This is a genomic window from Micromonospora halophytica, from assembly GCF_900090245.1.
GTDB lineage: Bacteria > Actinomycetota > Actinomycetes > Mycobacteriales > Micromonosporaceae > Micromonospora > Micromonospora halophytica.
The window spans coordinates 170,748-227,994 of sequence record NZ_FMDN01000002.1 but is presented as its reverse complement, the minus strand read 5'-3'; the positions used below and the strand labels follow the sequence as shown (position 1 = coordinate 227,994).

48 protein-coding genes and 4 pseudogenes (2 of these 52 only partly in view) are annotated in these 57,247 nt (G+C 74.5%); 33 read left to right on the top strand and 19 right to left on the bottom strand.

The genetic code is table 11. The features are described 5' to 3' along the window. A protein-coding gene (locus GA0070560_RS03695) for a threonine aldolase family protein (protein WP_281183655.1) crosses the window boundary here: on the top strand, nt 1-707 show its 3' portion. It extends 352 nt beyond the left edge of the window; the window shows 707 of its 1,059 coding nt (coding positions 353-1,059); its start codon lies off the left edge, out of view; the stop codon is at nt 705-707. A gap of 327 nt (nt 708-1,034) precedes the next feature. Here GA0070560_RS03695 and GA0070560_RS03690 read toward each other — a convergent pair whose 3' ends face one another. Beyond that, on the bottom strand, nt 1,035-1,898 hold the full coding sequence (locus GA0070560_RS03690) for a deoxyribonuclease IV (RefSeq protein ID WP_091291336.1): 864 nt from the start codon (nt 1,896-1,898) through the stop codon (nt 1,035-1,037). Continuing rightward, nucleotides 1,898-3,883, bottom strand: coding sequence for a Stk1 family PASTA domain-containing Ser/Thr kinase (gene pknB, locus GA0070560_RS03685; protein ID WP_091291333.1), 1,986 nt, complete (start codon nt 3,881-3,883; stop codon nt 1,898-1,900). Before pknB ends, GA0070560_RS03690 begins: the two co-directional genes overlap by 1 nt. Before the next feature lie 143 nt (nt 3,884-4,026). Between pknB and GA0070560_RS03680 the strand changes: the two genes are divergently transcribed. Next, nucleotides 4,027-4,416 carry an Rv2175c family DNA-binding protein gene (locus GA0070560_RS03680; protein ID WP_091291330.1) on the top strand — a complete coding sequence of 130 codons (390 nt, stop codon included), beginning with the start codon at nt 4,027-4,029 and terminating at the stop codon, nt 4,414-4,416. Between the two features lie 134 nt (nt 4,417-4,550). Here GA0070560_RS03680 and GA0070560_RS03675 read toward each other — a convergent pair whose 3' ends face one another. Beyond that, nucleotides 4,551-5,633, bottom strand: a complete 1,083-nt coding sequence (locus tag GA0070560_RS03675) for a polyprenyl synthetase family protein (protein ID WP_091291328.1) — start codon at nt 5,631-5,633, stop codon at nt 4,551-4,553. Nucleotides 5,634-5,642: 9 nt separating this feature from the next. Continuing rightward, the gene (locus tag GA0070560_RS03670) at nt 5,643-7,034 is read right to left on the bottom strand and encodes a helix-turn-helix domain-containing protein (RefSeq protein WP_211565745.1); all 1,392 of its coding nucleotides are present in this window, start codon (nt 7,032-7,034) and stop codon (nt 5,643-5,645) included. Nucleotides 7,035-7,195: 161 nt separating this feature from the next. Here GA0070560_RS03670 and GA0070560_RS29005 point away from each other — a divergent pair, with 161 nt between their 5' ends. Genes GA0070560_RS29005 through GA0070560_RS03655 form a run of 3 tightly spaced genes read left to right on the top strand, consistent with a single transcriptional unit; the run spans nt 7,196 to nt 9,403 of the window. After that, nucleotides 7,196-7,738: a hypothetical protein gene (locus tag GA0070560_RS29005; RefSeq protein ID WP_211565744.1), complete on the top strand. Its 543-nt coding sequence runs from the start codon at nt 7,196-7,198 to the stop codon at nt 7,736-7,738. Between the two features lie 9 nt (nt 7,739-7,747). Then, nucleotides 7,748-8,665: a methylenetetrahydrofolate reductase [NAD(P)H] gene (metF, locus tag GA0070560_RS03660; protein ID WP_091291326.1), complete on the top strand. Its 918-nt coding sequence runs from the start codon at nt 7,748-7,750 to the stop codon at nt 8,663-8,665. A 45-nt stretch (nt 8,666-8,710) separates the two neighbouring features. Beyond that, on the top strand, nt 8,711-9,403 hold the full coding sequence (locus GA0070560_RS03655) for a CDP-alcohol phosphatidyltransferase family protein (RefSeq protein WP_091291324.1): 693 nt from the start codon (nt 8,711-8,713) through the stop codon (nt 9,401-9,403). A gap of 346 nt (nt 9,404-9,749) precedes the next feature. Here GA0070560_RS03655 and GA0070560_RS03650 read toward each other — a convergent pair whose 3' ends face one another. The 7 genes and pseudogenes from GA0070560_RS03650 to GA0070560_RS03620 form a co-directional block, all read right to left on the bottom strand. Further along, the gene (locus GA0070560_RS03650; RefSeq protein WP_091291322.1) at nt 9,750-11,237 is read right to left on the bottom strand and encodes a phytoene desaturase family protein; all 1,488 of its coding nucleotides are present in this window, start codon (nt 11,235-11,237) and stop codon (nt 9,750-9,752) included. A gap of 11 nt (nt 11,238-11,248) precedes the next feature. Continuing rightward, nucleotides 11,249-12,379 carry a glycosyltransferase family 2 protein gene (locus GA0070560_RS03645; RefSeq protein WP_091291319.1) on the bottom strand — a complete coding sequence of 377 codons (1,131 nt, stop codon included), beginning with the start codon at nt 12,377-12,379 and terminating at the stop codon, nt 11,249-11,251. Nucleotides 12,380-12,446: 67 nt separating this feature from the next. Then, nucleotides 12,447-13,328: a carotenoid biosynthesis protein gene (locus tag GA0070560_RS03640; protein ID WP_091291317.1), complete on the bottom strand. Its 882-nt coding sequence runs from the start codon at nt 13,326-13,328 to the stop codon at nt 12,447-12,449. Further along, nucleotides 13,325-13,894 carry a GNAT family N-acetyltransferase gene (locus GA0070560_RS03635; protein WP_091291315.1) on the bottom strand — a complete coding sequence of 190 codons (570 nt, stop codon included), beginning with the start codon at nt 13,892-13,894 and terminating at the stop codon, nt 13,325-13,327. Before GA0070560_RS03635 ends, GA0070560_RS03640 begins: the two co-directional genes overlap by 4 nt. After that, on the bottom strand, nt 13,891-14,625 hold the full coding sequence (locus tag GA0070560_RS03630) for a monooxygenase (RefSeq protein WP_091291313.1): 735 nt from the start codon (nt 14,623-14,625) through the stop codon (nt 13,891-13,893). The genes GA0070560_RS03635 and GA0070560_RS03630 overlap by 4 nt, the downstream gene beginning before the upstream one ends. After that, nucleotides 14,622-14,708 (bottom strand): annotated as a pseudogene (locus GA0070560_RS03625) (YbaK/EbsC family protein); the annotation flags it as partial. The pseudogene GA0070560_RS03625 and the gene GA0070560_RS03630, both read right to left, overlap by 4 nt. 120 nt (nt 14,709-14,828) lie before the next feature. Then, complete coding sequence (locus GA0070560_RS03620; RefSeq protein WP_091291311.1) at nt 14,829-15,056, bottom strand: YgaP family membrane protein; 228 nt, start codon at nt 15,054-15,056, stop codon at nt 14,829-14,831. A gap of 514 nt (nt 15,057-15,570) precedes the next feature. Here GA0070560_RS03620 and GA0070560_RS03615 point away from each other — a divergent pair. From GA0070560_RS03615 to GA0070560_RS03575, 10 genes and pseudogenes are all read left to right on the top strand, one after another. Continuing rightward, nucleotides 15,571-16,020 carry an SAV_6107 family HEPN domain-containing protein gene (locus GA0070560_RS03615; RefSeq protein ID WP_091291309.1) on the top strand — a complete coding sequence of 150 codons (450 nt, stop codon included), beginning with the start codon at nt 15,571-15,573 and terminating at the stop codon, nt 16,018-16,020. Between the two features lie 94 nt (nt 16,021-16,114). Next, a complete protein-coding gene (locus GA0070560_RS03610; RefSeq protein WP_091291307.1) occupies nt 16,115-16,849 on the top strand; it encodes a hypothetical protein in 735 nt (244 codons plus the stop codon). Beyond that, nucleotides 16,846-18,108 (top strand): annotated as a pseudogene (locus GA0070560_RS03605) (DNA polymerase Y family protein); the annotation flags it as partial. The gene GA0070560_RS03610 and the pseudogene GA0070560_RS03605, both read left to right, overlap by 4 nt. A gap of 156 nt (nt 18,109-18,264) precedes the next feature. Next, nucleotides 18,265-18,591 (top strand): annotated as a pseudogene (locus GA0070560_RS30015) (DNA polymerase Y family protein); the annotation flags it as partial. 405 nt (nt 18,592-18,996) lie between these two features. Then, nucleotides 18,997-22,362, top strand: a complete 3,366-nt coding sequence (locus GA0070560_RS03600; RefSeq protein WP_091291303.1) for an error-prone DNA polymerase — start codon at nt 18,997-18,999, stop codon at nt 22,360-22,362. 94 nt (nt 22,363-22,456) lie between these two features. Continuing rightward, nucleotides 22,457-22,636, top strand: a complete 180-nt coding sequence (locus GA0070560_RS03595; protein ID WP_091291302.1) for a hypothetical protein — start codon at nt 22,457-22,459, stop codon at nt 22,634-22,636. A 42-nt stretch (nt 22,637-22,678) separates the two neighbouring features. Beyond that, nucleotides 22,679-23,443 carry a class I SAM-dependent methyltransferase gene (locus tag GA0070560_RS03590; protein ID WP_091291910.1) on the top strand — a complete coding sequence of 255 codons (765 nt, stop codon included), beginning with the start codon at nt 22,679-22,681 and terminating at the stop codon, nt 23,441-23,443. Next, nucleotides 23,440-24,651, top strand: a complete 1,212-nt coding sequence (locus tag GA0070560_RS03585) for an alkaline phosphatase family protein (RefSeq protein WP_091291300.1) — start codon at nt 23,440-23,442, stop codon at nt 24,649-24,651. Before GA0070560_RS03590 ends, GA0070560_RS03585 begins: the two co-directional genes overlap by 4 nt. A 38-nt stretch (nt 24,652-24,689) precedes the next feature. Next, nucleotides 24,690-25,979 carry a DNA polymerase IV gene (locus tag GA0070560_RS03580; RefSeq protein WP_091291298.1) on the top strand — a complete coding sequence of 430 codons (1,290 nt, stop codon included), beginning with the start codon at nt 24,690-24,692 and terminating at the stop codon, nt 25,977-25,979. Between the two features lie 115 nt (nt 25,980-26,094). After that, nucleotides 26,095-26,490 carry a DUF3040 domain-containing protein gene (locus GA0070560_RS03575; protein ID WP_091291297.1) on the top strand — a complete coding sequence of 132 codons (396 nt, stop codon included), beginning with the start codon at nt 26,095-26,097 and terminating at the stop codon, nt 26,488-26,490. A gap of 367 nt (nt 26,491-26,857) precedes the next feature. Here GA0070560_RS03575 and GA0070560_RS03570 read toward each other — a convergent pair whose 3' ends face one another. Genes GA0070560_RS03570 through GA0070560_RS03560 form a run of 3 tightly spaced genes read right to left on the bottom strand, consistent with a single transcriptional unit; the run spans nt 26,858 to nt 31,692 of the window. Next, nucleotides 26,858-29,320 carry a transglutaminase TgpA family protein gene (locus GA0070560_RS03570; protein ID WP_091291295.1) on the bottom strand — a complete coding sequence of 821 codons (2,463 nt, stop codon included), beginning with the start codon at nt 29,318-29,320 and terminating at the stop codon, nt 26,858-26,860. Nucleotides 29,321-29,336: 16 nt separating this feature from the next. Next, nucleotides 29,337-30,635: a DUF58 domain-containing protein gene (locus tag GA0070560_RS03565; protein ID WP_091291293.1), complete on the bottom strand. Its 1,299-nt coding sequence runs from the start codon at nt 30,633-30,635 to the stop codon at nt 29,337-29,339. A 1-nt stretch (nt 30,636) separates the two neighbouring features. After that, entirely contained in the window at nt 30,637-31,692 is a 1,056-nt protein-coding gene (locus GA0070560_RS03560) for an AAA family ATPase (RefSeq protein ID WP_091291291.1), read from the bottom strand. Between the two features lie 244 nt (nt 31,693-31,936). Here GA0070560_RS03560 and GA0070560_RS03555 point away from each other — a divergent pair, with 244 nt between their 5' ends. From GA0070560_RS03555 to leuS, 11 genes and pseudogenes are all read left to right on the top strand, one after another. Then, a complete protein-coding gene (locus GA0070560_RS03555; RefSeq protein ID WP_091291289.1) occupies nt 31,937-33,556 on the top strand; it encodes an L-lactate permease in 1,620 nt (539 codons plus the stop codon). A gap of 15 nt (nt 33,557-33,571) precedes the next feature. Further along, on the top strand, nt 33,572-33,757 hold the full coding sequence (locus GA0070560_RS03550; protein ID WP_091291286.1) for a hypothetical protein: 186 nt from the start codon (nt 33,572-33,574) through the stop codon (nt 33,755-33,757). Between the two features lie 3 nt (nt 33,758-33,760). Continuing rightward, complete coding sequence (locus tag GA0070560_RS03545; protein WP_091291284.1) at nt 33,761-34,579, top strand: cysteine hydrolase family protein; 819 nt, start codon at nt 33,761-33,763, stop codon at nt 34,577-34,579. Continuing rightward, nucleotides 34,576-36,234, top strand: a complete 1,659-nt coding sequence (gene ggt, locus GA0070560_RS03540; RefSeq protein WP_091291281.1) for a gamma-glutamyltransferase — start codon at nt 34,576-34,578, stop codon at nt 36,232-36,234. The genes GA0070560_RS03545 and ggt overlap by 4 nt, the downstream gene beginning before the upstream one ends. A gap of 12 nt (nt 36,235-36,246) precedes the next feature. Then, nucleotides 36,247-38,985, top strand: a pseudogene (gene mbhE / locus GA0070560_RS03535) (hydrogen gas-evolving membrane-bound hydrogenase subunit E). After that, entirely contained in the window at nt 38,982-39,338 is a 357-nt protein-coding gene (locus tag GA0070560_RS03530; RefSeq protein WP_091291278.1) for a sodium:proton antiporter, read from the top strand. Before mbhE ends, GA0070560_RS03530 begins: the two are co-directional and overlap by 4 nt. Next, nucleotides 39,335-40,786 carry a monovalent cation/H+ antiporter subunit D family protein gene (locus tag GA0070560_RS03525; protein WP_091291275.1) on the top strand — a complete coding sequence of 484 codons (1,452 nt, stop codon included), beginning with the start codon at nt 39,335-39,337 and terminating at the stop codon, nt 40,784-40,786. Before GA0070560_RS03530 ends, GA0070560_RS03525 begins: the two co-directional genes overlap by 4 nt. Further along, on the top strand, nt 40,783-41,190 hold the full coding sequence (locus GA0070560_RS03520; protein ID WP_091291272.1) for a Na+/H+ antiporter subunit E: 408 nt from the start codon (nt 40,783-40,785) through the stop codon (nt 41,188-41,190). Before GA0070560_RS03525 ends, GA0070560_RS03520 begins: the two co-directional genes overlap by 4 nt. 4 nt (nt 41,191-41,194) lie before the next feature. After that, complete coding sequence (locus GA0070560_RS03515; RefSeq protein WP_091291908.1) at nt 41,195-41,452, top strand: monovalent cation/H+ antiporter complex subunit F; 258 nt, start codon at nt 41,195-41,197, stop codon at nt 41,450-41,452. After that, nucleotides 41,449-41,892: a cation:proton antiporter gene (locus GA0070560_RS03510; RefSeq protein ID WP_091291269.1), complete on the top strand. Its 444-nt coding sequence runs from the start codon at nt 41,449-41,451 to the stop codon at nt 41,890-41,892. Before GA0070560_RS03515 ends, GA0070560_RS03510 begins: the two co-directional genes overlap by 4 nt. A 198-nt stretch (nt 41,893-42,090) precedes the next feature. Then, on the top strand, nt 42,091-44,931 hold the full coding sequence (leuS, locus tag GA0070560_RS03505) for a leucine--tRNA ligase (RefSeq protein ID WP_091291267.1): 2,841 nt from the start codon (nt 42,091-42,093) through the stop codon (nt 44,929-44,931). A gap of 63 nt (nt 44,932-44,994) precedes the next feature. Here the strand turns inward: leuS and GA0070560_RS03500 are convergent, their stop codons facing one another. Together GA0070560_RS03500 and GA0070560_RS03495 are read right to left on the bottom strand one after the other, a co-directional pair. After that, entirely contained in the window at nt 44,995-45,837 is an 843-nt protein-coding gene (locus GA0070560_RS03500; protein WP_091291265.1) for an ABC-2 transporter permease, read from the bottom strand. Continuing rightward, on the bottom strand, nt 45,834-46,745 hold the full coding sequence (locus GA0070560_RS03495) for an ABC transporter ATP-binding protein (protein ID WP_091291906.1): 912 nt from the start codon (nt 46,743-46,745) through the stop codon (nt 45,834-45,836). The genes GA0070560_RS03500 and GA0070560_RS03495 overlap by 4 nt, the downstream gene beginning before the upstream one ends. Before the next feature lie 130 nt (nt 46,746-46,875). On the opposite strand from GA0070560_RS03495, the gene GA0070560_RS03490 reads away from it, so the two are divergent. Both GA0070560_RS03490 and GA0070560_RS03485 read left to right on the top strand, forming a co-directional pair. Then, nucleotides 46,876-48,075: a sensor histidine kinase gene (locus GA0070560_RS03490; RefSeq protein WP_091291262.1), complete on the top strand. Its 1,200-nt coding sequence runs from the start codon at nt 46,876-46,878 to the stop codon at nt 48,073-48,075. Then, on the top strand, nt 48,072-48,728 hold the full coding sequence (locus GA0070560_RS03485) for a response regulator (protein WP_091291259.1): 657 nt from the start codon (nt 48,072-48,074) through the stop codon (nt 48,726-48,728). The genes GA0070560_RS03490 and GA0070560_RS03485 overlap by 4 nt, the downstream gene beginning before the upstream one ends. Before the next feature lie 98 nt (nt 48,729-48,826). On the opposite strand, the gene GA0070560_RS03480 is transcribed toward GA0070560_RS03485, so the two are convergent. Genes GA0070560_RS03480 through GA0070560_RS03470 form a run of 3 tightly spaced genes read right to left on the bottom strand, consistent with a single transcriptional unit; the run spans nt 48,827 to nt 51,475 of the window. Next, nucleotides 48,827-49,522: a TVP38/TMEM64 family protein gene (locus tag GA0070560_RS03480; protein ID WP_091291256.1), complete on the bottom strand. Its 696-nt coding sequence runs from the start codon at nt 49,520-49,522 to the stop codon at nt 48,827-48,829. Beyond that, on the bottom strand, nt 49,519-50,238 hold the full coding sequence (locus GA0070560_RS03475; RefSeq protein WP_091291254.1) for a type 1 glutamine amidotransferase: 720 nt from the start codon (nt 50,236-50,238) through the stop codon (nt 49,519-49,521). Before GA0070560_RS03475 ends, GA0070560_RS03480 begins: the two co-directional genes overlap by 4 nt. Next, nucleotides 50,228-51,475, bottom strand: coding sequence for a MurT ligase domain-containing protein (locus GA0070560_RS03470; RefSeq protein WP_091291904.1), 1,248 nt, complete (start codon nt 51,473-51,475; stop codon nt 50,228-50,230). The genes GA0070560_RS03475 and GA0070560_RS03470 overlap by 11 nt, the downstream gene beginning before the upstream one ends. 356 nt (nt 51,476-51,831) lie before the next feature. On the opposite strand from GA0070560_RS03470, the gene mraZ reads away from it, so the two are divergent. From mraZ to GA0070560_RS03445, 5 genes are all read left to right on the top strand, one after another. Then, entirely contained in the window at nt 51,832-52,263 is a 432-nt protein-coding gene (mraZ, locus tag GA0070560_RS03465; protein WP_088975250.1) for a division/cell wall cluster transcriptional repressor MraZ, read from the top strand. A 212-nt stretch (nt 52,264-52,475) separates the two neighbouring features. After that, a complete protein-coding gene (gene rsmH, locus GA0070560_RS03460; protein WP_091291902.1) occupies nt 52,476-53,588 on the top strand; it encodes a 16S rRNA (cytosine(1402)-N(4))-methyltransferase RsmH in 1,113 nt (370 codons plus the stop codon). Next, complete coding sequence (ftsL, locus tag GA0070560_RS03455; protein ID WP_091291252.1) at nt 53,585-54,187, top strand: cell division protein FtsL; 603 nt, start codon at nt 53,585-53,587, stop codon at nt 54,185-54,187. The genes rsmH and ftsL overlap by 4 nt, the downstream gene beginning before the upstream one ends. 4 nt (nt 54,188-54,191) lie before the next feature. Beyond that, nucleotides 54,192-56,390: a peptidoglycan D,D-transpeptidase FtsI family protein gene (locus GA0070560_RS03450; RefSeq protein WP_091291250.1), complete on the top strand. Its 2,199-nt coding sequence runs from the start codon at nt 54,192-54,194 to the stop codon at nt 56,388-56,390. A 91-nt stretch (nt 56,391-56,481) separates the two neighbouring features. Further along, a protein-coding gene (locus GA0070560_RS03445) for a UDP-N-acetylmuramoyl-L-alanyl-D-glutamate--2,6-diaminopimelate ligase (protein ID WP_091291248.1) crosses the window boundary here: on the top strand, nt 56,482-57,247 show its 5' portion. It continues 758 nt past the right edge of the window; 766 of the gene's 1,524 nt are visible here — the first part of the coding sequence; the start codon lies at nt 56,482-56,484; its stop codon lies off the right edge, out of view.

Sequence of the window (57,247 nt, the reverse complement as noted above, 5' to 3'; positions counted from 1 at the left end):
CGGTCGGCGCGGAGATCGACCCGGACGTGGTCGCCGGCATGATCCGGCCGGACGGCTACTTCGCCGTGCCGACCCGGGCGATCGCCGTCGAGCAGACCCACAACCGGGGCGGCGGTGGGGTGATCCCGCTGGCGACCCTGCGCGAGCTGCGTCGGGTCGCCGACGACAACGGGCTGGCGCTGCACTGCGACGGGGCCCGGATCTGGCACGCCCACGTCGCCGACGGGGTGCCGCTGGACACCTACGGCCGGCTCTTCGACACCCTGTCGGTCTGCCTCTCCAAGGGGCTCGGCGCCCCGGTCGGCTCCCTCGTCGTGGGCAGCGCCGAGAAGATCGCCCGGGCCCGGTTCCTGCGCAAACGGATGGGCGGTGGGATGCGCCAGGTCGGCGTCCTCGCCGCCGCCGGCCGGTACGCCCTCGCCCACCACGTCGAGCGGCTCGCCGCCGACCACGCCAAGGCGGCCCGGCTGGCCGAGGCGGTCGCCCCGTTCGGGGTGCTGGCCGGCGCGGTGCGCACCAACATCGTCCCGCTGGACCTGACCAAACACCCGCTGGACGCGAAGGCGCTCGCCGCCGCCGCCCGCGCCGAGGGGGTGCTGGTCTCGGTCCTCGGCCCGCGTACCGCCCGGTTGGTGACGCACCTGGACGTCGACGAGGCGGCGATCGACCGCGCGGCGGAAACCCTCACCCGCATCCTCCGCGCCTGATCCTCTCTGCGTACCGGTGAGCCCGTGCCCACCCGGGCGCGGGCCCGTCGCGCTTCCGCGCCCCGCGTCGCTCTCGGCCCCGCACCAGGCACTGCTTCCGGGCCGCCGCGTGCTGCTCTCGGGCCCGGGCCTGCCTCCTCGCTTCCGGTGATCAAGAAGTTTGCGTCTCCCGCCGGCGGAATCCTGACGCAAACTTCTTGATCACCGAGGCGGGCGGAGGTGAGCCGAGGCGGGCGGAGGTGAGCCGAGGCGGGCGGAGGTGAGCCGGGGCGGGTGGGGGCGAGCCGGGGCGGGTGGGGGCGGTGGGCCGGACGGAGGTGCGGGGTGTCAGGGGTGGAGGCGGCGGAGGGTGGCGATGTCGGTGGCGTGGCCCTCGTGCTTCTCCGTGGGGGTCTCCACCACGATGGGCACCCCGGCGGTGGCCGGGTGGGTCATCAGCTCGGCGAACGCCGGCTCGCCGATGCTGCCCTTGCCGATGTTCTCGTGCCGGTCCCGGGTGGAGCCGAGCAGGTCCTTGGAGTCGTTGGCGTGGACCAACCGCAGCCGGTCCGCCCCCACGGTGGCCACCAGGGTGTCCAGGGTGGCGGTCATGCCGCCCTCGGCGGCCAGGTCGTGCCCCGCCGCCCAGGCGTGGCAGGTGTCGAAGCAGACGCCCAGCCCGGGGTGGCGGTCCACCGCGTCCAGGTAGGGGCCGAGGTGCTCCACCCGGGAGGCGAGCGAGCGGCCGCCGCCCGCGCTCGGCTCGACCAGCAGCATCGGCCCGCCCGCCGCCGCGGCCTCGTCCAGCAGCGGCAGCAGCGTCTCGCGTACCTGCCGCATGGCCGCCTCGAAGTGCCCGGCGTCGACGGCGCTGCCGGCGTGGAACACCACTCCCTGCGCGCCGATCGCCCGACCCCGGCGCAGCGCGTGCGCCAGGGTCTCCGCCGAGCGCTGCACGGTCGCCGGGGTGGGGGACCCGATGTTCACCAGCAGGGAGGCGTGCACGAAGACGGGGACGCCCCGCTCGCCGCAGCCGTCGCGGAAGAGCCCGTCCTGGGTCGGGTCGCCGGCCGGCAGCGCCCAGCCGCGCGAGTTGGAGACGTAGACCTGCACCGCCTCGGAGCCGGCCGCGTCCACGTACGGCAGGGCCGCCCTGGCCAGGCCGCCCGAGGTCGGGGTGTGCGAGCCGACCGGACGACGGGTCGGCGTCATCACAGGCACCCGAGGGTGATCGTGGTGTTCGGCGGCACGGGGGAGTTCTCCGGCGGGTTCTGGAACCGGACGATCCCGTTCGGGTTGAACTGCATGGTCACCGCGAAGCCCTGCCCCTCCAACTGCTGCTTCGCCTGCGGGCACGGCAGGTCCACCACCCGGGGCACGATCACCTGTGGAGGGCCCTTGCTGACGTCGAGCCGGACCTGCGCGCCCTTCTCGACGCCGGCGCCGGTGGCGGGGCTCTGCCCGAGGATCTCGTCCTTGGGTTTGTCGGAGTCCTTGTACGTCTCCACCGGCACCAGGTTGAGCTGCGCCAGCGCCGTCCGCGCCTCGTTGACGTTCTTGCCGACCAGGTTGGGCACCGAGATCGGCGCCTTGCCCTTGCTCAGCACGAGGGTGATCTTCGTGCCCGGCTTCACCTCGGTGCCCACCTTGGGGTTGGTGGCCACCACCACGCCCGCGGGCAGGTTGTCGTCGTAACGCGAGGAACCCTTGACCACCACCAGGTTCGCGCTGGTCAGATCCGCCTCGGCCAGCTCGAAGTCCTTGCCGACCACGTCCGGCACGGGGAAGCGCTCCGGCCCCAGGGACAGGGTCAGGGTGATCGTGCCGCCCTTGAGGATCTTCGCGGCCGAGGTGGGGCTCTGCGCCACGACGCTGTCCCGGGGGACCGTCTCGTCATAGCGGGGCTGGGCGTACGTGATGGTGAAGCCGGCCCGGTCGGCCTGGGCCTGCGCCTCGGCCTTGGTCAGGCTCACCAGCTGCGGGGCGACCGTGTAGCGGCCCACCCCGACCCACCAGCCGCCGACCGCGGCGAGCAGGCCGAGGGCAACCACCGCGGCGGCGATCGAGAGCCGGCCCCGGGAACCGGCCGCCACCTGTGCCCAGAGCGCGGTCAGCCGGGCCCGCAGGTCGGACTCCGGTGCGGCGCGACGCCGGTGCGGCCGCTGCGGGCCGCCCTCGGGCAGCCGGGCCCAGGCGGGACGCTCGGACGGCTGGACCGCCGCGACCACCATGGTCGGCTGGGCGACCGCCGGCGCGTCGTCGGTCACCCGGCGCAGCACGGCGGTGTGGGAGTTGTTCGGGTTGCCCAGGTCGTCCCGGGCCACCTGCACCTCGGCCAGCAGGGCGCCGGCGTCGGTCGGGCGCGCCCCGGGGTCGCGTCGGGTGGCCCGCGCCACCAGGTCGTCGAGCACCCGGGGCAGTCCGGGCACCAGGGTCGACGGGGCCGGTACGTCCCGGTCGACGTGCTGCCAGGCCACCTCCACCGGCCGGTCACCGTCGTACGGGACCCGGCCGGTGAGCATCTCGAAGAGCACGATGCCGGCGGCGTAGACGTCGGTGCGAGGATCGGCGTGCCCGTCGGTGACCAGTTCCGGCGCCACGTACGCCACGGTCGCCATCAGCTGGCTGCCGTCGCCCTCGTCGGCGCTGGCCTCGACGGCGCGGGCCAGCCCGAAGTCGGCGACCTTGACGACGCTGTCGACGAGGTTGGCCGCTCCGCCGGTGGGCGCCTCGGCGACCAGCACGTTCTCCGGCTTGACGTCGCGGTGGACCAGCCCGGCCCGGTGCGCGGCGGCGACCGCGGCGAGCATCTGCTCCATGATCGCCAGCGCCTCGTCCGGGTTGAGCCGGCGTCGCTCGGCCAGCACGTCGCGCAGGGTGCGGCCCCGGACGTACTCCATCACCAGGTAGGGCAGGCCGGCGTGGACGCCCTGGTCGTAGACCGCCACCACGTTCGGGTGGGTCAACCGGGCGATCGTCTTGGCCTCGTCGGTGAAGCGCTCCATGAACCCGGCCGTGCGGGCGCGAGCCTCCGGGGCCTGGGACGGGTGAATGATCTTGACCGCCACGGTGCGCTCCAGGCGCTCGTCGGTGGCGGTGTACACGGTCGCCATCCCGCCGCGCGCGACGCGCCCGCGAATGCGGTAGCGCCCGTCGAGCAGCGAGCCCAGCAACGTGTCGGCGACCTGTGTGTCCATCGGCAGGCAGTCTATGTGTCCGGGGGGTGAAGGTTGAACAGGATGCTACAGCCGGCTCCCGCTGAGGGCCGTCCCGCCGTGCCCGCGCAGGCCACCCGGGGTGCCGGTGCGGCCCGTTCGGGGCGACGTGACAGGGTGTTCGGGTGACCGATTCCGTACCCGCCGACCAGGCCTCCGGCGCCGGCCTTCCCGGCCCGACCGACCCGGCCGCCTGGCTTACCCTGCCCGACGTCGCCGAGCGCCTGGACCTGCCGATCAGCAAGGTCCACCAGATGATCCGCGACCGGGAGCTGATCGCGGTCCGCCGCGACGGCGTCCGCCGGATCCCGGCCGACCTGGTGGCGAACAAGACGGTGCTCAAGCACCTGCCGGGCGTGCTGAACCTGCTGACCGACGCCGGCTACGACGACGAGGAGTCGCTGGCCTGGCTCTACGCCCCCGACGGCACCCTCCCCGGCGGCACCGCGGCCACCGCCCTCGGCGGCGACCAGGCCCGCGAGGTCAAGCGCCGCGCCCAAGCCCTCGGCTTCTAACCTCCCCCTCCACCCCCGGGCTCCGTCCGGGTTCGGGTCGAGCCCGTTGATCATGAAGTTGTTGCCACTGCCGCCCGGCGTGTCGGGGCAGTAACTTCATGATCAACGGGGGGAGAGGGGAGGGGCGGGAGGGGTTAGTTGGGGCGGCGGGTGGCGGCGATGGCTAGGTCTACGAGGGACTGGCGGGCCTCGGTGTCGAGGTCGACCGTGGTGAGGGCGGCCAGGGCGGCGTCGGTCAGGGTGACGATCCGCTGCTCGGTACGTGCCAGCGCGCCGCACCTGGTGATCAGCTCGCGCAGCCGGGCCACCCCGTCCTCGTCCAGCTCCGGGTCGCCCAGCCGGGACAGCAGCAGCTCGCGGCCGGCGTCGTCGGTCGCCTCCACGGTCGCCGCCACCAGATAGGTGCGCTTGCCCTCGCGCAGGTCGTCGCCGGCCGGCTTGCCGGTCTGCGCCGGGTCACCGAAGACCCCGAGCACGTCGTCGCGGAGCTGGAACGCCTCGCCCAGCGGCAGCCCGTACGCCGAGTAGGCCGCGCGCACGTCCGCCGACGCCTCGGCCAGCGCCCCGCCGAGCAGCAGCGGCCGTTCGACGGTGTACTTCGCCGACTTGTACCGGGCCACCTTGCCGGCCCGCTCCACGGAGGTGTCCCCGGTGGCCTGCGTCAACACGTCCAGGTACTGCCCGACGGTCACCTCGGTGCGCATCTCGTCGAAGACCGGGCGGGCCCGGGCCACCGTCCGCGGCTCCAGGCCGGCGGAGTGCAGCAGCTCGTCGGACCAGACCAGGCAGAGGTCGCCGAGCAGCACCGCCGCCGCGTCGCCGAAGCCGTCCGGGTCACCGCCCCAACCCGCCGCGCGGTGCTGGGCGGCGAACCGCCGGTGCACCGCGGGCTCACCGCGACGGGTGTCCGACCGGTCCATCAGGTCGTCGTGGATCAGGGCGCTGGCCTGGACGAACTCCAACGCCGCCAGCGCCGTCACCACCTGGTCGGAGTCCACCCCGCCGGCGCCCCGGAACCCCCAGTACGCGAACGCCGGGCGCAGCCGCTTGCCGCCGCCCAGCACGAACGCCTCGATCGCCTCGGCGACCGGTGTCAGCGCGTCGTCGACGTGGGCCATCCGGGCGCGCTGGTGCGCCAGGAACTCGGCCAGGGCCTTGTCGACCCGCTGCCGCAGGCCGGCACGGTCGACGGGGGAGACGGGAGCAGCGTGGGTCACGCCAGAACGCTAACCGGTCCGGAGCGGTCCCGCCCCACCACAGGGTCGGCGCGTCGTCGCGGGTCGGCGGGACATCGGCGCCCGGGGCAGGTAGGGGCGGGCGTCGGCGAGCAGCCGGCGCCAGCGCCGTACCGCCGGCTCGACCCGGTGTGCGGCGAGTCGCCGGTCCATCTCCACCAGCGCGGTGGCGGCCCGCGCCGAGCCGGCCCGTACGGCGTCGCGCAGCGCGGCCCCGGCCACGGCGGCGGCCTGGTCGACCTCGCCGAGCTGGACCAGCCCTCGGGCCAGCCAGCCGCCGTAGACGGCCGCGCTGCGCGGGCCCCGACCGGATCCGACGGTGTGCAGCAGCGGCACCGCCGGCCCGGGACGACCCAGCGCGACCAGCGTGCGGCCGGTCATCGCGGCCAACTCGTCGCCGTCCAGCCAGTAGAGCCACGCCGGTTCGGTGGCCGGCTCGACGGTTTCGGCCGTGCGGAGGGCGGCGTCCAGTGCCTGCCGCCCGGCCGGGGTCCGGCCGGCGAGCGCGGCGGCCAGCGCCACCCGGTGCAGCAGCAGCGCCCGCAGTCCCGGACTGGCCGCACGGCCGACGCCGGCGTACCCGGCCCGGGCCAGCAGCAGCGCGCCGTCGGCGTCGTCGGCGGCGGCCAGCAGGTGGCTGGCCGAGCCGAGCACATGCCCGGCGAACGCCCGGTCGCCGGTCGCGGCGGCGGCCCGCAGCCCGAGGCGGTGCGCGTCGAGCCCGGACGCCAGGTGACCGGCGTCGCCGTCGAGCCACCCGGCGAGTTGGGCGGTCTCGGCCAGCGCCGGCAGCAACCGCCGCCGGCCGGTCGGACCGGCGCGGCGCAGCGCGCGGGCCACCCGCCGCAGCCGGTACGCCCCGGCCGGGGCCAGGTCCACACCGCCGCTCAGGTCGTCGAGCCGGCGCAACTGGGCGAGCCCGATGGTGCCGGGCGGGCCCGCCGGCTCGCTGCCGGGTGGCGGCCTGTTCGGGTGATCGTCGGATGCCGGGTCGGCCGCCCACCCGTCCGGCGGCGGCCCGGCGAGGTGGTCGATCGTCGCCGGGTTGAGCAGCAGGGGCACGGACGGGTCCGCCGCCCAGCGGTGGGCCAGGGCCAGCAGCACCGACCGGGAGCGGGCCGTGGCGGGGCCGGGCAGCCGGCTGCGCGCCGGAGCGTCGCCGAGCAGCCCGGCCGGTGCGTCGAGCACGGCGGCGAGGTGACGCCGCCAGCGCTCGCCCGGCACCCGTACCGCCCGCTCCCAGCGGGACACCTCGTGCCGGGTCAGGGTGGGCGTGCCGGCGGCGGCGCAGAGCGCGTCGGCGAGGCGCTGCTGGCTCCAGCCACGGGCCAGGCGCAGCTGGGCGATCAGCGGCCCGAGCAGGCTCGGGTCGGGCGGGGTCATCGGTCCTCCGGCACAGGTGTCGGCGCGGCCACGCCCGCCCGTCCACCAGGACGGACCGGCGCGCCGCCGGTCGGTGCTGACCCCCGCGCACGACCCCCGGCACCGGCCCCCGACTGGCACCGTCCGCGCTGGTCCCTGTTCTACCCCGGGGGTACGACGATTTGCCGCCGCCCGACGTCGAAGGCGAGGCCGGCGGTGCACGAAAGCAGGACCAGAGCCGACCCGTAGCTCATGGACCTCTATCTCGCCCTGGGGAGGCTTTCGACCGGACCGCCGACGACCCACGGCTGGTCGGGCTGGCCGACAAACTGGCCGCATGCCTCACGCAGCTGGCCGACGAAAAGGGTGGGGACTGCGTCGACGACACCGACATCGAGCCACCGCTGGTCGAACTGATGGACAAGCTGGCGTTCGACACTGAGCCGCGGGGCCGTCGGCTGATCGAGCTGCTGAGGAAACGAGGCCGGACCGGCTGGACCAAGCTTGAGCGCAGTGCACCGGCCATGCGTGAGGGGCGGGCGGAGCCGCCGTTCGCGGTGCTCATGGCTGGCTACGTGGTCGACTTCCACCACCGTGACGTCTGTTCCCGGTGCCGGCCCGACGGGTCGTGCCCCCGGCCGGGACCGCCCGCCGACGCCCGCAATGACGACGGCGGTCGATGCTCCGATGGGAAGTTCGTGGGTACGGCCGCCGTCGCCCGCTAGAGTCGGGGCGTGGCGCTCGGTCTTCCTTCCGTCCTCCCCAATCCGCAGCCGGCGATCGGGGAGTTGATCCGTGACCGCCAGCCCACCTTCTCGTTCGAGTTCTTCCCGCCCAAGACGCATGAAGGCGAGCGCCTGCTCTGGCAGGCCATCCGCGAGCTGGAGTCGCTGCGTCCCTCGTTCGTCTCGATCACCTACGGTGCTGGCGGATCGACCCGGGACACCACCGTCGCGGTGACCGAGCGGATCGCCACCGAGACCACTCTGCTGCCGATGGCGCACCTGACCGCGGTCAACCACTCCGTCGCCGAGCTGCGCCACGTCATCGGCCGGCTGGCCGGCGTCGGGGTGCGCAACGTGCTCGCCGTGCGGGGCGACCCGCCGGGTGATCCGGGCGGCGAGTGGGTCCGCCACCCCGAGGGGGTGCTGTACGCCGAGGAACTGGTCCGGCTGGTCCGCGACGCCGGCGACTTCAGCGTCGGGGTGGCCGCGTTCCCCTACAAGCACCCGCGCTCGCCCGACATCGCCAGCGACACCGCGCACTTCGTCCGCAAGTGCCGGGCCGGCGCGGAGTTCGCGATCACCCAGATGTTCTTCGACGCCGACGACTACCTGCGGCTGCGGGACCGGGTCGCCGCCACCGGCTGCGACACCCCGATCCTGGCCGGCGTGATGCCGGTCACCCAGATGGGCACCATCGAGCGGTCGGTGCAGCTCTCCGGCGCTCCCTTCCCGCCCGCCCTGGCGGAGCGGTTCGCGCGGGTCGCCCACGACCCGGAGGCGGTCCGCCGGCTCGGCGTCGAGCAGGCCAGCGAGATGTGCGCGAAGCTGCTCGACGAGGGCGTGCCGGGAATCCACTTCATCACCCTCAACCGGTCCACCGCCACCCGGGAGGTGTGGCGCAGCCTCCAGGCCGGCGCCCGGGTGTGAACGCCCTGGCCCCGACACCAGAACCGCGCCGCGACGGTTGAGGAGATGGTGGGCACACAGCAGCTGAAGTGGGACGACTACGCGACCGCCTGGGCGCGTCTGCACGGCGGCTTCGACCCGCGGGTCGCCGCTCCGGTGGTACGCGCGTGGCTGCGCTTCGCGTACCACGTCGGGTACATCCTGGGCCGGCTCAAGGTCACCCCGACCGCCGTCACGGTGGCGGGGGTGCTGCTCTGCTTCTGTGTGCCGCTGTTCGCCGTACGGGGGGTGGACGGCCCGATCGTGGGTGCCCTGTTCGTGCTGCTGGCGTCCGTGGCGGACAGCGTCGACGGGGCGGTTGCGGTGGCCACCGGCCGTACCACCCGGCTCGGCTACGTCTACGACTCGATCGCCGACCGGCTCGGTGAGGTCGCCTGGCTGGTGGCGTTCTGGCTGGTCGGGGCACCGGGGGCGCTGGTGGTGGCCGGCGGCGCGCTGTCCTGGCTGCACGAGTACCTGCGGGCCCGGGCCGTCGCCGCCGGGATGCGGGAGATCGGCGTGGTGACGGTGGGGGAGCGCCCCACCCGGGTCTGCGTGGCCCTGGTCGGGCTGCTGCTGGCCGGGCTGACCGGCATGATCGACCCGGACCTGGCCGCCGGCACCATCACCATGGCCACCGCCGTCTGGGTGCTGCTGGCCGGGTTCGGCCTCGGGCAGCTCCTGTCCACCGTCCGCCGGGCGCTGATCGACGCCAGCTGAGTCGGGCCACCCGGAGCGCGGCGGGTTGCCGGGCGGCCGGGTGTGATCGACTCCGTGGCGCCGATGTGGCGGTGTCATCCGGACCCGGATGCGGCCATTTCGGCGACGTCGAGTCGATCATGCTGCGCGGCCCGGGGAGGCGTTGCCCGCCCGCCGGGTGTGATCGACTCCGTTGCGCCGATGTGGCGGTGTCATTCGGACCGGGATACCGCCACGTCGCCGACACGGAGTCGATCATGCGGCCGTGGCGCCCGCGCGACGTGGAGTCGATCATGCGGCGTGGCGCCCGCGCGACGTGGAGTCGATCACGGGGCGGGGCGCGGCACCGCGCGCGGGCGAGCCGCCGCTACCAGGCGGGGCCGATCTCCTCGGCGACGATCTGCGCCGACAGGGTGACCATCGGCAGCCCGCCGCCCGGGTGGCTGGAACCGCCGACCAGCCACAGCCCGGCCGCCGGGCCACGGTTGGCCGGGCGGAGCAGCCCGCCGGCGGTGCCGTAGATCGTCCCGCCCGGTGCGCCGGTCGCCGCGTCCAGGTCGGCCGGGGTACGGATCTCCCGGAACAGCAGCCGGTCGCGCACGTCCACGCCCCGCTCGGCGAGCACGTCGAGGATCCGGTCCGCGTACGCCTCGGCCAGCCCCGGCCGCCGCCAGTCGACGGCGCCCGCGGCGGTGCCGTGCCGCGCGGCGTTGACCAGCACGAACCACGCCTCGTGCCCGTCGGGGCGGACCATCGGGTCGTCGGCGACGGTGACGAAGACGGTCGGGTCGACCGCCGGCCGGGCCCGCACCCCCCGCCCCGGGTGGCCGAAGACCGCGTCGAACTCGGCGTCGTAGTCGCGGGGGAAGAAGACGTTGTGGTGGGCCAGGCCGGAATCGCCGCGTACCCCGAGCAGCAGCACGAAACCGGCGAGGCTGCGGTCGGTGAGCCCGGCCAGCCGGCGCGGGTGCGGCAGCAGGTCCCGGTAGACGGTGAGCGCGTCGACGTTGGCCACCACGATGTCGGCCGGTACGGGCGCGGCGACGCCGGCGAGGCGTACCCCGTGCACCCGCCCGCCCGCGGCGTCGATCCGGGTGACCGTGGCCCCGGTCTGCACGACCACGCCCAGGTCCAGGCAGCGCGACAGCAGCGCGTCGGCCAGGGTGCCCAGCCCGCCACGCAGGTACCAGCCGCCGTACGTCAGCTCGGCGTAGGGGACGGCGACCAGCGCGGCCGGCGCGCGGCGCGGGTCGGCGCCGGTGTAGGTGGCGTACCGGTCGAGCAGCATCCGCAGCCGCGGCTCGGACAGGTGCCGGCGGCCCAGCCCGCGCAGGGTGCGGCCGGGGCCGATCGCGGCCAGGTCGCCCAGCCGCCAGGCCAGCGCCGCCAGGTCGCGGGGGGAGTCGATGACCCGGCCGAGGATGTCCCGGTGCGACGCCGCCCAGACCCGCCCGGCCCGCCGCCACAGCCCCTGCCAGTCGGCGACGGCCCGGTCGCCGAGGGCCGCGCCGATCCGGGCGGCGAACTCGACCGGGTCGGCGCAGGAGTCCAGGGTGGGCCCGCCGCCGGGGAAGACGTGCCGCACGATCGGGTCCAGCGGCGTCAGGTCGAGGTACTCGTCGAGTTTCGCCCCGGTCGCCTCGAACAGGTCGTGGAAGACCTGGGGCAGGGTGAACAGGCTCGGCCCGGTGTCGAAGTGGAACGACCCCTGCGGGGTGTCGTGGCTGTACCGGCCGAGCTTGCCGCCGACGGTGTCGGCCCGTTCGAAGACGGTGACCTGGTGCCCGGTGACGGCCAGCCGGGCGGCGGTGGCCAGCCCGCCGACTCCGGCGCCGATGACCACGATCCGCGCCATGCCGTGCCCTCCTAGCTGACCGGGCGGCCGCGCCAGGACAGGCGTCGCCGCTTCCGCAGATGGTACGACCGCAGGGTCAGCCAACCGAGGACCACGACCGACACGGGGTGTGCCAGCGCGTCGGGCCAGGCCCGCCCACCGGTGGCCCGGGCGCTGACCACCCGCCCGGTGACCCCGAGCAGGTAGCCGGCGGCGGCGAGCGCGGCCACCGTCGGCGTGCCGGCCGCCAGTGCCGCCCCGGCGGCCAGCGGGGGAGCGGTGTAGAGCAGGAGCAGCAGGGCCACCACGGTCGCCGCCGCGCTCGGCTGCCCGAACGAGGCCCACAGCGACTTGGTGTAGCCGTCGCGCAGCTGCGGCCAGTTCTCGTACATCCGGCAGCTGGCCAGCCGGGAGCCGTCGGCCAGGGCGATCCGCCCGCCGGACCGCTTGACCGCGCGGGCCAGCTCGATGTCCTCCAGCACCTTGTCGGCGACCGCGGCGTGCCCGCCGGCCGCGGCGTAGCCGGCCCGGTCCACCAGCAGGAACTGCCCGCCGGCCGCCGCCAGCGACGGCCGCGGCGAGCGTTCCATCGCGCGCAGCGGCAGGAAGGTCAGCCACAACCACTGCAGCAGCGGCTGCACCAGCCGGTCGGCTGCCGTCCGCACCACGATCCGGGGGTACGGCGACAGCAGCGTCGCCCCGGCGGCGCGTAGTTCGGTCACCGCCGCCGCCACGGCGTACGGGGTGAGCACCACGTCCGCGTCGACGAAGGCCAGCACGGTGGCGGCCGGGTCGGTGCGGGTGGCGAGCTGGTGGCAGGCGTGCGGCTTGCCCAGCCAGCCCGGCGGCGGGGCGACCCCGGTGAGCAGGGTGACCCGGGGATCGTCGCCGGCCACCGCGCGGACCACGTCGGCGGTGCCGTCGGTCGAGCCGTCGTCGAGCACCACGATCCGCAGCCCCGGCACGCCCCGTTGGGTGAGCAGCGACCGCAGGCAGGGGGTCACCCGCTCCGCCTCGTCGCGCAGCGGCAGCAGCACCGCCACCGCCTCGTCCACCTGGACCGGCCCGTCGAGCGGGCGGCGCAGCCAACGGCCGGCGTTGACCGCCGTGTGCGCGGTCAGCGCGGCGAGCACGAGGACCAGGCCGAGGAGTGCGGCGGTCATGCCGTCGCCTCTCTGCGGTCGGGGGCGCCGTGCGGCTTTCGCGCACGCTCCCCGCTGCTGCGCTCGCTCATGCGGTGGCGTCGACACCGGAACGCGCCGGCCGGCGGGGCGCCCGCCCGTCGTCGCGGTGCCGGCGGGCGCGGACCAGCGTCACCGTCAGCGGCACCGCGGTCACCGCCATGCCGGCGGCGCCCCACAGCGCCGAGGCGGGCAGGGCGAGGAAGACCGCGTGCGCCAGCACGCTGGAGAAGTACGTCCAGAGGTAGAGCGCGAACATCGGGTCGTCGCGGCGGTCGGTGACCGCGACGGCCGGCCCCGCGAGGGGGCGCAGCGCGCTCATCAGCAGTACCGCGAAGAGCAGCCAGCCCAGGTAGTTGCTGACCGGGATGCCGGGCAGCCCGGGCAGCGCCGGGGTGGCGTCGCGCCAGATCCAGTAGCCCTCGGCCACCATCTGCGGGTCGAGGAAGAGGTCCCAGGCGGCCAGCCCGACGGTGGCCAGCGCGATCCGCCCGGCGTGCCGTGTCCACCGGGCGCCCGCCACCGCGCCGACTCCCGTGCCGGTCCGGGTGGTCGTGCCGGTGGGCGAGGTCAGCCGGACGGCGGCCAGCCAGGCCGGCCAGGCCATCCAGGTCCACGCGAGGGGGATGATCAGCGGCACCCCGGCAAGCTTCGGACCCAGTTCGCCGGAGTAGTCGTAGCTGCCGAACGGGAAGCCGGTGGCCACGCCGAGCGCCTCGATGGCGAAACCGCCGCCGGTGGCCACCGCGACCAGCGCCGCCGCCGTTCGGGGACCCCGGCTGAGCAGCGCGTGGCTCACCGAGAGCAGGTAGCCGAGGACGACCGTGGCGACGGTCAGCCGGGCCCGGGTGACGCCGGTGGTGAGCGGGTAGCAGATCTGGGCCAGGACGAGGACGCCCAGCAGGACCCAGGGGACGCGCCGCACGGTCACGGCGTGGCCGGGCCGGGTGCGGCGGGGGCGGTCAGTGGCAGGTCCCGGCCGAGTACCCCGAACGGGCGCTCGTCGCCGGGGAAGCGGAAGTGCCGCAGCACGTCGACGAAGCCGAACCGGCGGTACAGCCGCCAGGCCCGCGACGTCCGCTCGTCGGCCTCCGGGGTGGAGAGCAGGGTGGTGCTCCCCTCGGCGAGGGTGAGCAGGGCGGTGAGCTGCCGGGTGCCCACGCGGTGCCCCTGCGCCGGCGGCCGGACGTGCAGCTCGACCACCTCGAAGCAGTCGGTCAGCCAACGCTGCCGGGCCTGCGGGGCGAGCGCCCGGTGCACCTGGTCGTGCCACCACTGCCCGGACGCGCCCTGGTAGCCGTACCCGAAGCCGGCCAGGTGGCCCTCGGTGGTGAGGCTGGCGACGGCGCGGAAGCCGGGCCGGCGCACGTGGGTGGCGATGTAGCCGCGGCGGGCCTCCAGCAGGTCGGCGCGGTAGTTCATCGCCTCCCCGTAGACGGCGACCACGTCGTCGAGCCGCCGGACCAGATCATCCGGCGTCCACCGCACCAACCTCATGCGTTTCCTCTCAGCGTTTCCGGGTCGCCGTCGGCGGCCCACCCCAGCACCGTGCGGTCACCGACCACGCCGCGCACCGCGAACCGCGCGAAGAGTTCCTCCGCGTACCACCCTTCGGTGGGGGTGCGGGTGATCGCGGCGCGGTGCTCCGGGTGACGGTACGCGAACGCCACGAGATCCGCCGGGTCACGCCACACGCTGACGGTGCCCTGCCAGCCCAGCGGCGCCTCCCCGACGCCGAAGCGGGCGAGCAGGCCGGGTGCGGCGTGCAGGGCGGCGGCCACCGGCGGGACCGCCTTCCAGAAGGTGACCGCCCGTGCGGGGCGCAGTCGGGCCCGGGTCAGCGCCAGCACCGGCCCGTCGGTCCGGCCGCCCGGCGGGTCGCCGAACGGACGCCGGCCCGACCACTCGCCCCGGCTGGTCAGCGGGCGCAGGTCGACCCGGACGGCCGACCGGGCGATCCGGGCCCAGGCCCGACCGACGGGGGAGGCGTCGAAGCCCTCGGCGGCGTCGGGTGAGTCCCAGACGGTCAGTGCCGCCCATCGGGTCAGGTCGGCGTCGCCGGGCCCGAAGCCGGTGCCGGTCCCGGTGCCGAGCAGCTTGCCGAACCGTACGCCCGGGACGGCGCGCAGCCGGCGCGGGTCGAGCGCCATCCGGGTCAGCGCCCGGGGCAGGGCGGCCCGGGAGGTCCGCCACACGTGCAGGGTGACCAGCTCGGGGACGGTGTTCACGCCACCTCGGCCGGGGTGCCGGAGGTGATCCGCAGCAGGTGTGCGTACGTGGTGGGGAAGACCGCCTGGGGCACCCCGCCGGCCGGGGCCTCCTGCGCCGCGCGCACGTTCGGGTGTGGCTGCATGCCCACCATTCTTCCCGGTGCGCCCGCGTCCGGTTCAGCCGCCCACGCCGGTGTCCGGGGGACGTCGGCCGCCGGTGGTCACCGCTGCCCGGCGGACTCCCGGAAGCGGCGTCCGGACAGCGGCCGGCCGAAGAGGGGCCCCAGGGTGCAGATGTCGAGTACGCCCGTGGCCACCGGCAGCAGACCCACCAGGGCCAGCAGCCACCACCAGCCGCCGAGGGACGCGCCGATGGTGATCAACCCGATTCCGACGACGACGCGTGCGACTCGCCCGGCCGGGGAGTAGAGGAACCGCAGGACCGCCATGACGCCTCCCTCCGGTGGTGCCTCAGGTTCAACGTACCGCCAGGTCAGGTGCCCGGGGCCGGGTTGCCCACGGTGGTGCGTCACCGGCGGGCGGGCGGGTCCGCCGACCTCGAGGTGACGGCGCGTCACACGTTGCGTTTTCGTCGGCGGGAGGGTGTACTGTCAGGGTAGTTAGAACGGATGTTCGATTGAGTCGCACACCCGTTCCAACGCTCCGGGAGCGGTGTTTCGCGGCGCCGGCTCCCGGGAGGTGCGGTTTCGCGGACCGCACCGGGTTCCGGGCAGTCGCGAGCCCGGTCCCGTCAGGCAGGATCGTCGTCCGCCGCCCACGACCCCCGGGCGGCGGACGACGAACCCGCCGGTTCGCCGGCCGGGTGTGGTGTGGGGAAGCGTCCACACCCGGCCGGCCCCCATACGGTGCGTCTTCCTCCGCACCACCCGCTTCCGGGCGTCCGCCGGTGGATCCCTATCCGCCACGCGCCGCGCCCGACCCGGTCACGCGGAGGAGACAGTCATGCCGTCCAAACCGGCCCAGGCACCGACGGTGCCCGCGCACGTGCTGCCGCACCGCACCCCGGCCCAGCTCCTCGAGGTGGCCCGGGGCGGGCTCACCGAGGCCGCCCAGACCCGCCCCGACGGCCTGCGGTACGCGGCCGCCCACCTCGCCGCGCTGCGCGCCGCTGCGGCCCTGCTGGCCGCCCGCGCCCGTCCCGCCCCCACCCGACGTCACCGGATCACCAGCGTCTGGGTGCTGCTCTCCACGGTCGCCCCCGAGCTCGACGAGTGGGCGGCCTACTTCGCCGCCGGTGCCGGCAAGCGGGCCGCCGCCGAGGCGGGGATACCCCGGGTGGTGAGCGCCCGGGAGGCCGACGACCTGCTCCGGGCCGCCGAACAGTTCGTCGCGGTGGTGGAGACCGCGCTCGGGCTGGCCCACCAACCCGCCCTCGACGACCTCGCCGCCTGACAGGCACCAGCCCTGGCCGGCGCCGGCACCCGCCGGAGGCCGGCGTATCCACGCGACACCTGATCCAGCAGCACGACGACGGGGGGTTGGTCCGATGGCGGGCCGCATGGTGGTCGGTTCCGCCGCACTGGCCGCGCTGGTGCGTCCGGCGAGCGCGCCGGACCCGGCCGGCGGTCACCGGGTGCTCCCGGTGGCGCCCGAGCTGACCGGCCTGCTGCCCAACCGGGGGCTGCGCCGGGGCAGCACGATCGCGGTCTCCGCCGGCCGGCCCCGGCACAGCGGAGGCGCCTCGCTGGTCCTGGCCCTGCTCGCCGAGGCGTCCCGGGCCGGCTCCTGGTGCGCGGTGGTCGGGGTGCCGACCTTCGGCGTGGGCGCTGCCGTCGAGCTGGGGATCGTGCTGGACCGGCTCGCCCTGGTCCCGGACCCGGGCCCCGAGTGGCCCACCGTGGTCGCCGCGCTGATCGACGGGGTCGACGTGGTGGTGACCGCCGTGCCGCAGACCGTCTCCGCCTCGGTCGCCGGCCGGCTGGCCGCCCGTGCCCGCCAGCGCGGCTGCGTGCTCGTCCCGTACGGCCGGTGGGACGGCGCGGACGTCACCCTCCAGGTGGTCCGCGGGGCCTGGGAGGGGCTCGGGGCGGGTCGGGGCCGGCTGCGCCGCCGCGAGGTCACCGTCTCGGCGCGCGGGCGCGGCTCGGCCGCCCGCCCCAAGGAGATCAAGGTCTGGCTCCCCGGTGACCACCTCACCCGGGTCATCCCCCGCCCGACGGCCGCCGCTGCCGGCGCCGCCGGCCGCTCCCGTGGCGCGCTCACCCTGGTGGGTCCGGCGTGACCGGCCGACCGGTACGCACCCTGCTGCTCTGGTGTCCGGACTGGCCGGTGATCGCCGCCGAGATCGTCGACGGGGTGCCGGCCACCGGCCCGGTCGCCGTGCTGCACGCCAACCGGGTGGTGGCCTGCTCCGAGCAGGCCCGGGCCGAGGGGGTACGACGCGGCCTGCGGCGGCGGGAGGCACAGGGCCGCTGCCCGCAGCTCACCGTGGTCGACCACGACCCCGGGCGGGACGCCCGCGTCTTCGAGCCGGTGGTCGCCGCCGTCGAGGAGGTCGCCGCCGGGGTCGAGGTGGTACGCCCCGGCGCCTGCGCACTGGCCGCCCGTGGTCCTGCCCGCTACTTCGGCGGTGAGGAGCAGGCCGCCGAGCGGATCGTGGAGCAGGTGGCCCAGGCCTGCGCGGTGGAGAGCCAGGTCGGTGTCGCCGACGGGGTCTTCGCCGCCGGGCTGGCCGCGCGCGCCGGCCAGGTGGTGCCGCCGGGCGGGACGCCCCGGTTCCTCGCCGGGCTGCCTGTCGAGGCGCTCGGCCGGCCCGCCCTGGCCGACGTGCTGCGCCGGCTCGGCGTGCGTACCCTCGGCGGCTTCGCCGCGCTGCCCGCCGGTGACGTGCTGGCCCGGTTCGGCTTCGACGGGGCGTTGGCCCACCGGCTCGCCGCCGGGCGGGACGACCGGCCGCTGGCCGTCCGGCAACCCCCGGCCGACCTGGCGGTGACCGCCGACCACGATGAGCCGCTGGACCGGGTCGACGCGGCTGCCTTCGCCGCCCGCGTGCTCGCCGAGCAGTTGCACGACCGGCTCGCCGCGCACGGGCTGGCCTGCACCCGGCTCGGCATCGAAGCGGTCACCGCGCACGGCCAGGAACTGCACCGGGTCTGGCGACACGACGGCCTGCTCACCGCCGCGGCCATCGCCGACCGGGTCCGCTGGCAGCTCGACGGCTGGCTCTCCGGCAGCACCGGCCGGGCCGGCGCGCGACCGGCCCGGCCCACCGCCGGGATCGTCCGGCTGCGGCTGGTCCCCGACGGGCTGCTGACCCGGTCGGGGATGCAGGCCGGGCTCTGGGGAGAGGCCGGCGAGGAGCGGGAGCGGGCGCACCGGGCGTTGAGCCGGGTGCAGGGCATCCTCGGCCCGGAGGCGGTGGTCACCGCGGTGCTCGGTGGCGGCCGGTCGCCGGCCGACCAGACACGTCTGGTCCCCTGGGGCGACGAACGGCTCCCCGCCCGCCCCGGCCCGCCGCCGCTGCCCGGCGAACCCGTCGAGCGGCCGGGTGGCGTGCTGTCGGGGGGTGGGCCGTCGCCAGGCGTGCCGCCAGCGGGCGGGTCGTCGGCGGGCCTGGTGTCGTCGGGTGGGCGGTCGGCGGGCGTGTCTGGTCGGGCCGGGAGAGCCGGTCGGGCCGTGGCTGCCGGGAACCCCGTGCCGCCCTGGCCGGGCCGGCTGCCGCCGCCCTCGCCCGCCGTGGTGCTGCCCACTCCGCTCGCCGCCGCCGTGCACGACGCCGCCGGCGAGCCGGTCGTGGTCAGCGCCCGGTTGGCGGTCAGCGCCCCGCCCGCGCGGCTGACCGTCGGCTCGGCCGCGCCGGCCGAGATCGTCGGCTGGGCCGGCCCGTGGCCGGTGGACGAGCGCTGGTGGGCCCCGGCCGAGGCACGCCGCCGAGCCCGGTTCCAGGTCTGTCTGGCCGACGGCGCCGCCCTGCTGCTGGCCGTCGAGGCCGGTCGGTGGCTGGTGGAGGCGATCTATGACTGAGCGGTGTGCCTCGGTCGAGTGGCACGCCGACCTGCCGCGCCGGCTCCCACCCGTCGGAGGCTACGGACCTGATGGCGTGAATGGATCGCCGTCCGTTCCCGCTGTCCATGGCGAGGCTGCCTCCAGTGGCCTTCCTCGTGGCGCAGGCGCATCCGTGTCGGCTGCCGCACGCGTGCCCGTTGCCGCATCCGCGGCTGTTCCTGTTGCTGCCTCCGTTGCCGCCTCCGCCTCCGCATCGGCTCCCGCGATCCATCCGTGCTATCAGGTCCGTAGTCGGCTGACAGTCATCCGCCTCCCGACGGGGGCGGAACCAGAGCGTGGAGGAACCTGGCCACTCCGGCGGCCGCAACCTTCCCGGCGGCCGCAATCCAAGATGCCGACGCACGGCCGCCGGGGAGCCGGCCGGTGAGCTTCCACAACCCGAAGATGCCCTGGTCGGAGCTGGAGCAGGTGCTCTCCGGGCGGTCCGGCAAGGACCGGCCCCGGGGCGAGCGGCACCTGCACGTGGTGGACCCGCTCGCGGTCGACGCCGACGGTGGCGACGCCCCGGCCTGGAGCCGTAAGCGGCAGCACTACCAGCCGCCCGAGCTGCCCCGTCCCGACGGCACGGTGCCGTACGCCGAGCTGCACGCGCACAGCAACTTCAGCTTCCTCGACGGGGCCAGTCACCCGGAGGAGCTGGCCGAGGAGGCCGCCCGGCTGGGGCTCACCGGGCTCGCCGTCACCGACCACGACGGCTTCTACGGCGTGGTCCGGTTCGCCGAGGCGGCCCGGACGCTGCACCTGCCGACGATCTTCGGCGCGGAGCTCTCCCTCGGGCTGCCCGGCCCGCAGAACGGCGAGCCAGACCCGCTCGGTCGGCACCTGCTGGTGCTCGCCCACGGCCACGAGGGGTACGCCCGACTCGCCACCACCATCTCCCGCGCCCAGCTGCGCGGCGGCGAGAAGGGCCGCCCGGTCTACGGCGAGCTGGAGGAGGTCGCCGCCGAGCTGCGCGACCACGTACTGGTGCTCACCGGATGCCGCAAGGGGCACGTGCCGGCGGCGCTGCTCACCGAGGGCGTGGACGCGGCGGCCCGGGAGCTGGACCGGCTCACCGCGCTCTTCGGGGCGGAGACGGTGGCGGTGGAGCTGACCGACCACGGGCACCCCGTCGACGCCGACCGCAACGACGCCCTGGCCGAGCTGGCCGCGTCCGCCGGGCTGCCCACGGTGGCCACCAACAACGTGCACTACGCCACCCCCGGGCGACGCCGGCTGGCCACCACCCTGGCGGCCGTACGGGCCCGGCGCAGCCTGGACGAGATCGACGGCTGGCTGCCCGCCGCCGCCACCGCCCACCTGCGCAGCGGCGCGGAGATGGCGGCCCGGTTCGCCGCGTACCCGGGTGCGGTGGCCCGGGCCGCCGAGTTCGGCGCGGAGCTGGCGTTCGACCTGCAACTGGTCGCGCCCCGGCTGCCGGCGTACCCCGTGCCGCCGGGGCACACCGAGATGAGCTGGCTGCGCAAGCTGACCATGGACGGCGCCCGGGAGCGCTACGGCCCGACCGAGGCGCACCCCGAGGCGTACGCGCAGCTGGAGCACGAGCTGAAGATGATCGACGAGCTGGGCTTCCCCGGCTACTTCCTGGTGGTCTACGACATCGTCACGTTCTGCCGCGAGCAGGACATCTACTGCCAGGGCCGGGGCTCGGCGGCCAACTCGGCGGTCTGCTACGCGCTGCGGATCACCAACGTGGACGCCGTCCGGCACCGGTTGCTCTTCGAGCGTTTCCTCGCCCCGGAACGCGACGGCCCGCCCGACATCGACGTGGACATCGAGTCCGACCGCCGGGAGGAGGTGATCCAGCACGTCTACGCCCGGTACGGCCGGGAGCACACCGCCCAGGTCGCCAACGTCATCTCGTACCGGCCCCGGTCGGCGGTGCGGGACGTGGCCAAGGCGTTCGGTTTCTCGCCCGGCCAGCAGGACGCCTGGAGCAAGCAGATCGACCGCTGGGGCTCGGTCGCCCCGGTCGACGTGGCGGACATCCCCGAGCAGGTGGTGGCGTACGCCAACGAGCTGCAGACGTTCCCCCGGCACCTGGGCATCCACTCCGGCGGCATGGTGATCTGCGACCGGCCGGTGATCGAGGTCTGCCCGGTGGAGTGGGGCCGGATGCCCGGGCGCAGCGTGCTCCAGTGGGACAAGGACGACTGCGCCGCCGTCGGCCTGGTCAAGTTCGACCTGCTCGGCCTCGGCATGCTCTCCGCCCTGCACTACGGCTACGACATGATCGGAATGACCCTCGACCTGGGCGACATGACGCTGGACGACCCCGAGGTCTACGACATGCTCTGCCGGGCCGACTCGGTCGGGGTGTTCCAGGTGGAGAGCCGCGCCCAGATGGCCACCCTGCCCCGGCTCAAGCCGCGCGAGTTCTACGACCTGGTGGTGGAGGTGGCGCTGATCCGGCCCGGCCCGATCCAGGGTGGCTCGGTGCACCCGTTCATCCGGCGCAAGAACGGCCAGGAGCCGGTGACCTTCCCGCACCCGCTGATGCGCAACGCGCTGGAGAAGACCCTCGGCGTGCCGCTGTTCCAGGAGCAGTTGATGCAGCTCGCCATCGACCTGGCCGGCTTCGACGCGGCCGGGGCCGACCAACTGCGCCGGGCGATGGGGGCCAAGCGGTCGGTGGAGCGGATGGCGCAGATCGCCGACCGGCTCTACGCCGGGATGGCCGAGCGGGGCATCACCGGCGAGCTGGCCGACGACGTCTACCGCAAGCTCACCGCGTTCGCCAGCTACGGCTTCCCGGAGAGCCACGCGATGAGCTTCGCCTACCTGGTCTACGCCAGCTCCTGGCTCAAGCGCTACCACCCCGGCCCGTTCCTGGCCGCGCTGCTCAACGCCCAGCCGATGGGCTTCTACTCGCCGCAGACCCTGGTCGACGACGCCCGCCGGCACGGTGTCGAGGTACGCCGCCCGGACGTCAACGCCAGCGGGGCTCTGGCGGTGCTGGAGTCGACGCCGCAGACCCGGTGGGGGAGCCGGCCGGGTGAGCCGCCGCACGAGTGGGGTCTCGGCGGGCCGGCCGTCCGGCTCGGCCTGTCCGGTGTGCGTACCGTCGGCGACGGGGTGGCCGAGCGGATCGAGGCGGAACGGGCCGCGCGCGGGCCGTATCGGGACATGCCGGACCTGGCCCGGCGGGTCGGTCTCACCGCCGCGCAGCTGGAGGCGCTGGCCACCGCGGACGCCTTCGCCTGTTTCGGGCTGACCCGGCGGCAGGCCCTCTGGGCCGCCGGCGCCGCGGCCCAGGACCGGCCGGACCGGCTGCCCGGCACGGTGACCGGCACGGCCGCGCCCACCCTGCCCGGGATGGAGGCGGTGGACCGGCTCGTCGCCGACGTCTGGGCCACCGGGCTCTCCCCGGAGAACCACCCGGCCCGGTTCATCCGCGACCGGCTCGACGCCCTCGGCGCGGTGCCGATCGCCCGGCTCGGCCGGGTGGAGTCCGGCCGGCGGATCCGGGTCGGCGGGATCGTCACCCACCGGCAGCGCCCGGCGACCGCCGGCGGGGTCACCTTCCTCAACCTGGAGGACGAGACGGGGATGCTCAACGTCACATGTTCGCCCGGGTTGTGGCAGCGCTACCGGCGAACAGCGCGCACCAGCGCGGCGTTGGTGGTGCGGGGCCGGTTGCAGCGGCACGAGGGGGTCACCAGCCTCACCGCGGACCGGCTGGACCCGATCGAGCCGCCCGTCAGCCCGGCGTCGCGGGATTTCCGTTGAGCGGAGTGATCCACATTACGGTTTCCGGGGCCCGGACGAGGGAGACTTCCGCACACGCGCGGGCAGAGCGGCCCGCTCGGCAAGGGGGTGGACCATGACCTTCAACAGCACGTACACCGGTGGTGTGGCGAACGTCCGGCGCACCCGGCTGGCCGCCGGCTGGTCGCCGGAGCAGGACGCGGAGCCCCGCGAGTACCAGGTGACCGACGGGCCGGTGGCCAACGCCCAGCGTTCCCGGGCGGAGGAGGACCCCGCCGCCGGCGGGGAGTCCTGACGGCCCGACCCACCACCGCCTGCGGGGGGTCGGGTGGTGCGGGTGACTAGGCTCGACCGGGTGGAGCAGACCACCCGGTTCACCGAACCGCCGCTGACCCCCCGTACCGCTGTCATCTGGTCGGTCCTCGCCGCCGAGCTGGACCGACGCGCCGGTGACCAGCTCACCGTGCTCGACGTCGGCGGCGGGACGGGCGGCTTCGCCGTCCCGCTCGCCCAGGCCGGACACCGGGTCACCGTGGTCGACGCCAGCCCCGACGCGCTCGCCGCGCTGACCCGCCGGGCCGCCGAGGCCGGGGTCGCCGACCGGGTACGCGCGGTGCAGGGCGACGGCGACGCGCTGGCCGGGCTGGTCGAGCCGGCCGGCGTCGACCTGGTGCTCTGCCACTCCGTGCTGGAAGTGGTCGACGACCCGGCGCCGGTGGCCACCGCCCTCGCCGCCGCGCTGCGCCCGGCCGGCGCGGCCAGCGTGCTGGTCGCCGGACGGGCCGCCGCCGTGCTGACCCGGGCGATGAACGGGCACCTGGACGTCGCCGCCACGCTCGCCGCCGCCCCGGACGGCTCCGCCGGAGCACGCGACACCCTGCGCCGGCGCTTCGACGCCGACAGCGCCACCGCGCTGCTCGCCGCAGCCGGGCTCACCGTGGAGGAGATCCACGGGGTGCGCGTCCTGGCCGACCTGCTCCCCGCCGCGGTGGCCGACGGCCAGCCGGCCGCCCTGGTCGAGCTGGAACGCGCCCTGGCGGCCCGGTCGCCGTACCGGGATCTCGCCGCCCAGCTGCACCTCTTCGCCCGCCGCCCGGCGTGACCGGGCCGCGACGACCGCCGGACGGGCCGGACGACGCCGTCGGCCCGCCGCTCGGCCACGTCGGGCCGCTGGAGATCGTGCCGCCGCGGTACGGCGGGGGCAGCCTGGTCGACGTGGTGCCCAGCGCGCTGGCCGTGCTCGGGGTGCCTGGCGCGGTCGACCTGCTCGGCCTGACGCCCCGCCTGGCCGGGGTACGCCGGATCGCGGTGCTGCTCGTCGACGGCCTCGGCTGGTACCAGATCCCCACCGCCGCGCCGTACGCGCCGACCCTGGCCGGGCTCACCGCCACCGCCGGCCGGCCGCTGACCGCCGGGTTCCCGTCCACCACCCCGACCAGCCTGGTGAGCCTCGGCGCGGGCGTGCCGTCCGGGGCGCACGGGGTGCTCGGCTTCACCGTCCGGGTGCCCGGCACCGACCGGGTGCTCAACCACATCGAGTGGGCCGGCGACCCGGAGCCGCTGCACTGGCAGCCGGTGCGTACCCAGTGGGAGCGGGCCCGGGCGGCGGGTGTGGCGGTGACCGTGGTCAGCCGCCCCGAGTACGCCGGCAGCGGGCTGACCCTGGCCGCCAACCGGGGCGGCGACTACCGGGGCGCGGCCGGCGTGGACGCGCTGGCCGGCACGATGCTCGCCGCGCTCGCCGCCGGTGACGGTCCGACCCTGGTCTCCGGCTACCACCCCGACCTGGACCGGCACGGCCACCTCAGCGGGGTCGACTCCGCGCCCTGGCGGCTCGCCGCCGCCGGGGTGGACGCGCTGCTCGCCCGCCTCGTCGACGGTCTCCCGCCGGACGCCGCGCTGCTGGTCACCGCCGACCACGGCCAGCTCGACGTGCCCGCCGCGCACCGCTTCGACCTGGACACCGACCCCCGGCTGCGCGCCGGTGTCCGGGTGATCGCCGGCGAGCCGCGGGTGCGCTACCTGCACGTCGCGCCGGGCGCGACCGACGACGTGGTGGCCGCCTGGTCGGCGGTGCTCGGCCCGGCCGCCCGGGTGCAGACCCGCGCGGAGGCGGTGGCCACCGGCCGGTTCGGCCCGGTGCCGGAGGAGCACCTGGGGCGCATCGGTGACGTGGTGGTCACCTGCCACGGCACGTACGCGGTGCTGGCCAGCCGCTCCGAGCCGCCGGCGGTGTCCCGGCTGGTGGCGTACCACGGGGCGGACACCGCGGCCGAGATGACCATTCCGCTGCTGGTCGTGCGGGGCTGACCGACCGGGCTGTCACACCGGCGGGCTAGCCTGCGGGGATGGGTCGGAGCCAGTCGTTCGCGCGCGGTCACGACCCGCGCCCCGGGTCGGAGGGTGGCGGTGATCCGCGCTTCGGGCCGGGCGCCGACGACTCGGGCTGCCCGATCCTGCACGTCGACATGGACGCCTTCTTCGCCTCCGTCGAGGTGCGCCACCGCCCGGAGCTGCGCGGCCGGCCCGTCGTGGTCGCCGGCACCGGGCCGCGCGGCGTGGTCAGCTCCGCCAGCTACGAGGCCCGGCGGTACGGCGTACGCAGCGCCATGCCCACCATGCGGGCCCGCGCGCTCTGCCCCGACGCGGTCTACCTCCCACCCGACTCCAGCCGGTACTCGGCCGCCTCGCGGGCGGTGATGCAGATCTTCCGCGACGTCACCCCGCTGGTCGAGCCGCTCTCCCTCGACGAGGCGTTCCTCGACGTGGCCGGGGCCCGGCGACTGTTCGGCCGGCCGGCCGAGATCGCCCGGCTGATCCGCCGGCGGGTCGCCGAGGAGCAGCGGTTGACCTGCTCGGTCGGGGTGGCGCCGAGCAAGTTCGTGGCCAAGCTCGGCTCCACCCGGGCCAAACCGGACGGGCTGCTCGTGGTCCCCGCCGACCGGGTGTTGGAGTTCCTGCACCCGCTGCCGGTGGCTGCGCTCTGGGGGGTGGGGGAGCGCTCCGCCGAGACGCTGCGCCGGCTTGGCCTGTCCACCATCGGTGACCTCGCCGAGGCGCCGTACGGCATGCTCCGCCGGGCGCTCGGCGAGGCGTCCGCGACCCACCTGCACGAGTTGGCCCGGGGCCGTGACCCGCGCGCGGTGAGCCCGGAGCACGTGGAGAAGTCGATCGGCGCCGAGGTGACCTTCGACGCGGACGTGGACGACCCGCTGGAGATCCGCCGGGCGCTGCTCGCCCTCAGCGAGAAGGTGGGCGCCCGGCTGCGCCGAGCCGGGCAGGTCGGGCGGACGGTGTCGATCAAGGTACGGCTCGCCGACTTCCGCACGGTCAATCGGTCCCGGACCCTCGGTGGCCCGACCGACGTGGCCCGGGAGGTGTTCGACACCGCCTGGGCGCTCTACACCGTTCTCGACCCGGGTGAGCGCATCCGGCTGGTCGGCGTACGCGTCGAAGGGCTCGCGGGTGCGAGCGGCGCAGCCCGGCAGTTGACCCTCGGCGCCCCCGAGCGCGGCTGGCGGGAGGCGGAAGCCGCCGCGGACGCCGCCGCTGCCCGATTCGGGCGGTCCGTCATAGGTCCGGCCAGTCTGCTCGGCAAGGGTGAACCCCGTCGGCGGGAAAATCCGACCCGGCCGTAGGTCGTCCCGCTTTCCGACGCGCGACCCCCCTCGTAGACTTGTCGGTAAGCAGCCGGTTGGCTGCCACGGTCTGTCGGCCCGACCGGGCCGACCAACGTGACCGGGGAGGAGTGCCGTGCCGCTCTCGGAGCACGAGCAGCGGCTGTTCGAGCAGATCGAGCGGTCGCTTGCCGAGGACCCCAAATTCGCCTCGGCCGTGCGCGCCAGCGATCCGCGCTTTTACGCGCGGCGTCGCCTGCTCGTCGCTGCCGGCGTGGTCGTCGTCGGCTTGGCCCTGTTGGTCTACGGCGCGGTGATCAAGACTCCGCCACTGGCAGTGGCGGGCTTCGTCGTCATGCTGGCCGCTTTGGGCTACGCGGTGCAGTCGCAACGCAGGGCGCAGTCACCCGACCTGCACGTGGTCGGGGGCACCACCAGTCGCCGTCGTCCACGCGGGCGCGCGGGTCGACGGCCGTCGCTGCTGGACCGCATGGAGGACCGGTGGCGTCAGCGCCCGGAGGGACATCGCTGAAGGTCGTCGCCCGTCGTTGAGGCGGGCCGGCGTCGTCACGACGACGGTAGGTGCCGGACCTGATCCGGCCACTACCGTCGCACCACCATGTCCGCGACCCGATCCGGCGGGCCTGGTCTGCCCGGCCGAGGATCGCCCGCGACGAGGCGAGCCTCGCCGAGAACACCACGCCCGGCTCTTCCCGTGGTGAACGACCTCTCACGCCCACGTCACCCCCCCCGCCCCAACCCCAAACCCCCAACCCCCGACCCCGCCCCGACCGGGGCAGGGGCACGGCACGGTGGGCGGCGCAACTTCCCGGATGTAGGGGTGTCGCGAGACGGGGACACCACTACATCCGGGAAACAGCGCGATCTGGGCGGGCGGGTCAGACGCGGCGGGCCAGCAGGCGGCGTGGGCTCCACCGGGCCAGCCGGTACCGTGCCTGCCCGCCCGTCGCCACCAGCCACGAGGACCGCTCCGCGACGGCCAGCCGCCAGCGCAGCAGCACCGACGGCGGGAGCAGGGCGGCCAGCAGCCGGGTACGCCGGTCGGACCGGGCGGCGAGCGCACCGCGTACCGAGCGCAGGGCCGGGTGCAGCGGCTCGCCGGTGAGCGGGTCGCGGGCGTAGCGCGCCCGCTCCTCCGCGCGGCCGAGCAGCCGTACCGCCGCCGTCGAGGTCGCGTCGTCGGACAGGGCGTCGCGGACCAGGCGCTCCGCGGTCGCCCGGGGCGTCTCCGTCCGGTCGACGCGGACCCGGTAGTCGACCAGGGTGTCCAGCAGTTCGTCCCACGCCGTGTGGGCGTCCGCCCGGGCCCGGTCGCGGTCCGCGCCGAGCACGACGATGCCGGTCGCCTCCGGAGCGGCGTCGCCGGAGCCGGCCGCCACCGCCGCCGGGGCGGGCTGCGCGTGCCGTCGGCGGCGCAGCGTCACCCGGCGCAGCGCCGGCACGGAGAGCAGAGCGAGCAGCGCCAGCACCCCGCCGGCCGTCCACCACGGCCAGGTGGGCGTACGCCGCACCGGTGCGCCGGTGACCGGGTCGAAGCCCTCGTCGACCTCCCGGTCGGCGGCGTCCGGCCGGTCCGGCCCGGCGGAGCCGCCCGGGTCGTCCGGAGTGGCCCCCGGCGCGGAGGTGCCCGACGGCTCCGGGTCCGGGGCGTCGCTGTCCGGGGCCCAGGCCGAGCGGTTCGCGCCCTGCACGGCGTACGCCGGGGTGGGGTCGAACGGCACCCAGCCCATCTGGTCGAAGTAGACCTCCGTCCAGGCGTGCAGGTTGCGGTTGGTAAGCACCCAGGTGTCGTCCCCGGCACCGGTGCCGTTGGTGAACCCGAACGCCACCCGGGCCGGGATGCCGGCGGACCGCACCAGCCAGGCCATCGCCGCCGCGTACTGCTGGCAGAAGCCGACCTTGTTGGTGAGGAAGTCGACGATCTCCTGGCCGCTGGTGCCGCCCTTGGTGCTCAGCGAGTAGCTGAAGCCGTTGTCCCGGGAGAAGTAGTCGTAGATCGCCCGCACCTTGTCGTAGTCGGTGCGTTTGCCCTCGATCAGCCGGGAGACCAGCAGGTCCACCTGCTGTACCGCAGGCCGGCGGGTCTGCTGGACGGCGATCGGGTGCTCGGCCGGCAGGGAGGGCGCCCGGCGCAGCGCGGCGGGACTGAACGTCGACCGGACGTACTCGAAGGAGTAGCGCTTGCCCCGGGAGTTGTCCCGGTTGGAGAAGACGACGCCGAGGTTCTGGTCGTAGAGCCAGTTGCCGCTGAGGCCGTCGACGTCGACCGGGTCGGAGTAGACGGGCACCAGCGGCATGGTCAGGTTACGGCTGACCTCCACGGTCGCCCGGTGGCGTTGTTGTGCCACGCCCTGCCGCGCGGGCACCCCGGGCAGGTCCCGGTCGACCCGCCTGCCGTTGGGTGGACGCACCCGGAAGCCGTCCGGACGCAGCTCGTCGGCGACCCCGAAACGCAGATAGAACGGGCTGGACTCGGTGGTGGTGACCTTGACCATCTCGGCCACCTCGGACTGGTTGAGCTGGCCGCTGAGCGCCGCGAAGAGGTCGATCCGGCCGGGGCTGCCGCCCTGCCCGGGCCGCCCGTTGCCGGTGCCGTCGCCGACGGAGTTGAACTGGTCGAGCAGCCCGCCGGTCATCCCCGGCACGGCCAGCGGCACGGCCACGGCCAGCGCCACACCCACCACCGCCAGCCGGCGACCGGCGGCGGCCAGCGGAGACGCCTCCCAGACGTCGACGTCGCGCCCCTCGCCGGTGAACCGGCGACCGAACCGGCGTACCCGCTCCACGTTGTCGGTGACCAGCAGCCAGAGGTAACCGCAGGCGCCGACGACGAACGGCAGCGCCGGCACGCTGTCCACGTAGACCGCGACCGGCACCGAGTAGATCGCCAGCATCGGCAGGCCGGCCAGCGCCGGACGCCGCAGCCCCACCGCCAGCAGGTCGACCAGCATGGCCACGGCGCCCACCCCGAGCACGGTGATGAACAGCAGCGGGGTGGTGTCCGGCACCTTCACGCCGTACGACCGCATGTCCTGCGCCGAACCCTGCATCAGCTCGCCGAAATGGGCCAGGGTGGCCGGGGTGGGGATGAACGCGACCAGTTCGGTGCCGCCGGGGAAGAGCCAGGTCAACGCCAGCAGCAGGCCGGCCAGCATGCCCAGCGCCTGCCCCCAGAGCGGAGCCCGCAGCAGCCGGGCCAGCGCGGCCACGCCGGCCACCACGGCCACCGCGATGGCGGCCTGGACCAGCCAGGTCCACCGCTGGAAGATCGACGACAGCGGCGCCGCGGCGAGCAGTGTCGCCGCGGCGGCCACGAAGCCGAGGTTCCGGGACGCGATCACGATCTCACCTTCCCTGTCACCGGACGACGCCGGCGACCGTCTCGGCCATGGCCGCCCGCAGGGCGAAACCCTGCGAACCACGGGCCGCCTGCGGCCACAGCGCCGGCAGCCGGCCGCCGTGGTCGACCCCGATCACCCGCCAGCCGCCCTGCAACAGGGCGAGCGCGGCGGCGCCGTGGGCGCGTTCGGACTCGGCGCGGGCCTTCTCCGGCAGGTTCAGCCAGGTGCTGCTGTCCAGCAGGAAGCCCACGCAGGTCGCACCGTTGCCGCGCAGGCCCGACAGCAGTTCCGCCTCGGTGGGGCCCAGTGACCCGAGCAGCGCGATGATCAGGCCGCCGTCGGCGCGCTGGCGTACCCGCTGCACGAGGGTCGCGACCTCGCCGCGCTGGTCGAGCCGGACGTCGGCCAGATGATCGAGGAGCACGCCGTCGCCGGCCGCCTCGGTGGCGTCGACGTCCACCCCCGAGCCGGTGACCAGGCGCAACTTGTAGCCCGACTGCCGCAGGTGCACGGCGATGCTCGCGGCGGCGGTGACCGCCCACTCGAAGCTGGCCGTCGGGCCGTCGCCGCGGTGGCCGTACGCGCGGGTGTCCAGCACGACGGTGGCCCGGCTCTCCCAGGGCTGCTCCTCGCGCCGCACCATCAGCTCACCGGTGCGCGCGGTCGACTTCCAGTGCACCCGGCGCAGGTCGTCGCCCATCCGGTACTCCCGGGTGGCCGCGTCGTCCTCACCGTGCACCGCGACCGACCGGGCCCGGCTGTCGCCGCTGCCGGCGTACTCGCCGGGCAGACGGACCGTCGGCAGTGGGGTGACCTGCGGGATCACCGTCAGGTGGTCGGTGCTGGGGAAGGCCCGGGTCAGCTCGCAGAGCCCGAACGGGTCGGTCATCCGGACCACCAGCGGACCCACCTCGTACCGGCCGCGCACGTCGGCGCGGACCGTGTACGCCACCGAGCTGGCCTGGTGCGCGCCGAGCCGTTCCAGCACCACCCGGGGCCGGCTGCCCAGCGCGTACGGCAGCCGGTCCTCGAGCAGCAGGGTGCCGGTGGGCAGCCGGGACATGTTCTGCAGGCGCAGCACGACCCGGGAGCTGGCCCCGACCGGCACCCGGTGCGGCTCCAGCGACCGGTTGCAGGCCAGCTTGTAGCGACTGCGCCCGACGTAGAGCGCGGCGAGCAGCGGCAGGGCGGCCAGCAGCACCGCCACCCGCAGCAGGTCCTTCTCACCGAGGATGCCGGCGGAGACCGCCGCCGCGACCGCGGCCGCCAGGAACGAGCGGCCGCGGGTGGTCAGGCCGCGCAGCCCGTCGCGCACGTCACGGCCTCCGCGGCTCGAACGGCGGGCGACCGTTGCCGGTGGCGGGACGGGGCGCGTCGTACTGGGTGCGCTTGCGGTCCTGCGGCAGCGCCAGCCGGTGCACCAGCTCGGAGACGATCGCGTCGGTGGTGCGCCGGGCGAGCTGGGCGTCGGCGGTCGGGATGATCCGGTGCGCCAGCACCGGCACCGCGAGGGCCTGCAGGTCGTCCGGGACGACGTAGTCGCGCCCCTCCAGGGCGGCCACCGCGCGGGCGGTGCGCAGCAGTTGCAGGGTGGACCGCGGGGACGCGCCGAGGCGCAGCTCGGGGGACTCGCGGGTGGCGGTGACCAGGTCGACGGCGTACTGCTTCACGGCGTCGGCGACGTGCACCTGGCGGACCGTGGCGATCAGCCGGCGGACGGTGTCGGCGTCGGAGACCGGCCGCAGCTCCTGCAACGGGTCGGCGGCGCCGTGGCCGTCCAGCATGGCCAGCTCGGCCTCCGGGCCCGGGTAACCCATCGCGATTCGCGCGGTGAACCGGTCGCGCTGCGCCTCGGGGAGGGGATAGGTGCCCTCCATCTCGATCGGGTTCTGGGTGGCGATCACCATGAACGGAGTCTGGAGCTGGTACGTCACCCCGTCGACGGTGACCTGCCGCTCCTCCATGCACTCCAGCAGCGCGGACTGGGTCTTCGGCGAGGCCCGGTTGATCTCGTCGCCGACGACCAGGTTGGCGAAGACCGCGCCCGGGCGGAACTCGAAGTCGTGCGTCTCCTGGTTGTAGACGCTGACCCCGGTGACGTCGCTGGGCAGCAGGTCGGGGGTGAACTGGATCCGGCGCACCGAGCAGTCGATCGAGCGGGCCAGGGCCTTGGCCAGCTTCGTCTTGCCGACGCCGGGGACGTCCTCGATCAGCAGGTGACCCTCGGCGAGCAGGACGGCCAGGGCGAGGCGCACCGTCGCGGTCTTGCCTTCGATGACCTGCTCGATGTTGGCCACGATGGCTTCGCTGGCGGCGCGGAACTCGTCGTGCGGCAGCAGGCCGCCCACCTCGTCCCAGGTCTGTTGTGTCACGGGCCTCCTCCTCGTCGCCGGAACGGCAGCTCTGTAAAGAGCACCTGGACCCGCCGTTGGGTTCGCGACGCCGAGCCACGTCTGCCGCAGAAATCTCACTGGTCTCTCAGGCTAACCATGTTTCTCGTGATCGCCGACACCCGCAGGTACTCCGCCGGTTACGCCCGGAAATTTCGCCGGTCGGGGGACGCATGCGCACATGCTCACCGGGTAGACGCCGCTCCTGATCCGGACGGGAGCGAACATGACGGACTCGGCACTGCCGATCAACCTCGGGTACTGGCTGCTGGCGCTCAGTCCGATCGTGCTGCTGCTGGTCCTGCTCGCGGTGCTGCGCTGGAAGGCACCCGAGGCCGGCCCTGCCGGGATGTTCCTGGCCGCCGTGGTCGCGCTGGTCTTCTTCCGTACTCCGTTCGAGACGCTCGCCGTGGGCGTCGGCAAGGGTGTTTGGGACGCGGTGTTCATCCTGCTGGTGATCTGGCCGGCGCTGCTGCTGTACCGGGTGGGCACAGCTGCCGGTGCCTTCGACGCATTGCGCCGCGGGTTGTCCCGGTACAGCCGCAACCACGTCTTCCTGGTCCTCGGGTTCGGGTGGGTGTTCGCCTCCTTCACACAGGGCATCGCCGGCTTCGGCGCACCGATCGCGATCGTGGCGCCGCTGCTGCTGGCCATCGGGGTACGTCCCCTCTACGCCGTCGCCATCCCGCTGATCGGGCACGCCTGGGCGAACATGTTCGGCACCCTGGCGGTGGGTTGGATCGCCACGTTGCAGGTGGTCGAGCTGGACGACGAACTCGCCACGGCACTCATCACGGCGGTGCTGCTCGCCCCGGTGACGCTGATGGCCGGCGTCACCATCGCCTGGATGGCCGGAAAGGGACGCGGGGTCCGGATCGCCTGGCCGCTGATCCTGATCATCTCGGCGCTGCACGCCGGGCTCCAGTTCGTGATCATGTACTGGGAGCCGCTGCTGTCCGCCTTCCTCGCCAGCACCGTCGCACTGGTGGCGCTCTATCCGCTGTCCCGCTGGTCCCGCTACCGGGAGCCGGCCCGCGACGTCGGGGAACGCCCGGCCATGCGTGACGACGCCGGTGAGGGGGACGAGGAGAAGAGCGAGCCCGTCATGGGCCTCGGCTGGGCGCTGCTGCCGTACGCCGTGCTGACCCTGGTGGCCGTCCTCACCCTCGCGGTGCCGCCCGTGGTGAACCTGCTCGACCAGGTCGAGTTCGGGCCGCCCTTCCCCGAGGCGGGCACCGGATTCGACGTGGTGAACGAGGGTGAGCGGCCGTACTCGCCGATCGCCCCGTTCACCCACCCGGGTTTCTCGCTGGCCGTCGCGGTTCTGGTCACCTGGCTGGTCTACCGGTCGCGCGGTTTCTTCGCGCGGCGGCGGCAGCGGGAGGGGCGCCAGCCGATCTGGTCGAGCCTGGCCACCGACGCCACCCCCGCCTCGGTGGCAATCCTGTCGTTCCTGGTGCTCGCCGCCGTGATGGAGCACTCCGGCCAGACCGACGTGCTGGCGCAGGGCCTGGAGCAGGTCTCGCCGCCGCTCGTCTACGCCTTCCTGGCCAACATCATCGGCCTGATCGGGGCCTTCATGACCTCCAGCAACACCGCCTCCAACGTGCTCTTCGCCCAACTGCAGCAGGGCGTCGCCACCGGCACCGGCCTCTCCGGCAACGCCGTCGTCGCCGCGCAGAGCGCCGGTGGCGCCATCGGCAACGCCGTCGCGCCGGCCAACATCGTCCTCGGCACCGGCACCGCCGGCATCGTCGGCCAGGAGGGCGCCGTGCTGCGCAAGACGCTGCCCTGGACGCTGGCTGCCGCAGTGGTGATCGGTCTGCTGACCCTGCTCTTCGTCTGACGGATTGGAGACGTCGTGAACGAACTGCGCTGGCTGCTGCTGGCCATGGCGTTGTTCCTCGGCGCGCTACCGGCGCTCAGCGCCGGCACCGAGGCGCAGGTCCCACCGCTGTGGTGGGCGGGGCTGGCCCTGGTCGCCGCGGCCGGGGCCATTCCGGTGGTGCTGCGGTTCGTGCCCTCCGGCGACGACAGGGAGGACTGACCGGTGCCGCGCTTCCGGGAGATCTACGCCGACACCGGCGACGGCGGAGTCCAGCTCGGCGCCAGCGCCGACCGGTGGCACCTGTACGAGGACTTCGTCCACCTGTCTCCGCACCACACCGAGGGGAAACTGGTCCGCTTCGAGGCGGAGCTGCTGCCGTTCGTCGACAACCTCGACCGGGGCGCGCTGGTGGTGGTGGACATGCAGAACGACTTCTGTTCCCCGGGTGGGTGGACGCAGCGTTCGGGACTCGACCATGAGGCGTGCCGGGCGGCGATCCCGGGCGTGCAGCGGGCCGTCGAGGCCGCTCGCCGGCACGGCATGTTCGTCATCTGGGTCTACTGGCACAACCGCCCCGACCTGCGCAACCTTGGCGCGCCCACGCTGTACTCCTTCAAGCACCGGCTGGACCAGCGGGGCATCGGCGAGGAGCTGGATCTCGGCCAGGTGCTCACCGCTGGCTCCTGGGGCGCCCGGATGGTCGACGAACTGCAGGACCACATCGACGAGGACGACATCCGCGTCGAGAAGGTACGGATGAGCGGCTTCTACGGCACCCACCTCGACCAGGTGCTGCGAACCCAGGGCATCCAGACCCTGTTCGTCTGTGGCGTCAACGCCGACCAGTGCGTCAGCACCACGCTGGAGGACGCCTACTTCCGGGACTACAACCCGGTGCTCATCTCCGACGCCACCGCCACCTCCAGCCCCGCGTACTGCAAGGACGCCGTGGTGTTCAACACCAAGCAGTGCTGGGGCTTCGTCACCACCACCGACGGGTTCGCCAACCCGCGACCGTACCCACTGAAAGGGCTGACATGAGCGCGCCGCACGGACCCCGCACCGGCCGCCCGCCGACCCGGGCCGACCGTGGCGCGGTCTCCTCGCCGCACGTACTGGCCAGCGGAGCCGGACTGGCCGTGCTGCGTCGCGGTGGCAGCGCGGTGGACGCCGCCGTCGCGGTCAACGCGTTGCTCTGCGTCGCCTACCCGCACATGGCCGGCCTCGGCGGCGACGGGTTCTGGCTGATCGCCGGCCCGGACGGCGCGGTGGAGGCGCTCAACGCCTCCGGTCCGGCCGCCGCGACCGCGACCCGGGACTGGTACGCCGAGCGCGGACACACCGAGCAGGTGCCGGTGCGGGGAGCACTGTCCGCGCTGACCGTGCCGGGCGCCCTGGACGGCTGGCGGCTGGCCCACGAGCGGTACGGCCGGCTCGCCTGGGCCGACCTCTTCGAGGACGCGGTGCACTACGCCCGGCACGGGGTGCCGGTGTCCCGCTCGCTCAGCGACTGGCTGGTCGAGGATCTGGAGCTGCTGTCGGGGGAGGCGAGCACTCGGCACCTCGTACCCGCCGGACGGGCGCTGCGCGAGGGGGAGCGGTTGCGCCAGCCGGAGCTGGCCACCTCGCTGGAGGTCATCGCCGCGCACGGTGCCCGAGCCGGCTTCTACGAGGGCGAACTCGGACGGCGGTTCTGCCAGGCGTTGGAGGTAGGTGGCTCCCCGCTGCGCCCCGACGACCTGGCCGCCTACCACGCGCAGTGGGAGGAGCCGATCAGCACCGACTACCGCGGCCACACCGTGTACGAGCTGCGCCCCAACACCCAGGGCTTCGCCGCCCTGCAGATCCTCAACCTGGTCGAGGGCTTCGACGTGGCCGCCTGGGGGGACGGCACGCCCGACTACTACCACCACATGGCGGAGGCGGTGAAGCTCGCCTTCGCCGACCGGGACGAGTGGCTGACCGACCGGCACTGGGTGGACATCCCGCTGCGCACCCTGCTCGACAAGGAGTACGCCGCCCGCCGCCGCGCCCTGATCCGGACCGAGCGGGCAATGGTGATGGACGAGGTGGAGCCGGGCCTGCGGTTCTCCCCCCAGACGCACCGCCGCCGCGCGCCGGGCGGCGACACCTGCGCGTTCACCTCCGTCGACCGGGACGGGCTCGTCGTCTCGGCCATCCAGTCCATCTACCACGACTTCGGCAGCGCGATGATCGTCGGCGACACCGGAATCATCCCCCAGAACCGAGGCTCGTTCTTCTCCCTCGACGAGACCCATCCCAACCGGATGGAACCCGGCAAGCGCACCTTCCACACCCTGATCCCGGGGCTCGCCTGCCGGGACGGACGGCCCTGGCTCGCCTTCGGCAGCATGGGCGGCGAGGGCCAGCCGCAGACGCACGCCGCCCTGCTGACCCGTCTGATCGACTTCGGCTACGACGTCCAGCAGGCGATCGAGGCGCCGCGCTGGCTGATGGGGCACACCTGGGGGACCACGGTCAAGGACCTCTCCCTGGAGGGTCGGATCGGTGACGAGGTCGCCCGGGAGCTGCAACGCCGCCGGCAGCCGGTGCGGATGCTGCCCAACTGGGACGACAACATGGGCCACGCACATGCCATCCGGATCGACGCGGAGCGAGGGCTCCTGGAGGCCGGTGCCGACCCGCGCGGCGACGGCGCCGCCCTCGGCTACTGACCGCCGCCCGTAATGATCCTGGCGGTCGTTCTCGTCTGGCAGGTCGCCCTCGCGGCCTGCGTACCCCTGCTCACCCGCCGGCTGGGCCGCGACGCCGGCTATCCGTTGGCCGCCGGGTTCCTGCTGACGGCCGCGCTGCTGCTGCTCCGGCTCCCGGTGATCCTCGCCGACGGGACGGCGGCGGTCGGCTGGCGGTGGCTGCCCTCGCTGGACGTCTCGGTCGCCCTGCGGATGGACGCCCTCGCCCTGGTGTTCGCCCTGCTGGTGCTCGGCGTGGGCGCCCTGATCATGGCCTACTGTCCGCGCTACCTGGGTCACGACCAGGCGCACACCCGGACGTACCTGCTGCTGACCCTCTTCGCGACCGCCATGCTCGGCCTGGTCCTCGCCAACGACCTGCTGGTCCTGTTCGTCTTCTGGGAACTGACGTCGGTGCTGTCCTTCGTGCTGATCGGGCAGGGCCGGCCGGCCGCCGGCCCCCCGGCGGTGCGGGCGTTGCTGGTCACCTCGGGCGGCGGCCTGGCCCTGCTGGCCGCCGTCGTGGTCCTCACGCTCGACCTCGGCACCAGCGACGTCGGCCGCATCCTCGCCGAACCGGAGCGGCTGGACAGCGGCGCGGCCTGGGCGGCCGGCGCGCTGGTGCTGGTCGCGGCCTTCACCAAGTCGGCGCAGCTGCCGTTCCACTTCTGGCTGCCCGGCGCCATGGTCGCCATCACCCCGGTCAGCGCCTACCTGCACGCGGCCACCATGGTCAAGGCCGGCATCTACCTGCTGATGCGGTTCTCCGCCCTGTTCGGCGGCCACCCCGGCTGAGACCTGACGCTGCTCACAGTCGGCCTGCTGACCGCCGTGCTCGGTGCCTTCCTGGCGTTGCGCCAGTACGACCTCAAGGCGCTGCTGGCGTACTCCACGGTGAGCCAGCTCGGGCTGATCGTCGGGGTCATCGGGGTGGGCACCCCCGCCTCGGACGCGGCCGCGATCCTCTACACCGTCGCGCACGCCCTGTTCAAGGCGACGCTGTTCATGCTGGTCGGCATCATCGACCACGAGGCCGGCAGCCGGGACATCCGGGAACTGTCCGGACTGCATCGGGCCATGCCCGCGACGGCGCTGTTCACCGCACTCGCCGCCGCCACCATGGCCGGCCTGCCGCCGACGATCGGCTTCGTCGGCAAGGAGGCGATCTTCGAGGCCCTGGCCGAGGCGCACCACCTGCGCCTCTCCGGCCAGCTGGCGGCCGGACTCGGGGTGCTGGCCGCGGTGCTGACCTTCGCGTACGCGGCCCGACTGGTGCACGGCGTCTTCACCGGCCCGCTGCGCCAGCAAGGGCTGCGCTCCCCGCGTCGTTCCTTCGTCGCGCCCGCCGCGGTGGCCGCGATCCTGACCACTGCGCTGGGACCGTCCGTCACCCTGCTCAGCCCGATCGTCCAACGCGCCGCGAACGACGCCCGGCCCCAGGGCGAACCGCCCTACCTGGCGTTCTGGCACGGCTTCACCGTGGCCCTCGGGCTCTCCGCGCTCACCGTCCTGCTCGGGACGCTGCTCTTCGTCTTCCGGGCCCGCACCGACCGACTGCTGCGCCGACTGCCCACCACCACGCCCTTCGCCGTCCGGTTCGAGGCTGGCCGCGTCCGACTGCTGCACCTCGGCGCTCTGCTGGCCCGACCGGCCCGGGCCGCCGGCCCGGCCACGTTCCTGCTCCGGCCGCTGCTCGCCGTGCCGCTGCTGGCCGTGGTGGCCGCGGTCGGACTCGGCCCGCTACCGCCGCCGGTGGGCGAGGCGACCCGCCCCGGCGACGCGGTGCTGCTCGTCCTGCTCATGGTGACCCTGGCCGGACTGGTCACGGTGCGGTCGGCGCTGGGCGCGGTCGGCCTCACCGGCACGGTCGGCCTCCTGCTGTCGGTCTGGTTCGTGACCGCCGGGGCGCCTGACGTCGCGCTGACGCTGCTGCTGGTCGAGGTGCTCACCACCATCGTGGTGATGCTGGTACTGCGGCGCCGTTCGCCGCGTCTGCCACCGCGCGGCTCACGGCGTGCCCTACTGGCCGGCGCAGTGCTGGCCGGCGCGACCGGGCTGGCCGCGGCGGCCGGCACCGCGGCGTTGACCGGTCGGCGTGACCTCTCCGCACCCGGCCGGTACCTGCTCGCCGAGGCGGGTCCGACAACCGGCGGGAGCAACGTGGTCAACACCATCCTGGTGGAGTTCCGTGCGCTGGACACCCTGGGCGAATCGGTGGTCCTGGCGGTCGTGGCGGTGGGGCTGGTGTCGCTCGCCGACCGGGTCACCCGGACTGGACGGGACCTACCGGCCGCAGCCGCCGACCCGGTGCTCGTCTTCGCCCACCGGCTGCTCGCCCCGGTGATGCTGGTGGTGTCGGGCTTCCTCTTCGTCCGCGGGCACGAGGAGATCGGTGGCGGCTTCATCGGTGCCCTGCTGGCCGGGACCGCCGTCGGGCTGGGCCACCTCGCGTACGCCGGCACCTCGACGCCCCTGCTCGGCCGGCTGCGCACCCGGCCCCTGCTGGTGGCCGGGCTGCTGCTCTGCGTCGGTGTGGGGCTGGCGGCGCTGCCGTCGGGCCGACCGTTCCTCACCCTCGGCAAGGCCGGCCTGCCCGGCGGGGCGGCCCTGCCCTTCTCCACCAGCCTGCTGTTCGACCTCGGGGTGTACCTGATCGTCCTCGGGCTGATCGTGGCGGCGGTTCGCCGGCTCGACGTGTCGACCCGACCGGCCGCGACGGGGGAGCGGCGGTGACCGCCGCCGTCGCCGTCGGCGTGCTGGTGGCCGCCGCGGTCCACCTGCTGCTCCAACGCGGCCAACTCCGGGTGATCCTCGGTTTCGTCCTGCTCGGGCACGCGGTCAACGTGCTGCTGCTCTCCGCCGGCGGGCTGGACCGGCGGACACCCGCCTTCGACGGCGCCGGCGAGGACACCGCGGACCCGTTGCCGCAGGCGTTCGCGCTCACCGCCATCGTGATCAGCTTCGGAATCACGCTCTACCTGCTCGGGCTGCTCAGGGCGGACGTCCCGGCCGGCGACGGCGGCGAGGAGGAGACCGCCGACGGCCGCTCCGCCGCCGAGGGCGGCGAGGGTGGGGACGAGCGGTGAGCCGCCTGTTGATTCTGCCGTTCGCCGGCCCGCTGCTGACCGCCGCGCTGCTGTTCGCCGCACCGCGGCGGCACACGGCGCACCGGGTGGCCGGTCTCGCCGTGACCGCCGCCGTGCTCGCTCTGGCCGTGGCGCTGCTGGTGCTCACCCGCGACGGGACGGTGCTGGCCGAGCGGATCGGCGGCTGGCATCCACTGGTGGCGATCGGCTTCGCCGCCGACGCGTTCAGCGCGCTGATGGTCACCGTCTGCGCGCTGGTGGTGCTGGCCTGCCTCGCCACGACCGCCGCACCCGGCGACGACCACGATCCGCTGTTCGTGCCCCTGGTGCTCGTGCTGTCGGCCGGCGCCTACGGCGCGTTCCTCACCGCTGACCTGTTCAACCTGTTCGTGCTGGTCGAGGTCATGCTGGTGCCGTCCTACGTGCTCGTCGCGCTGGGCGGCGGCACCCGGCTCGGGGCCGCCCGGGTGTACGTGGCGATGAACCTGCTCGCCTCCACGATCCTGCTGGCCGGGGTCGGTCTGGTCTACGGGGTGACCGGCTCGGTGCGTCTCGGCGATCTGGCCGCCGCCGCGCGTACGTCGCCCACGGTGGGCGTGGCCGCCGGCGTCGTACTGCTGGCGCTGGCGGTCAAGAGCGCCGTCGTACCGTGGCACGACTGGCTGCCCAGGACCTACCCCGAGGCGCCACCGGTGGTGCTCGCCCTCTTCTCCGGGCTGCTCACCAAGGTCGGTCTCTACGCCCTGATCCGGGTCTACGCCGTCGTGTACGACGGCGATCCGGCGTACCACTGGGTCATCGGCACGGCCGCGATGCTCAGCATGGTCGTGGGCGTGCTCGGCGCGCTCGGGGAGGCCACCATGCGCCGGGTGCTCACCTTCCACATGGTCAGCCAGATCGGGTACGTCCTGCTGGGACTGGCCCTGTTCACGGCCGCGAGCCTCGCCGCGGCGGTCTTCTACCTGGTGCAGTACATCCTGGTGAAGACGGCGCTGTTCCTCTGCGCCGCGGCGGTGCACACCGGTCACCGGACCGACCGGCTGGACCGGCTGGGCGGCCTGGCCACCCTCCACCCGATGCTGGCGCTGGCCTTCGCCGGCGCCGCGCTCTCCCTGGCCGGACTCCCGCCGTTCTCCGGATTCGTAGCGAAGTTCCTGCTGATCAGGGCGGTGGGCGACGCCGGGCAGTGGGTGGCGGTGACGGTGGCCGTCGGCGTCAGCCTGCTCACGCTGGCCTCGATGCTCAAGATCTGGGGCGCGGCCTTCTGGGGGGAGCCATCCGGATCTGACGGGGCCGTGCCGGCCCGGGTGGTCCTGCCGGCGTTGACCCTGACGATCGTGTCGTTGCTGCTCGGCCCGGTGGCGCAACCCCTGCTCGGGCTGGCCGACACGGCGGCGGCCGGGCTGCTCGACCCCGACGCCTACCTGCGGGCGGTGAACGGCCGGTGAGCGCGGATGTCGGGCGGCGGGCGGTGGTGCGGACCGGGCGGATCCTGCGCTTCCTCGGGTGGTTCGCCGTCCGCCTGGTGGTGGCCAACCTGGTGGTCGCCCGGGAGATCCTGACCCCGGGCTGGCGGCTGTGCCCGGCGATCGTACGGGTGCCGCTGCCCGGGACGAGCAGCACCGAACTGGTGCTGACGGCGCTCTGCGTCGGGCTGACCCCGGGCACCCTCACGGTGGGGGTCCGGACGACCCCGCCGGTGCTCTTCGTGCACGGCATGTACGCCGACGATCCGCACGCGTTCCGCCACCAGATCGTCGAACTTCAGCGGAAACTGCTGCCGGCCGTGCGTCCCGTCGGCCGGCAGCCGGCCGGACCCGCACCCGCGGCCGACGACCCGGATGAGGGGTGAGGACGTGTTCCTGCTCGACGTGGTGCTCGTGGTCCTCGCGCTGTCGGCGCTGCCGGTCGTCTGGCGGCTGACCGTCGGCCCGACGGACGCCGACCGGGCGGCGGCCCTCGACCTGGGCTTCTTCGTCGTCCTGGCCGCGATGGCCGTGCTGGCCGCCCGGCTGGACTTCCCGCCCCTGCTGGATCTGGTCCTGACCGGCACCCTGGTGGCCTTCCTGGCCACGGTCGCCCTGGCCCGTCTGGTCCACCGGCGGTCACGCTGATGCGTACCGTGCTGGCGGCGGTCCCGCTGCTCGTGGGGACCGGGCTGATCGCGGTCAGCGCCCTGGGCCTGCTGCGGCTGCCGGACGTCTACAACCGGATGAACGCGGTGGCCAAGGCGGCGAGTCTGGGCGTGGTGTGCGTCCTGCTGGGGGTGCTGGTGCTGGTGTTCGACGTGCGCAGCGCGGTGGTGATCGCCGTGGCGGTCGGACTGCAACTGGTGAGCGCGCCCGTGGGTGGCTACGCGCTGGCCGTGGCGTCCTACCGGGCCGGCAGCCCGTTGGCCGCGGTGACCCGGTTCGACGATCTCGCCGACGCCGACGCCGACGCCGACGCCGACGCCGACGCCGACGCCGACGCCGACCCGGACGGCGGCCCGGACGGCGGCCCCGGACGCGACCGACCGGGTGGCGCGGCGGGCGGCGGATCCACGGGTGGGTAACCGTGTACCCGTCACGTTCCGGCCGGCGGTAGACTGCGGGACATGTCCGTGGCCGGTCTGCTTCTTACCGAGCCGTGCTGACGCGCTGACCCGCGACAGCACGGCCGCCCCTCCTGCGCGAGGGGCTTTTTTGTGCCTGCCGGACGAGACCGACCCGCATCCCGCGGTACGACGAACAGCGGATCGAGGAGAGACGCCATGAGTGAGGCAGCCGCACCGGCCAGTGACGTGCCACCGTTCCGGTACACGGCCGCTCTGGCCGACGAGATCGAGCGGCGGTGGCAGGACACCTGGGCGCGCGAGGGCACCTTCCACGCCCCGAACCCGACCGGCCCGCTGGCCGACCCGCAGCACCCGCGCTCCGGCGCGGAGAAGCTGTACGTGCTGGACATGTTCCCCTACCCGTCGGGCGCCGGCCTGCACGTCGGGCACCCGCTGGGCTACATCGGCACCGACTGCTTCGCCCGCTACCAGCGGATGGCCGGGCGCAACGTGCTGCACGCCATGGGCTTCGACGCGTTCGGCCTGCCCGCCGAGCAGTACGCGGTGCAGACCGGCACCCACCCCCGGACCACCACCGAGGCGAACATCGAGCGGTACAAGGCGCAGCTGCGCCGGCTGGGTCTGGCCCACGACGAGCGGCGCTCGGTGGCCACCATCGACACCGACTTCTACCGCTGGACGCAGTGGATCTTCCTGCAGGTCTTCAACTCCTGGTACGACACCGACGCGCGCAAGGCCCGCCCGGTCGCCGAGCTGATCGCCGAGTTCGAGGGGGGCACCCGACCCACCCCGGACGGCCGCCCGTGGGCCGAGCTGACCGTGGCCGAGCGGCGGGCGATCGTCGACGACCACCGGCTGGCGTACGTCTCGCAGGCGCCGGTGAACTGGTGCCCGGGGCTGGGCACCGTGCTGGCCAACGAGGAGGTCACCGCCGACGGCCGCTCCGAGCGGGGCAACTTCCCGGTCTTCAAGCGCAACCTGAAGCAGTGGATGATGCGGATCACCGCGTACGGCGACCGGCTGCTGGACGACCTGGACACCCTGGACTGGCCCGAGCCGATCAAGCTGATGCAGCGCAACTGGATCGGCCGGTCCACCGGCGCGCACATCGACTTCCCGACCGCCGCCGGGCCGGTGCGGGTGTTCACGACCCGGCCGGACACCGTCTTCGGCGCCACCTACATGGTGCTGGCCCCCGAACACGAGCTGGTCGACGTGCTGGTCCCGGCGGCCTGGCCGGAGGGGACGAAGGACGCCTGGACCGGCGGGCACGCCAGCCCGCGGGCGGCGGTCGAGGCGTACCGGAAGGCGGCGGCGGCCAAGACCGACATGGAGCGGCAGGCCGACACGAAGGAGAAGACCGGCGTCTTCGTCGGCGGGTACGCCACCAACCCGGTCACCGGGGGGCAGATCCCGATCTTCATCGCCGACTACGTGCTGGCCGGCTACGGCACCGGCGCGATCATGGCGGTACCCGCCCAGGACGAGCGGGACTGGGCGTTCGCCGAGGTCTTCGACCTGCCGATCGTGCGTACCGTGCAGCCGGCCGACGGCTTCGACGGCAAGGCGTACACCGGGGACGGCCCGGCGATCAACAGCGCCGCGCCCGAACGCGGCCTGGACCTGAACGGCCTGGGGGTCGCCGAGGCCAAGGCGCGGATCATCGAGTGGCTGGAGGCCAACGGGCACGGCGCGGGCGCGGTCACCTACCGGCTGCGCGACTGGCTGTTCTCCCGGCAGCGCTACTGGGGCGAGCCGTTCCCGATCGTGTACGACGAGACCGGCGCCGCCATCGCGCTGCCCGAGTCGATGCTGCCGGTCGAGCTGCCCGAGGTGGACGACTTCTCCCCGAAGACGTTCGACGCCGACGACGCCGACAGCAACCCGGAGACCCCGCTGTCGCGCCGGCGCGACTGGGTCGAGGTGGAGCTGGACCTGGGTGACGGCCCGAAGCGGTACACCCGGGAGACCAACGTGATGCCGCAGTGGGCCGGCTCCTGCTGGTACGAGCTGCGTTACCTGGACCCGACCAACGCCGAGCGCTTCGTCGACGTGGAGAACGAGCGGTACTGGACGGGCCCGCGCGGCGAGGGCGACTGCGGCGGCACCGACCTGTACGTCGGCGGCGCCGAGCACGCCGTGCTGCACCTGCTGTACGCCCGGTTCTGGCACAAGGTGCTGTACGACCTGGGACACGTCTCGTCGTTCGAGCCGTTCCGCAAGCTGTTCAACCAGGGCTACATCCAGGCGTACGCGTACACCGACGCGCGGGGCGCCTACGTGCCGGCCGAGGAGGTCACCGAGCGCGACGGTGGCTTCTACCTGGGCGACACGGCGGTCAACCGCGAGTACGGCAAGATGGGCAAGTCCCTGAAGAACGTCGTCACCCCCGACGAGATGTGCGCGGCCTACGGCGCGGACACCTTCCGGGTCTACGAGATGTCGATGGGCCCGCTGGAGGTCTCCCGCCCGTGGGAGACCCGGGCGGTGGTCGGGTCGTACCGGTTCCTGCAGCGGGTGTGGCGGGCGGTCGTCGACGAACAGACCGGTGCGCTGCGGGTCACCGACGCGCCGGCCGACGAGGTGACCCGCCGGCTGCTGCACAAGGTGGTCGACGGCGTCCGCGGCGACATGGAAGCGATCCGGTTCAACACGGCGATCGCCAAGCTGATCGAGCTGACCAACGCCATCACCCGGCTGTCGCAGACCCCGCGTGAGGTGGCCGAGCCGCTGGTGCTGATGCTGGCGCCGTTCGCCCCGCACGTCGCCGAGGAGCTGTGGCGACGGCTGGGCCACGACACCTCGTTGACGTACGCGGACTTCCCGACCGCCGACCCGGCGCTGCTGGTCGCCGAGACGGTGACCTACCCGGTGCAGGTCAATGGCAAGGTCCGGGGCCGGGTCGAGGTGGCCACCGACGCGGCCGAGGACGACGTGCGCGCGGCGGCGCTGGAGGCGGTCGCCGGTGCGCTGGCCGGTAAGGAGCCCCGCAAGGTGATCGTGGTGAAGGGCCGGATGGTCTCGGTCGTCGCCTGAGCCTGCCCGTTCGTACGTCGGAGGCGCGTTCCCTACCGGGGGCGCGCCCCCGACGTACCCGGTTCAGGGTTCCCGGCGGTGGACGACGGCCATGGCGACCAGCGCGGCGAACACCGGCCAGGCGGCGAGGACCACCCAGGAGCCGGGGATCGTCGCGAGGTGCTCGTTGAACTCGATGAACGGGTTCGAGACCAGGCGTTCCCAGGCGGGTACCGGCAGGGCGTTGTGGATCGCCGCTGTCCAGCGGTTCCTGGTGTCGAAGGCCAGCGGCAGCAGGAGCAGCACCGTCGTGGTGGTGACGATCGCCGGGGCGGTGTGCCGCAGCAGCGCGCCGAAGCCCAGGCCGATGAGCGCGCAGACCGGCAAGAGCAGCACCGAGGCTGCGACGGCCCGCAGCGCGCCCGGGTCACCGAGCGACGCCCCGACGCCCCGGTCGGCGAGGATCGCCTGCGACAGCGCGAACGAGACGCCTGCGGCCAGCACGCCGACGACCAGCATGACCGCCGCCAGCACCACCACCTTGGCGGCCATCACGGCGCGCCGGGCCGGTACGGCGGCGAACGTCGTCCGAATCTGGCCGCTGGCGTACTCGCCGGCGATCGTCACGGCCCCGACCACACCGGCGGCGAGGATGATGAACAGCCAGCCCTCCTCGGGGAAGGCGTCGTGGATCGGGTCGAACGCGGCCCGCCGCTCGGCCGGGTAGTCAGGCCAGTTGTGGTGGTCGGCAAGGGCCGCCCGCACACTGAACAGCGCGGCCGACACCGCGATCAGCACCAGCGACCCGTAGGTGGAGCGCAGCGACGACAGTTTGATCCACTCGGCGGCGAGCAGGTCCCGGAAGCGGGCGGCGGGCTCGGCCGCCCGGCGGCCGGTTGCGCGGGTGGGTTCGGTCAGCGCGCTCATCGGTGGTCTCCTGCCCGGTAGTCGACGCGGTCGGCGGTGAGGTCCATGAAGGCCTCCTCCAGGGAGGCGGCCCGGGTGACCAGCTCGTGCAGGGGTATGCCCCGGGCGTACGCCAGGTCGCCCAGCGCCGCCGGAGTCAGGCCGGTGACGGTGAGCGATCCGTCGGCCGCCGACTCGACCGCCGCCCCCGCCTCGCGGACCGCGGTGGTCAGCGCCGTCGGGTCCGGCGTACGGACCACGACGTGCGGGCGGGCACTGCGGGCGGCGAACTCGGCCAGGCTCTCGTCAGCGATCAGCTCACCACGGCCGATGACGACGAGGTGGTCGGCGGTCTGCGCCATCTCGCTCATCAGGTGGCTGGAGACCAGGACGGTGCGTCCCTCGGCGGCGAGCCGCTGGAACAGCCCGCGTACCCAGCGGACCCCCTCCGGGTCGAGCCCGTTGAACGGCTCGTCGAAGAGCAGCACCGGCGGGTCGCCGAGCAGGGCGGCGGCGATCCCGAGCCGCTGCTTCATGCCGAGCGAGAACCCGCCGATCCGGCGCCCGGCAACCCCGGCCAGGCCTACCTCGCTCAGCACCTCGTCCACCCGTGACCGGCCGATGGCGTTGCTGCGGGCCAGCGCGCGCAGGTGCGCCCGGGCGCTTCGCCCGCCGTGCACGTCGCCCGCGTCGAGCAGCGCGCCGACGTGCCGCAGACCGCGCGGGAGCTGGGCGAACGGGTGCCCGTCCACCAGCGCGGTGCCGCTGGTCGGGCGGTGCAGGCCGAGCACCAACCGGAGCGTGGTGGACTTGCCGGCGCCGTTGGGACCGAGGAACCCCGTCACATGGCCGGGTCGGACGGTGAGTGTCAGGCGGTCGACGGCCGTGGTGCGGCCGTACCGTTTGGTGAGGTCACGTAGTTCGATCACGACGTCGACGCTCCCGGACGGCCGGCGACGGGTCGTCGTGCCGGCGGCCACATCCACCGGCCAGGGTCCGCCCCCGGGCGTACGCCCGCCGGCCGATGACGGCCTGCCGCCCGCTGGCTACGGTGTGCCCATGCAGGCCGTCGTTCCCCGTCCGCATCCCGTCGCCCGATGGGTGCGGACCGTCCTGCCCTGGGCCGGCGTCGCCCTGCTCCCGATCGTGGTGCTGCTCGCGGCGACGGCCGGCGGCGGGCCGGCGCTGGCGCTCCCGAGCCCCGACGGCACCGTCCCCGGCATCCCGATCCGCTACCTCGCCCCCGCTCTGGTGGTCCTCCTGCCCGCCGGCCTGCTCCGGCGTCGTCCGCTGCTCGCCCTCGCCCTGATGCTCCTCGGCGCGTCGGTGGTCACCGCGACGACCACCGCGTGGGAGGACGGCTACCTGGCCGGCATCTGGTACCTCCAGTTCCTCGTCGTCGACCTGATGTTGGGGCTGGTCGTGGCGCGCACCCCGCGCCGGGTGTCGGTCCCCACCGCCGGCGTGGTGCTCGCGGTGCAGGTCGCCGCGAGCTTCGTCAACCTGGCCAGGGACCCGGTGGACCGGGCCACGATCTCGGTGCTGGCGGTGGCCGTCGCCTGGGTGGCCGGCAGCTCGGCGCGGGCCCGCCGCCGGCACGCCGAGGAACTGCGCGCGCACGCCACCGTCGAGGCGATCAGCGCGGAGCGGCTGCGGATCGCACGGGAGCTGCACGACGTGGTGGCGCACAGCATCGGGGTGATCGCCATCCAGGCCGGGGTGGGCGCCCGGGTCATCGACAGCCAACCCGGGGAGGCCCGGGCCGCCCTCGCCACCATCGAGCGGACCAGCCGGGAGACGCTGACCGGGCTGCGGCGTACCCTCGGCGCGCTGCGCCGCCCGGAGGAGGCGGCGGCGTCACTGGAGCCCACGCCCGGGCTCGCCGATCTCGACCGGCTGGTCGCCGCGGCGGCCGACGCGGGGGTCCGGGTGGACGTGCGCCGGGACGGCACGCCACGGCCGCTGCCGGTGGAGGTCGACCTCACCGCGTACCGGATCGTGCAGGAGGCGCTGACCAACGTGGTCCGGCACGCGGCTGTCGGGGAGTGCCGGGTCACTGTCAGGTATCCGCCGGACGGGGTCTGCGTCGAGGTGGTCGACGCGGGCCGGGGCGCCCCGCTCGGCGGCGAGGGGCACGGAATCGTCGGCATGCGGGAACGGACGACGCTGCTCGGCGGCTGGTTCGCTGCCGGGCCACGGCCGGAGGGCGGGTTCCGGATCGCCGTCCGGCTGCCGGCGGAGGCGGAGACGCAGGCGTGAACATCCGCGTGCTGCTCGTCGACGACCAGCCCCTGGTCCGCGCCGGTCTGCGGGTGCTCATCGCCGACGTCCCGGACATCGACGTGGTCGGTGAGGCGGGCACGGGGGCCGAGGCGGTGCGGCTGACCCGGGAGGTCGCCCCCGACGTGGTGTTGATGGACCTGCGGATGCCGGGCACCGACGGGATAGCGGCGACCCGCGAGATCACCGCGGCCGGCGGACCGGCCCGGGTGCTGGTGCTCACCACCTTCGACGACGACGAGCACGTGCACGCGGCGTTGCGTGCGGGCGCGAGCGGCTTCCTGGTCAAGGACATGGCCCTGGAGGAGATCCTCGGCGCGATCCGGGTCGTGGCGGCCGGGGACGCGCTGATCGCACCCGGGGTGACCCGACGCCTGATCGCCGAATTCGCCCGCCGCCCCGAGCCGGTGCCTCGGCCGCGCGGGCTGCCCGGGGTCACCGAGCGGGAACGGGAGGTGCTGACCCTGGTCGGCCGGGGACTGTCCAACGCGGAGATCGCCGCTGAACTGGTGATCAGCCCGGCCACCGCCAAGGCGCACGTGGCCCGCCTGTTCACCAAGTTGGCCGCCCGGGACCGGGTGCACCTGGTGATCGTCGCGTACGAGGCCGGCCTGGTCAGCCCGTCCCGCTGAGCGCGGTCGACCCGGCGGAGCCGCGTCGGCCGGGTCACCGCCGGCCGGACCTGCCCCCGGGACGGGCTCGGGTGGCGACGGGGCGGACCGGTCGTCGGTCAGAGGTGCGGGTCGGTGATGTCGAGCCGGCGCTGCCGCTCGGCCCGCCACCAGCGGTGGACCAGCACCGCGCTGGCGATCAGGCCGAGGCCGGCCGGGGCGGCGGCGAACCAGTTGACGTCGCCCGGGGAAGTGACCGCCGCGCCGACGGCGGCGTAGCCGAACGCGGTGGGCGCGGAGGCGATCACGCTGCCGACGAGGAACGGCAGCACCCGGGCGCCGGTGGTGCCGTAGCCGTAGCTGGTCAGGCCGTACCCGGAGATCGGCAGCAGCCGTACGGTGATCACCCCGAGCACGCTCTGTCGGGCGAACCAGCCGTCGAGGCGGGCCAGCCGGCCGCGGACCCGTTCCGCGACGAACTCCCGGCCCAGCACCCGGCCGACGGCGAAGCCCAGCGCCGCCGCGAGCAACGCCGCGCCGAGGGCGTACGCGGCCCCTTCCAGGGGACCGAAGATCGCGCCCGAGGCAAGTGTGACGAAGGTCCGGGGGACCAGCGCGACCAGCAGCAGCGCCCCGGTCACCACCGCCACCGCCGGGGCGTACCCGCCGAGGGTGTCGGCGAGGTGCGGCAGCGCGTGCGGGTCCGGGCGGGGTACCACCAGCAGCAGCACCCCGAACCCGGCGAGCAGGAGCAGCAGCAGGGCGAACCGACGTGCCGGTGGCTGCCCGAGCAGCCGCCGGACGGCGGGGTTCATGCCCGGGCGGCGGCCACTGCGGCGCGGCGCTCGGAGCGGAGCCGGTCGGACCAGGTGTCGTCCAGCGGCGGGAGCTGGTGCGCGCCGGTCGCCCACCGCAGCAGCAGGTCGGCCAGGGCCGGGTTGCGGGCCAGCGCCGGTCCGTGCGAGTACGTGCCGAGCAGCTTGCCCCGCCACGCGCCCTCGGTGGCGCCGTCGTTGCCCACGCCGGCGGTGACCCGGGCCAGCGGCGAGACGCCCGGGCCGAGATGGGTACGCCCGCCGTGGTTCTCGAACCCGGACAGCGCCGGGATGCCGAGCCGCGGGTCGACGTCGCCGGCCAGCTCGCCGACGGCCCGGGTGGGGCCCCGGTCGGAGGAGAAGTCCAGCAGCTCCAGGCCGGCGCACCTGGTGCCCTTGGCGAAGAAGGAGGTGCCGAGGAGCTGGTAGCCGGCGCAGACGCCGAAGACGACCGACCCCTGGGCCACCGCCCGGTGCAGGCCACCGTCGGCGAGCAGCCGCTGCGCGCCGAGCGCCTGCGGGCCGTCCTCACCGCCGCCGATGAGGTAGATGTCGGCGGTGGCGGGCAGCCGCTGGTTGGAGCGGACCTCCAGCACCTCGACCGGCATCCCGCGGCGCTGCGCCCGGCGGGCCAGGATCAGCATGTTGCCCCGGTCGCCGTAGGTGGAGAGCAGGTCGGGATAGATCCAGACGATGCGCAGGCTCTCAGTTGACACGGTCCAACTCCGCTCGGATGTCCTGGAAGGCGGTGTAATTGGCGATGACCTCCAGCCGGCCCGGCGGGACCGCCCGGACCGCCTCGTCGAACGTCCGGATGTGCTGGAACGGCACGTCGTTGATCTCCAGCCGGACCGCCAGGTCGTAGGCCCGGTCGCCGGTGATCAGCACCTGCCGGCCGCGCAGCGGGGCGAAGTCGACGTCGAAGAGCCAGGAGGTGTCCAGGCCGTCGGGGTCGCGGGCGTTGATGGAGAGCAGCGTCGGGGCCTCGTCGGCCATGTCGAACGCCTCCAGCCAGCTGGCCGGATTCTTCGCCAGCAGCAGCCGGATGTTGCGCCCGTCCCGGTCGACCTGGGCGTACCGGCCGGCGACCGAGGTGACCGCCCCGAGCCGGGAGACCGCGTCGACGGGACGTACGCCGAACTCGGCGGCGACGGCCAGCGCGGTGGCCGCGTTGCCGATGTTCACCTTGCCGGGGAGCTGGAGGCGCACCTTGTGCCAGGCGCCGGTGGGGTCGAGGACGCCGTCGTCCTCCACCGTCCAGTGCGGCTCGGGGCGGCGCAGCGGGCAGCCGGTGCACCACCAGTGCTCTGCTGAGCGCCGGATGGTGGAGCCGCACTCCGGGCAGACCCAGGAGTCGTCGTGCCAGCGCTGGCCGGCGCTGAACCAGGTGACGTGCGGGGTGTCGACCCCGCGCGCCGGGTCGGCCGGCGGGGTGGCGGCCCAGACCACCATCGGGTCGTCGGCGTTGGCGACCACCCGGACGTCGGCGTGCCGGACCAGCGCCGCGCGCCAGAGCTGCGCCATCATGGCCACCTCCTTGGCCCGGTCCAGCTGGTCGCGGGAGAGGTTGAGCAGCGCCACCACGTGCGGCTCGGTGGCCTCCAGCACCTGCGCGAGGTAGTGCTCGTCCACCTCCAGCACCGCGTACGGGGTGCTGCCGGCCTTGGCCAGCGCGGAGGTGTGGCCGGTCGGCATGTTGGCGCCGAAGGAGTTGGTGGCGACCCGGCCGAGCACGCCGACGGCGGCGGCGGCGAGCCGGGTGGTGGTGGTCTTGCCGTTGGTGCCGGAGATCAGCGCGATGGCACGGCCGGCGGAGAGGTGGGCCAGCAGGTCCGGGTCGATCTTCAGGCCGATCCAGCCGCCGATCACCGAGCCGTCGCCCCGGCCGGCGGCGCGCGACAGCGCCGCGGCGGTGCGCGACACGGAGCTGGCCACCTTCGCCCGCAGGGGCATCTTCGCGTCCGTCACGGCAGCGAGGTTACCGGACCCGCACGCCCCCCAGATCGCCGCCGACGGCGAACCGTTCGGCCGGGGTCGGCCGGGCGTCCGGTCGTACCGGGCTCCGCCGGACGGAGTGGATCAATGTCGGGTAGTGGACGCCCCGCCGGGGGCGCTCCGGCCCTCCACTCCGCTCCACCCCTTCTGACGTGCGCTTTTGCTCGCGTTGACGACGCGCCACGCGGGCGATTCTGGTTGCAGGTGGAGGGAAGTGGAGTAGAGTGGGGCCCGATGGTGAGGCCGGGAGGGCCCACCGGCCCGGGGGGTCAGCGGCGCCGCGAATGCCGCTAAAGGGCGAGGGGGTAGGGCCGATGTTTCTCGGCACCCACACTCCACGCCTGGACGACAAAGGCCGGTTGATCCTTCCGGCAAAGTTCCGGGACGAACTGGCGGGGGGTGTCGTGATCACGAAAGGGCAGGATCGCTGCCTCTACGTCTTCCCCACGCCCGAGTTCCAGCGGATCGCGGACCAGTTGCGCGCGCAGCCGATGACGAACAAGGCGGCCCGGGCCTACAGCCGGGTCTTCTTCGCCAGCGCGCACGACGAGGTCCCCGACAAGCAGGGGCGGGTCACCATCCCGGCCCACCTCCGGTCGTACGCCGCGCTCGACCGGGAGCTGGTGGTGATCGGGGCGAGTACCCGGGTGGAGATCTGGGACAAGGCGGCCTGGGAGAACTACCTCGCTGAGAGCGAAGACGACTTCGCCGACATCGAGGAGGGGGTGCTGCCCGGCGGTCTGTAGGGCGTGGCGACGCCCGACGTACTGCGAGATCTCCAGCCGCTTTCGAGTTCCTGGCACCCCTTCCCCGGTGCCAGGCGCACGATCTCCTCTCCGGGGCCGCGGCCCGGGGTGGAACGGGAGCGGATGGGGATCTGGCGGTACGACGGCACGGCGTCGTCCGACGAGCAGAGCGCGGATCAGGTACGGAACGTTTCCAACCAGTGGGGGTCGACATGGGGGAGCTACGCGGCACGCACGTGCCGGTGCTGCTCGAGCGGTGTCTCGAGTTGCTGGCCCCCGCGCTGGACCGGGGCGGCCGGACGGTCCACGTCGACGCGACCCTGGGCCTGGCTGGGCACGCCGAGGCGGTGCTGGAACGGCACCCGGACACCGTGCTGATCGGCCTGGACCGGGACACCGAGGCCCTCGCCCACGCGCGGGTCCGGCTGGCCCGCTTCGCCGACCGGATCCACCTGGAGCACGCCGTCTACGACGAACTGCCCGAGGTGCTGGAGCGGCTCGGCTATCCGGCCATCGACGGGGTGCTGTTCGACCTGGGGGTTTCCTCGTTGCAGCTGGACGCGCCCGACCGCGGGTTCGCCTACGCCCAGGACGCGCCGCTGGACATGCGGATGGACCAGACCCGGGGGGTGACCGCCGAGGAGGTGGTCAACACCTACTCGCACCCGGATCTGGCCCGGGTGCTGCGGGTCTACGGCGAGGAGAAGTTCGCCGGGAAGATCGCCTCGGCGATCATCCGCGAGCGGGAGCGGGCCCCGATCACCTCGTCGGCCCGGCTGGCCGAACTGGTCAGGGAGAGCATCCCGGCGCCAGCGCGACGAACCGGGGGACACCCGGCCAAGAGAACGTTTCAGGCTTTACGGATCGAGGTAAACAGAGAGCTGGCAGCGCTGGAAACGGCGCTGCCGGCCGCTCTCGACAAGCTCAACGTGGGCGGTCGCATGGTGGTCCTGTCCTACCACTCGCTGGAGGACAGGCTCACCAAGCAGGCGCTCGCCGACCGGGTCCGCAGCAAGGGCCCGGTCGACCTCCCGGTGGAACTTCCCGGGTCGGGCCCGACGTTCCGGCTGCTCAGCCGGGGCGCCGAGCTTCCCGGGGAGGCGGAGGTCGCCGTGAACCCGCGCGCCGCCTCGGTGCGCCTGCGGGCCGCGGAGCGACTCGACCCGACCGCCGGGCAGCAGGGGCGGACCGACCGCGAACGGTACCGCCGCCGGGTCAAGGCGATGCACCAACCGGGGACGGGGTCGACACCGGGTTCCACAGTGGAACCCGGTGCGACGCCGGGGGACGGCAGAGGGACGGACGAAGAGGGGGAGGGAACATGAACGTCGACAAGCGCGGCGGCCGGGAGGCCGTCGGGCAGCGCGCGCCACGGTCGGGGGGCCGGACCGTGGCGCAGCGCCCCACCCGTACCGGTGTGCCGGCGGACCTCGCCGGCCGACAGGGGGAGGCTCGCGCCCGGGGGGCGCGCGAGTTCCCGACCCAGGGCAGCGCCGCGCTGCGGCCGGCCGAGAAGCCGACCACGAAGACCGACGCCTCCGCCGCCGGCACGCCCCGGCTGCGGGTGGCTCCGCCGCCGCCCGTGCGGGTGCCGCGGGCGCCGTTCGCGGCGCTGATCGTGGTGCTGGTCGTCGGCGGTGTGCTCGGCATCCTGGCCGTCAACACGAAGATCAACGAGAACGCGTTCAAGCTTCAGCAGCTCCAGCAGCAGCAGGCCCGCCTCGACGTGGACCAGCAGCAGCTGGAGAAGCAGATCGAGGAGGCCAAGGCACCGGGCAACCTGGCCGCCGAGGCGCGCAAGCTGGGCCTGGTCGAGGCCGGTGAGCCGGCGTACATCCGGCTGCCGGACGGGCGCATGATCGGCGTGCCGCAGCCCGCCAACGGCCAGCCGGCGATCACCAGCCAGCAGGGCAACGGGGGATAGACCAGTGCCACCGAGATCGGATGAACCGCGCCGGGACGCCACCACGGGCTCCCGGCGCGGCTCGTCGCGGGGTGCGGCCGGGCGGGGTGGCGATCCGCGTACCGGTGAGCCGGGGGTCGGTGGGATCTCCGACGCGCGGGCGTACACCCCACGGGGTCGCACCATCCGGGAGAGCAGCGAGCAGCGGGCCGGGCGCGAGGAGCGCACCGGGCAGCGGCGCAACCCCCGCGCCAGCCGCTCCGGCGACCCGTTCCGCCCGGCCCTGCAGGTGCTCGACGGCGGCCGGGCCGCCACCACCCGCGCCGGCCGCCGGGAGAACGCCCCGACCACCCGCGCCGGGGTGATCCGTACCGTCCCGGCGCGACCCCGCCCGGACGACGACGAGGAGTTGCCGCCGCCGCGGCGGCGTCCCGCCCGGGCCCCGCGCCGGCCGGACCGCCCGGCCGCTCGCCGCCCCTCCCGCAAGCGCCCGCGACCGCCGAAGCTGGCCGAGCCGCGTCGCCGGCTGCGGCTGGGTACGCTGCTGGTCCTGGCGATCTTCGCGACCATCGGCATCCGGCTGGTCTTCCTCCAGGCCGTGAACACCCCGGCGTACGCGGGCGCCGGCGTCGACGACCGGCTCACCCGGGTCGACCTGCCCGCCCCGCGCGGCGCGATCCTGGACCGCACGGGCGCGCCGTTGGCCCGCAGCGTCGAGGCCCGGTACGTCTTCGCCGACCCGACCCGGGTCAAGGACCGGATGGCCACCGCCCGGCTGCTCTCCCCGCTGCTCGGGGTGCCCGTCTCCGAACTGGCCGAGAAGATGAAGCGGCGCGGCGACTCGCAGTTCCAGTACCTCGCCCGGGGGGTCGACATCCCCCGGGCCAAGCAGATCGAGGCGTTGGAGCTGGCCGGCATCGGGGTGCACCGTGACGAGCGGCGCGAGGTGCCCGGCGGCGACCTCGCCGCCAACCTGGTCGGCTTCACCAGTCAGGACATGGTCGGCCTGGAGGGCCTGGAGGCGCGCTACGACGACCTGCTCGAGGGCGTCGACGGCAAGCGGGTGTACGAGGCCGGCCTGGGCGACCTGAACGCCCCCATCCCCGGCGGCTACAGCATGACCACCCCGGCGAAGCCGGGCAGCTCACTGGTGCTCACCATCGACCGGGACCTGCAGTACCAGGTGCAGCAGGTGCTCGGTCGGCAGATGGCGCAGACCCGGGGCAGCGTGGGCGCGGCCGTGGTCATGGACAGCAGGACCGGTGAGGTGCTGGCGCAGGCGAGCCACCCCACCTACAACGCCGCGAAGCCGGAGCAGAGCCAACCGACCGACCGGGAGGACGCCCCGACCAGCTTCGTGGTCGACCCCGGCTCGGTGCACAAGGCGATCACCTTCGGCGCGGCGCTCCAGGAGGGGGTGATCACCCCGGACACCACCATGCCGGTCGCGAACAGCATCACCCAGGGCGACACGGTCTTCTCCGACACACATCGGGCCAACGGGCGGCGGATGAGCCTGCCGGGGATGATGGCGTACTCCTCGAACGTCGGCACGATCGAGATCGCCGACAAGCTCGGCCGGGACCGGCTGATCGACTACCAGAAGCGGTTCGGGCTGGGGCAGCCCACCGGCGTGGGGATGCCGGGGGAGGCCTCCGGGCGGCTGTTGCCGGCCGAGGAGTGGAGCGGGTCGTCGTACGGGTCGGTGCCGATCGGGCACAGCGTCGACGCCACGCCGCTGCAGATGGCCGCCGTGTACGCCACCATCGCCAACGACGGCACCTACGTGCAGCCGCACCTGATCAAGGAGGTCGTCGACGGGCAGGGCGGCAGGCGTACGCCCGCCGAACCGCCGGTGACCCGCCCGGTTCTCAGCCCGGCCAACGCCGCCGCGCTGCGCACCATCCTCGAGGCGGTCACCACTGTCGACGACGCGACCGGGGTGGCCGCGCGGGTCCCCGGTTACCGGGTCGCCGGCAAGACCGGCACCGGGTGGCGGCTGGTGGACGGCGTGAAGCAGCCCGGCGAGGTCGCCTCGTTCATCGGCATGGCCCCGGCGGAGAAGCCCCGCTACGTGGTGGCGGTCTTCGTCTGGAGCCCGGGCGGCGAGGGCGGCACGGTCGCCGCGCCGGCTTTCCGCGAGATGATGGGCTTCACGTTGCGCCACTACCGGGTCCCGCCGTCCGGCGGCAAGGCCCCCAAGTTCGAGGTCTTTCCGCGCTGAGCAGCCACGGCGGGACATCATCGGTTGGTGCGGACGAACCACCGGGGCGGCTGTACGGCCGGAACCGGACGACCGGGTAGGGTCTGACGCCGTGCCCGGCAATCCACGTCCTCGTACCGTGCCCGGAGTCCGGCTCGGCGACCTCGCCGCCCGGCTCGCCGTGGCGTCGCCGGAGGGTGCCGCCGACGTGGCGGTGACCGGGGCGACGCACGCCAGCCAGGAGGTCCGCCCCGGCGACCTGTACGCCGCGCTGCCCGGGGCCCGCCGGCACGGCGCCGAGTTCGCCGCCGGCGCGGCCGAAGCCGGCGCGGTGGTCGCGTTGACCGACCCGGCCGGCGTCGCCGCGGTGGCCGCGGCCGGGCTGCCCGCCCTGGTGGTCGACGATCCCCGCGCGGTCCTGGGCGACCTCGCCTCCGCCGTCTACGGCGACCCGACCGAGCAGTTGACCGTCATCGGGATCACCGGCACCGCCGGCAAGACCTCCACCGCCTACCTGGTGGAGTCCGGCCTGCGCGCCGCCGGGCACGTCACCGGCCTGATCGGCACCGTGGAGACCCGCCTGGGCGACCTGGTGGTGGACAGCGTGCGGACCACCCCCGAGGCGACCGACCTGCACGCCATGCTCGCCGCCGCGCGCGAGCGCGGGGTGACCGCGCTGGTCATGGAGGTCTCCAGCCACGCCCTGGCGATGGGGCGGGTCGGCGGGGTCCGGTTCGGCGTGGGCGGGTACACCAACTTCGGCTCCGACCACCTGGACTTCCACGCCGACTCGGCGGACTACTTCGCCGCCAAGGCCCGGCTCTTCGATGGCCGCTGCGCGGCCGAGGTGCTCAACCACGACGATCCGGCGCTGCGAC

What these genes read in the sequence shown, in the direction of transcription:
- GA0070560_RS03690 (WP_091291336.1), bottom strand. Translation starts at nt 1,898, where the DNA reads ATGACGCCGACCCGTCGTCCGGTCGGCTCGCACACCCCGACCTCGGGC.
- pknB (WP_091291333.1), bottom strand. Translation starts at nt 3,883, where the DNA reads ATGGACACACAGGTCGCCGACACGTTGCTGGGCTCGCTGCTCGACGGG.
- GA0070560_RS03670 (WP_211565745.1), bottom strand. Translation starts at nt 7,034, where the DNA reads ATGACCCCGCCCGACCCGAGCCTGCTCGGGCCGCTGATCGCCCAGCTG.
- GA0070560_RS03655 (WP_091291324.1), top strand. Translation starts at nt 8,711, where the DNA reads ATGGTGGGCACACAGCAGCTGAAGTGGGACGACTACGCGACCGCCTGG.
- GA0070560_RS03650 (WP_091291322.1), bottom strand. Translation starts at nt 11,237, where the DNA reads ATGGCGCGGATCGTGGTCATCGGCGCCGGAGTCGGCGGGCTGGCCACC.
- GA0070560_RS03645 (WP_091291319.1), bottom strand. Translation starts at nt 12,379, where the DNA reads ATGACCGCCGCACTCCTCGGCCTGGTCCTCGTGCTCGCCGCGCTGACC.
- GA0070560_RS03635 (WP_091291315.1), bottom strand. Translation starts at nt 13,894, where the DNA reads ATGAGGTTGGTGCGGTGGACGCCGGATGATCTGGTCCGGCGGCTCGAC.
- GA0070560_RS03620 (WP_091291311.1), bottom strand. Translation starts at nt 15,056, where the DNA reads ATGGCGGTCCTGCGGTTCCTCTACTCCCCGGCCGGGCGAGTCGCACGC.
- GA0070560_RS03615 (WP_091291309.1), top strand. Translation starts at nt 15,571, where the DNA reads ATGCCGTCCAAACCGGCCCAGGCACCGACGGTGCCCGCGCACGTGCTG.
- GA0070560_RS03610 (WP_091291307.1), top strand. Translation starts at nt 16,115, where the DNA reads ATGGCGGGCCGCATGGTGGTCGGTTCCGCCGCACTGGCCGCGCTGGTG.
- GA0070560_RS03595 (WP_091291302.1), top strand. Translation starts at nt 22,457, where the DNA reads ATGACCTTCAACAGCACGTACACCGGTGGTGTGGCGAACGTCCGGCGC.
- GA0070560_RS03580 (WP_091291298.1), top strand. Translation starts at nt 24,690, where the DNA reads ATGGGTCGGAGCCAGTCGTTCGCGCGCGGTCACGACCCGCGCCCCGGG.
- GA0070560_RS03555 (WP_091291289.1), top strand. Translation starts at nt 31,937, where the DNA reads ATGACGGACTCGGCACTGCCGATCAACCTCGGGTACTGGCTGCTGGCG.
- ggt (WP_091291281.1), top strand. Translation starts at nt 34,576, where the DNA reads ATGAGCGCGCCGCACGGACCCCGCACCGGCCGCCCGCCGACCCGGGCC.
- leuS (WP_091291267.1), top strand. Translation starts at nt 42,091, where the DNA reads ATGAGTGAGGCAGCCGCACCGGCCAGTGACGTGCCACCGTTCCGGTAC.
- GA0070560_RS03500 (WP_091291265.1), bottom strand. Translation starts at nt 45,837, where the DNA reads ATGAGCGCGCTGACCGAACCCACCCGCGCAACCGGCCGCCGGGCGGCC.
- GA0070560_RS03490 (WP_091291262.1), top strand. Translation starts at nt 46,876, where the DNA reads ATGCAGGCCGTCGTTCCCCGTCCGCATCCCGTCGCCCGATGGGTGCGG.
- GA0070560_RS03480 (WP_091291256.1), bottom strand. Translation starts at nt 49,522, where the DNA reads ATGAACCCCGCCGTCCGGCGGCTGCTCGGGCAGCCACCGGCACGTCGG.
- GA0070560_RS03470 (WP_091291904.1), bottom strand. Translation starts at nt 51,475, where the DNA reads ATGCCCCTGCGGGCGAAGGTGGCCAGCTCCGTGTCGCGCACCGCCGCG.
- mraZ (WP_088975250.1), top strand. Translation starts at nt 51,832, where the DNA reads ATGTTTCTCGGCACCCACACTCCACGCCTGGACGACAAAGGCCGGTTG.
- rsmH (WP_091291902.1), top strand. Translation starts at nt 52,476, where the DNA reads ATGGGGGAGCTACGCGGCACGCACGTGCCGGTGCTGCTCGAGCGGTGT.
- ftsL (WP_091291252.1), top strand. Translation starts at nt 53,585, where the DNA reads ATGAACGTCGACAAGCGCGGCGGCCGGGAGGCCGTCGGGCAGCGCGCG.